Annotated in this window: 58 protein-coding genes and 2 tRNA genes (2 of these 60 running past the window's edge); 32 read left to right on the top strand and 28 right to left on the bottom strand. The window is 59.5% G+C overall.

All coding sequences use genetic code 11. From position 1 onward, the window contains the following. From WA367_RS13555 to WA367_RS13545, 3 genes are all read left to right on the top strand, one after another. On the top strand, positions 1–209 hold the 3' portion of the coding sequence (locus WA367_RS13555) for a zinc-finger domain-containing protein (RefSeq protein ID WP_336057294.1). The gene continues 37 nt to the left of window position 1, outside the view; the window shows 209 of its 246 coding nt (coding positions 38–246); its start codon lies off the left edge, out of view; its stop codon occupies positions 207–209. Positions 210–227: 18 nt separating this feature from the next. Continuing rightward, the gene (locus WA367_RS13550; RefSeq protein WP_336057394.1) at positions 228–1403 is read left to right on the top strand and encodes an FAD-dependent oxidoreductase; all 1176 of its coding nucleotides are present in this window, start codon (positions 228–230) and stop codon (positions 1401–1403) included. Positions 1404–1482: 79 nt separating this feature from the next. Beyond that, complete coding sequence (locus WA367_RS13545) at positions 1483–2220, top strand: class I SAM-dependent methyltransferase (RefSeq protein WP_336057293.1); 738 nt, start codon at positions 1483–1485, stop codon at positions 2218–2220. A 71-nt stretch (positions 2221–2291) separates the two neighbouring features. Here the strand turns inward: WA367_RS13545 and WA367_RS13540 are convergent, their stop codons facing one another. From WA367_RS13540 to WA367_RS13525, 4 genes are all read right to left on the bottom strand, one after another. Next, entirely contained in the window at positions 2292–3041 is a 750-nt protein-coding gene (locus tag WA367_RS13540; RefSeq protein ID WP_336057393.1) for an amino acid ABC transporter ATP-binding protein, read from the bottom strand. An 88-nt stretch (positions 3042–3129) separates the two neighbouring features. Beyond that, complete coding sequence (locus WA367_RS13535) at positions 3130–4626, bottom strand: amino acid ABC transporter permease (RefSeq protein ID WP_336057292.1); 1497 nt, start codon at positions 4624–4626, stop codon at positions 3130–3132. Positions 4627–4637: 11 nt separating this feature from the next. After that, positions 4638–5822, bottom strand: a complete 1185-nt coding sequence (locus WA367_RS13530; protein WP_442935583.1) for an amino acid ABC transporter permease — start codon at positions 5820–5822, stop codon at positions 4638–4640. 104 nt (positions 5823–5926) lie between these two features. After that, the gene (locus WA367_RS13525; protein ID WP_336057290.1) at positions 5927–6946 is read right to left on the bottom strand and encodes an amino acid ABC transporter substrate-binding protein; all 1020 of its coding nucleotides are present in this window, start codon (positions 6944–6946) and stop codon (positions 5927–5929) included. Between the two features lie 245 nt (positions 6947–7191). Here WA367_RS13525 and WA367_RS13520 point away from each other — a divergent pair, with 245 nt between their 5' ends. From WA367_RS13520 to WA367_RS13505, 4 genes are all read left to right on the top strand, one after another. Beyond that, positions 7192–8070, top strand: coding sequence for an outer membrane protein (locus WA367_RS13520; protein WP_336057289.1), 879 nt, complete (start codon positions 7192–7194; stop codon positions 8068–8070). Between the two features lie 144 nt (positions 8071–8214). Beyond that, complete coding sequence (locus WA367_RS13515; RefSeq protein ID WP_336057288.1) at positions 8215–9381, top strand: cystathionine beta-lyase; 1167 nt, start codon at positions 8215–8217, stop codon at positions 9379–9381. Between the two features lie 143 nt (positions 9382–9524). Then, the gene (locus WA367_RS13510; protein ID WP_336057287.1) at positions 9525–12179 is read left to right on the top strand and encodes an autotransporter family protein; all 2655 of its coding nucleotides are present in this window, start codon (positions 9525–9527) and stop codon (positions 12177–12179) included. An 86-nt stretch (positions 12180–12265) separates the two neighbouring features. Continuing rightward, entirely contained in the window at positions 12266–13384 is a 1119-nt protein-coding gene (locus tag WA367_RS13505; RefSeq protein ID WP_336057286.1) for an anhydro-N-acetylmuramic acid kinase, read from the top strand. A gap of 36 nt (positions 13385–13420) precedes the next feature. Here the strand turns inward: WA367_RS13505 and WA367_RS13500 are convergent, their stop codons facing one another. The 9 genes from WA367_RS13500 to pgsA (WA367_RS13460) form a co-directional block, all read right to left on the bottom strand. Beyond that, complete coding sequence (locus WA367_RS13500; RefSeq protein WP_336057285.1) at positions 13421–13681, bottom strand: hypothetical protein; 261 nt, start codon at positions 13679–13681, stop codon at positions 13421–13423. A 647-nt stretch (positions 13682–14328) separates the two neighbouring features. Then, a tRNA-Arg gene (locus WA367_RS13495) sits at positions 14329–14405 on the bottom strand. Positions 14406–14416: 11 nt separating this feature from the next. Beyond that, positions 14417–14722: an ETC complex I subunit gene (locus tag WA367_RS13490; protein ID WP_336057284.1), complete on the bottom strand. Its 306-nt coding sequence runs from the start codon at positions 14720–14722 to the stop codon at positions 14417–14419. 87 nt (positions 14723–14809) lie between these two features. Next, positions 14810–14886 (bottom strand) — tRNA-Pro (locus tag WA367_RS13485). Positions 14887–14997: 111 nt separating this feature from the next. After that, positions 14998–15174, bottom strand: a complete 177-nt coding sequence (locus WA367_RS13480; RefSeq protein WP_336057283.1) for a hypothetical protein — start codon at positions 15172–15174, stop codon at positions 14998–15000. 160 nt (positions 15175–15334) lie between these two features. Continuing rightward, positions 15335–15559, bottom strand: coding sequence for a DUF378 domain-containing protein (locus tag WA367_RS13475; RefSeq protein ID WP_036484226.1), 225 nt, complete (start codon positions 15557–15559; stop codon positions 15335–15337). Positions 15560–15682: 123 nt separating this feature from the next. Further along, complete coding sequence (gene hdaA, locus WA367_RS13470) at positions 15683–16381, bottom strand: DnaA regulatory inactivator HdaA (protein WP_442935591.1); 699 nt, start codon at positions 16379–16381, stop codon at positions 15683–15685. Further along, positions 16381–17520, bottom strand: coding sequence for an AI-2E family transporter (locus WA367_RS13465; RefSeq protein ID WP_336057281.1), 1140 nt, complete (start codon positions 17518–17520; stop codon positions 16381–16383). Before WA367_RS13465 ends, hdaA begins: the two co-directional genes overlap by 1 nt. Further along, positions 17489–18049, bottom strand: a complete 561-nt coding sequence (pgsA, locus tag WA367_RS13460) for a CDP-diacylglycerol--glycerol-3-phosphate 3-phosphatidyltransferase (RefSeq protein ID WP_336057280.1) — start codon at positions 18047–18049, stop codon at positions 17489–17491. The genes WA367_RS13465 and pgsA (WA367_RS13460) overlap by 32 nt, the downstream gene beginning before the upstream one ends. A gap of 241 nt (positions 18050–18290) precedes the next feature. Between pgsA (WA367_RS13460) and purM the strand changes: the two genes are divergently transcribed. Together purM and purN are read left to right on the top strand one after the other, a co-directional pair. Further along, a complete protein-coding gene (gene purM / locus WA367_RS13455) occupies positions 18291–19355 on the top strand; it encodes a phosphoribosylformylglycinamidine cyclo-ligase (RefSeq protein ID WP_336057279.1) in 1065 nt (354 codons plus the stop codon). After that, positions 19352–20059 carry a phosphoribosylglycinamide formyltransferase gene (gene purN, locus WA367_RS13450; protein ID WP_036481435.1) on the top strand — a complete coding sequence of 236 codons (708 nt, stop codon included), beginning with the start codon at positions 19352–19354 and terminating at the stop codon, positions 20057–20059. Before purM ends, purN begins: the two co-directional genes overlap by 4 nt. 24 nt (positions 20060–20083) lie before the next feature. Here purN and WA367_RS13445 read toward each other — a convergent pair whose 3' ends face one another. Both WA367_RS13445 and WA367_RS13440 read right to left on the bottom strand, forming a co-directional pair. Continuing rightward, positions 20084–20668 carry an HD domain-containing protein gene (locus WA367_RS13445; RefSeq protein WP_336057278.1) on the bottom strand — a complete coding sequence of 195 codons (585 nt, stop codon included), beginning with the start codon at positions 20666–20668 and terminating at the stop codon, positions 20084–20086. A 12-nt stretch (positions 20669–20680) separates the two neighbouring features. Further along, positions 20681–22783: a molybdopterin-containing oxidoreductase family protein gene (locus WA367_RS13440; RefSeq protein ID WP_336057277.1), complete on the bottom strand. Its 2103-nt coding sequence runs from the start codon at positions 22781–22783 to the stop codon at positions 20681–20683. Positions 22784–22870: 87 nt separating this feature from the next. Here WA367_RS13440 and WA367_RS13435 point away from each other — a divergent pair, with 87 nt between their 5' ends. The 3 genes from WA367_RS13435 to WA367_RS13425 all read left to right on the top strand — a co-directional run bounded on the left by WA367_RS13435 (position 22871) and on the right by WA367_RS13425 (position 24943). Next, positions 22871–23725 (top strand): 23S rRNA (adenine(2030)-N(6))-methyltransferase RlmJ, encoded by an 855-nt coding sequence (locus WA367_RS13435; protein WP_336057276.1) that lies wholly within the window; start codon positions 22871–22873, stop codon positions 23723–23725. Positions 23726–23801: 76 nt separating this feature from the next. Continuing rightward, positions 23802–24257, top strand: a complete 456-nt coding sequence (locus tag WA367_RS13430; protein WP_336057275.1) for a hypothetical protein — start codon at positions 23802–23804, stop codon at positions 24255–24257. Further along, positions 24257–24943 (top strand): ribonuclease T2, encoded by a 687-nt coding sequence (locus WA367_RS13425; RefSeq protein ID WP_336057274.1) that lies wholly within the window; start codon positions 24257–24259, stop codon positions 24941–24943. Before WA367_RS13430 ends, WA367_RS13425 begins: the two co-directional genes overlap by 1 nt. Positions 24944–25017: 74 nt before the next feature. Here WA367_RS13425 and WA367_RS13420 read toward each other — a convergent pair whose 3' ends face one another. Both WA367_RS13420 and WA367_RS13415 read right to left on the bottom strand, forming a co-directional pair. Continuing rightward, positions 25018–25677, bottom strand: a complete 660-nt coding sequence (locus tag WA367_RS13420) for an outer membrane protein (protein ID WP_336057273.1) — start codon at positions 25675–25677, stop codon at positions 25018–25020. A gap of 434 nt (positions 25678–26111) precedes the next feature. Beyond that, positions 26112–26786, bottom strand: coding sequence for an outer membrane protein (locus WA367_RS13415; protein WP_336057272.1), 675 nt, complete (start codon positions 26784–26786; stop codon positions 26112–26114). A gap of 346 nt (positions 26787–27132) precedes the next feature. On the opposite strand from WA367_RS13415, the gene WA367_RS13410 reads away from it, so the two are divergent. From WA367_RS13410 to WA367_RS13390, 5 genes are all read left to right on the top strand, one after another. Continuing rightward, positions 27133–27894 (top strand): SDR family oxidoreductase, encoded by a 762-nt coding sequence (locus tag WA367_RS13410; protein WP_336057271.1) that lies wholly within the window; start codon positions 27133–27135, stop codon positions 27892–27894. Continuing rightward, the gene (gene uvrC, locus WA367_RS13405) at positions 27891–29846 is read left to right on the top strand and encodes an excinuclease ABC subunit UvrC (RefSeq protein ID WP_336057270.1); all 1956 of its coding nucleotides are present in this window, start codon (positions 27891–27893) and stop codon (positions 29844–29846) included. The genes WA367_RS13410 and uvrC overlap by 4 nt, the downstream gene beginning before the upstream one ends. Positions 29847–29932: 86 nt before the next feature. Next, positions 29933–30523 (top strand): CDP-diacylglycerol--glycerol-3-phosphate 3-phosphatidyltransferase, encoded by a 591-nt coding sequence (pgsA, locus tag WA367_RS13400; RefSeq protein ID WP_336057269.1) that lies wholly within the window; start codon positions 29933–29935, stop codon positions 30521–30523. Positions 30524–30528: 5 nt separating this feature from the next. Beyond that, the gene (moaD, locus tag WA367_RS13395) at positions 30529–30780 is read left to right on the top strand and encodes a molybdopterin converting factor subunit 1 (RefSeq protein ID WP_336057268.1); all 252 of its coding nucleotides are present in this window, start codon (positions 30529–30531) and stop codon (positions 30778–30780) included. Positions 30781–30784: 4 nt separating this feature from the next. Further along, on the top strand, positions 30785–31255 hold the full coding sequence (locus WA367_RS13390) for a molybdenum cofactor biosynthesis protein MoaE (protein ID WP_336057267.1): 471 nt from the start codon (positions 30785–30787) through the stop codon (positions 31253–31255). Positions 31256–31314: 59 nt separating this feature from the next. On the opposite strand, the gene ndk is transcribed toward WA367_RS13390, so the two are convergent. Both ndk and WA367_RS13380 read right to left on the bottom strand, forming a co-directional pair. Next, positions 31315–31737, bottom strand: coding sequence for a nucleoside-diphosphate kinase (ndk, locus tag WA367_RS13385; RefSeq protein ID WP_336057266.1), 423 nt, complete (start codon positions 31735–31737; stop codon positions 31315–31317). A gap of 76 nt (positions 31738–31813) precedes the next feature. Continuing rightward, positions 31814–32506: a glutathione S-transferase family protein gene (locus WA367_RS13380; RefSeq protein WP_336057265.1), complete on the bottom strand. Its 693-nt coding sequence runs from the start codon at positions 32504–32506 to the stop codon at positions 31814–31816. A 149-nt stretch (positions 32507–32655) separates the two neighbouring features. On the opposite strand from WA367_RS13380, the gene WA367_RS13375 reads away from it, so the two are divergent. The 3 genes from WA367_RS13375 (at position 32656) to WA367_RS13365 (ending at position 35982) form a co-directional block, all read left to right on the top strand. After that, positions 32656–33180, top strand: a complete 525-nt coding sequence (locus WA367_RS13375; protein ID WP_336057392.1) for a DinB family protein — start codon at positions 32656–32658, stop codon at positions 33178–33180. Between the two features lie 113 nt (positions 33181–33293). Further along, positions 33294–33989, top strand: a complete 696-nt coding sequence (locus WA367_RS13370; RefSeq protein WP_336057264.1) for a hypothetical protein — start codon at positions 33294–33296, stop codon at positions 33987–33989. Positions 33990–34104: 115 nt separating this feature from the next. Beyond that, positions 34105–35982, top strand: a complete 1878-nt coding sequence (locus tag WA367_RS13365) for an ABC-F family ATP-binding cassette domain-containing protein (RefSeq protein WP_336057263.1) — start codon at positions 34105–34107, stop codon at positions 35980–35982. A gap of 1 nt (position 35983) precedes the next feature. On the opposite strand, the gene WA367_RS13360 is transcribed toward WA367_RS13365, so the two are convergent. After that, positions 35984–36430, bottom strand: a complete 447-nt coding sequence (locus WA367_RS13360; RefSeq protein WP_336057262.1) for a DNA polymerase III subunit chi — start codon at positions 36428–36430, stop codon at positions 35984–35986. A 5-nt stretch (positions 36431–36435) separates the two neighbouring features. Then, positions 36436–37929: a leucyl aminopeptidase gene (locus WA367_RS13355; RefSeq protein WP_336057261.1), complete on the bottom strand. Its 1494-nt coding sequence runs from the start codon at positions 37927–37929 to the stop codon at positions 36436–36438. A 281-nt stretch (positions 37930–38210) separates the two neighbouring features. Between WA367_RS13355 and lptF the strand changes: the two genes are divergently transcribed. The 6 genes from lptF to rsmA all read left to right on the top strand — a co-directional run bounded on the left by lptF (position 38211) and on the right by rsmA (position 45763). Then, positions 38211–39413: an LPS export ABC transporter permease LptF gene (gene lptF / locus WA367_RS13350; protein WP_336057260.1), complete on the top strand. Its 1203-nt coding sequence runs from the start codon at positions 38211–38213 to the stop codon at positions 39411–39413. After that, positions 39410–40495, top strand: coding sequence for an LPS export ABC transporter permease LptG (gene lptG, locus WA367_RS13345; protein ID WP_336057259.1), 1086 nt, complete (start codon positions 39410–39412; stop codon positions 40493–40495). Before lptF ends, lptG begins: the two co-directional genes overlap by 4 nt. Next, a complete protein-coding gene (locus tag WA367_RS13340; RefSeq protein WP_442935582.1) occupies positions 40495–42852 on the top strand; it encodes an LPS-assembly protein LptD in 2358 nt (785 codons plus the stop codon). Before lptG ends, WA367_RS13340 begins: the two co-directional genes overlap by 1 nt. Positions 42853–42936: 84 nt before the next feature. Continuing rightward, positions 42937–43890 (top strand): peptidylprolyl isomerase, encoded by a 954-nt coding sequence (locus tag WA367_RS13335; RefSeq protein ID WP_336057258.1) that lies wholly within the window; start codon positions 42937–42939, stop codon positions 43888–43890. Positions 43891–43901: 11 nt separating this feature from the next. After that, complete coding sequence (gene pdxA / locus WA367_RS13330; protein ID WP_336057257.1) at positions 43902–44933, top strand: 4-hydroxythreonine-4-phosphate dehydrogenase PdxA; 1032 nt, start codon at positions 43902–43904, stop codon at positions 44931–44933. Continuing rightward, entirely contained in the window at positions 44930–45763 is an 834-nt protein-coding gene (rsmA, locus tag WA367_RS13325) for a 16S rRNA (adenine(1518)-N(6)/adenine(1519)-N(6))-dimethyltransferase RsmA (protein WP_336057256.1), read from the top strand. The genes pdxA and rsmA overlap by 4 nt, the downstream gene beginning before the upstream one ends. A 4-nt stretch (positions 45764–45767) precedes the next feature. Here the strand turns inward: rsmA and gmk are convergent, their stop codons facing one another. The 7 genes from gmk to fabD form a co-directional block, all read right to left on the bottom strand. After that, positions 45768–46421 (bottom strand): guanylate kinase, encoded by a 654-nt coding sequence (gmk, locus tag WA367_RS13320; RefSeq protein WP_336057255.1) that lies wholly within the window; start codon positions 46419–46421, stop codon positions 45768–45770. Positions 46422–46425: 4 nt separating this feature from the next. Then, positions 46426–47313 (bottom strand): YicC/YloC family endoribonuclease, encoded by an 888-nt coding sequence (locus tag WA367_RS13315; RefSeq protein ID WP_336057390.1) that lies wholly within the window; start codon positions 47311–47313, stop codon positions 46426–46428. Positions 47314–47334: 21 nt separating this feature from the next. Further along, complete coding sequence (gene mltG, locus WA367_RS13310; RefSeq protein WP_336057254.1) at positions 47335–48501, bottom strand: endolytic transglycosylase MltG; 1167 nt, start codon at positions 48499–48501, stop codon at positions 47335–47337. 106 nt (positions 48502–48607) lie between these two features. Further along, on the bottom strand, positions 48608–49864 hold the full coding sequence (gene fabF / locus WA367_RS13305) for a beta-ketoacyl-ACP synthase II (RefSeq protein ID WP_336057253.1): 1257 nt from the start codon (positions 49862–49864) through the stop codon (positions 48608–48610). 46 nt (positions 49865–49910) lie between these two features. Continuing rightward, on the bottom strand, positions 49911–50147 hold the full coding sequence (locus WA367_RS13300; protein WP_036481489.1) for an acyl carrier protein: 237 nt from the start codon (positions 50145–50147) through the stop codon (positions 49911–49913). Positions 50148–50394: 247 nt separating this feature from the next. Continuing rightward, positions 50395–51132, bottom strand: coding sequence for a 3-oxoacyl-[acyl-carrier-protein] reductase (gene fabG, locus WA367_RS13295; protein WP_336057252.1), 738 nt, complete (start codon positions 51130–51132; stop codon positions 50395–50397). Between the two features lie 40 nt (positions 51133–51172). Next, positions 51173–52114 (bottom strand): ACP S-malonyltransferase, encoded by a 942-nt coding sequence (fabD, locus tag WA367_RS13290; protein WP_336057251.1) that lies wholly within the window; start codon positions 52112–52114, stop codon positions 51173–51175. 263 nt (positions 52115–52377) lie between these two features. Here fabD and WA367_RS13285 point away from each other — a divergent pair, with 263 nt between their 5' ends. The 6 genes from WA367_RS13285 to WA367_RS13260 form a co-directional block, all read left to right on the top strand. Next, complete coding sequence (locus WA367_RS13285) at positions 52378–53304, top strand: ABC transporter ATP-binding protein (RefSeq protein ID WP_336057250.1); 927 nt, start codon at positions 52378–52380, stop codon at positions 53302–53304. After that, positions 53301–54062, top strand: coding sequence for an ABC transporter permease (locus WA367_RS13280; protein WP_336057249.1), 762 nt, complete (start codon positions 53301–53303; stop codon positions 54060–54062). The genes WA367_RS13285 and WA367_RS13280 overlap by 4 nt, the downstream gene beginning before the upstream one ends. 265 nt (positions 54063–54327) lie before the next feature. Next, positions 54328–54765 (top strand): 30S ribosomal protein S6, encoded by a 438-nt coding sequence (rpsF, locus tag WA367_RS13275; protein ID WP_336057248.1) that lies wholly within the window; start codon positions 54328–54330, stop codon positions 54763–54765. Next, complete coding sequence (rpsR, locus tag WA367_RS13270) at positions 54765–55013, top strand: 30S ribosomal protein S18 (RefSeq protein ID WP_002963610.1); 249 nt, start codon at positions 54765–54767, stop codon at positions 55011–55013. The genes rpsF and rpsR overlap by 1 nt, the downstream gene beginning before the upstream one ends. A gap of 199 nt (positions 55014–55212) precedes the next feature. After that, on the top strand, positions 55213–55830 hold the full coding sequence (gene rplI / locus WA367_RS13265; protein ID WP_336057247.1) for a 50S ribosomal protein L9: 618 nt from the start codon (positions 55213–55215) through the stop codon (positions 55828–55830). 162 nt (positions 55831–55992) lie between these two features. After that, positions 55993–56052, top strand: the start of a protein-coding gene (locus tag WA367_RS13260) for a cyclopropane-fatty-acyl-phospholipid synthase family protein (RefSeq protein ID WP_336057246.1). It continues 1200 nt past the right edge of the window; only the first 60 of its 1260 coding nucleotides appear in the window; its start codon is at positions 55993–55995; its stop codon lies off the right edge, out of view.

The raw sequence follows: 56052 nt of genomic DNA, 5'->3' as shown, positions 1-56052 counted from the left end.
ATGGCCACAGCGCCATCAATATCGGCGTCCGCGAATTCATGTGCGTCGGCGCAAATCCACCCATGGATCATCCACATGTCTTTCTGGACATGGGTGACGATGTGGAGCGCGTCTGCCCCTATTGCTCCACGCTCTATCGCTACCGTCCGGAACTGAAGGCTGACGAGACCCAGCCGGCAGGTTGCGCATTCGAGCGCGACGCGGCCTAAACGCAAGGCTTAAACACCATTCCCGCCTCCATCGCCATCGCCGGTGCAGGCATTGCCGGACTGACCAGCGCATTGGCGCTGGCCAGGCGCGGGCATGACATTACCATTTTCGAGCGCGAAGCGGATTTGGGCGAAGCGGGCGCAGGCTTGCAGCTTTCGCCCAACGCCACGCGCGTGCTTCGCACCCTTGGCGTTCTGGATCATCTCCACGCGGTTGCCGTACAGCCCGACGCCGTGCTGCTGCGTTCTGCGCGCAATGGGTCGGTGAAATCCCGCCTTCCGCTTGGCGAAAAGGCGCAAGACCGCTGGGGTGCTCCCTATCTCACCTGTCACCGGGCCGACCTGCAGGGCGCGCTATTGAAATGCGTCACAGCAGATCCGAATATCAAACTGACGCTGGATGCACCGGCGCAAGGATTTTCCTTCACAAGTGACGGTGTCTCCCATCCTCGCTCCGAGGCTCAATTCCAGCTTCTGCTTGCCGCCGATGGCATCTGGTCCAGCCTGCGTGAGAAGGTGACATCGCTTGACGCCCGCTTTACCGCACGGATCGCCTGTCGCGCCATGCTGTCTGGCGATCATCCGGCAGCGCGCGAACTGTTTGGGACGACGCACAATGTCCACGCGTTCATGGCTTCTGGATTCCACACCGTCGCCTACCCCGTCAGTGGTGGCACAGCCTATAATCTGGTGGTCGTTCTTCCCGGAGGTGAGACGCAGCGTGGCTGGGTGCAAGGCGCTGATCTCGACCTGCTTCGCCATGCGCTTGGCGGCACGATACTCGCGCCGCTGACAAAAGCAGCCAGTGACTGGAGCCAATGGCCGCTCTACGAGGTACCTGCGCTTGAAAGCTGGTCAAGACCGCCGAACCTGTTGCTCGTCGGTGATGCCGCGCACGCCCTCACTCCCTACGCGGCCCAGGGTGCGGCAATGGCTATCGAAGACGCTTCGGTGCTTGCCGGTCTGCTCGATGATACAGACAGCGTGGCGCAAGCCCTGGTGAAGTTCGAGCGGCAGCGCATACCCCGGATCGAGCAAGTGCGGCGGCGCGGAGGCTTCAACAGTTTCGCATGGCATGCTGCAGGACCTGTGGCTTTAGTCCGTGACCTGGTGCTGAAGCACCGCACCGGCGAGAAGCTTATGGCCGATTTCGACTGGCTTTATGGCTGGCATACGGACAACCGGTCAGGCTAGTAACCATAATTCCCCTAGCCGGTTTCCTTGTTCCCTTAAAGTTGTTATCGAATTTTTCGAAACAACTGGAGGCTTCAATATGAGTGTTGTTGATGCGTGGAGGCCTGAAACTGCCGCAGGCGGTTTCACACGCGATGATGAAGACGTCGCATTCTACACGCGCATCAATGCCCTGATCCATTCGGATATGGTGGTCGTCGATCTCGGCGCCGGACGCGGCTCACGCTATGATGAAGGCAGTGCGCCGTTCCGCAAGAGCTTCTTCAACCTGCAGGGCCGCGTGAAGCAGCTGATCGGGGTTGATGTCGACCCAGCAGTGCTTGAGCACCCTTATCTTGACGAGGCACTGGTTACAGAACCAGGTGCCCGCCTACCGCTTGCCGATCAAAGCGTGGACATGATCATCAGCGAGTGGGTTCTGGAACATGTGGAGCATCCACAGGAGTTTGGGGCTGAGGTGCAGCGCGTATTGAAGCCGGGCGGCTGGTTTTGCGCCATCACGCCCAACAAATGGGGCTATGTCGGGATTGCCAACCGGATCATTCCGGAGAAGGTGAAAAACGCCCTGATGCGCCGGGTGTGGCCAGACCGGCCCGACATGGATGTGTTCCCGACCTATTACCGCCTCAACACACTGGCTCGTACAAGGCGCATGTTTGGCGATGGGGCGTGGGAGCATTGCAGCTATTCGGCCAATGGCACCCCGAAATATCACGGCAACCGCTCTTTCGGCTTTGCGCTCGTGGGTCTTTTTCAGACATTCGTACCGAGCCTGATGCGCACCAATCTGTTCGTGTTCATACGCAGAACGGCCTGAAACTGGCATGATAAAAAACGCCCCAGCACCTATCAGGTACCGGGGCTTGTGCTTGCAGCCTATTGGCGCCTCTAGTGCAGTATCTGCGACAGGAAGAGCTTTGTGCGCTCGTGCTGCGGGTTGTCGAAGAACTCTGCCGGTGTGTTCTGTTCGACGATCTGGCCCTGGTCCATGAAGATCACGCGGTTGGCGACCTGGCGGGCAAAGCCCATCTCATGGGTCACGCAGATCATGGTCATGCCTTCCTCGGCAAGATCAACCATGGTGTCGAGCACTTCCTTGATCATTTCCGGATCAAGCGCAGAGGTAGGTTCGTCGAAGAGCATGATGCGCGGGTTCATGCAGAGCGCACGGGCGATTGCAACACGCTGCTGCTGACCGCCGGATAGCTGACCTGGATATTTGTGCGCCTGCTCGGGGATTTTCACCCGCTCCAGATAGTGCATCGCCATTTCCTCGGCTTCCTTCTTGGGCGTCTTGCGTACCCAAATCGGAGCAAGCGTGCAGTTCTCCAGAATGGTGAGATGCGGGAAGAGGTTGAAGTGCTGGAACACCATGCCAACTTCACGGCGCACCTCGTCGATCTTCTTCAGATCGTTGGTAAGCTCGATCCCGTCGACGACGATCCGACCCTTCTGGTGCTCTTCAAGGCGATTGATGCAGCGGATCATGGTGGATTTGCCGGAACCCGAAGGTCCGCAAACGACGATGCGTTCGCCGCGCATGACCTTCAGATTGATGTCACCCAGAACGTGGAAATCGCCATACCACTTGTTCATGTTGACGATTTCGATTGCGACATCCGTATCGGAAATCTGCATTCCCGGCTTTTCATTTGCAACGGGTGCTGCGGCGGCAGGATTTGTCTGGCTGGCCATGACGTTTTTCCTTACTCGGGCCTTTAGCCCGTCAGTTCCTGTGGCCGGTGTTCAACCGGCGTTCCATATAGATCGAATAGCGCGACATGCCGAAGCAGAAGAGCCAATAGATGAAAGCGGCGAAGACGAGGCCTGTCGCAGCCGTCGATGGCGTGATCCAGTTCGGATCGGAGAACCCGCGACGCACCGTGCCCAGAAGATCTGCCAGGCCGATGATGTAGACCAGGCTCGTATCCTTGAAGAGGCCGATAAAGGTGTTCACGATACCCGGGATCACCATCTTCAGGGCCTGTGGCATGATGATCAGACGCATCATCTGCCAGTAGCCCAGACCAAGCGCCTGTGCGCCTTCATACTGGCCCTTCGGAATGGCCTGCAGTCCGCCGCGAATGACTTCCGCCATATAGGCTGCCGAGAAGAGTGCGACACCGATCAGTGCGCGAAGCAACTGATTGAAGGTCACGCCATCCGGCAGGAAGAGCGGGATCATGAAGGCGGACATGAAGAGCACCGTGATCAGAGGCACACCACGCCAGAACTCGATGAAGATGATCGAGAACAGGCGGATCGCTGGCAGATGCGACCGACGGCCCAATGCCAGCAGAATGCCGAGCGGCAGCGAGGCTGCAATGCCCGTGAGCGCCACGACCAGCGTGACCAGCAGCCCGCCCCAGAGATTTGTAGGCGCAGGACGCAGGCCAAGATCGCCGGACAGCAGCATGATCAGCGCCAGGATGCCTACGGGGGCGACCAGAACCTTCAGGAAGCGGCTGCGACCGCCCTCGCCCGGCTGCACCGCCCAGACACTCATCGCGACAGAGGCCAGCGCCACGAGCGAGGACAGCATGGTCAGTGTCGAGAAGCGGATATCCATGAACCGCACAGGGCCGGAATTGATGGCATTGTGCATGAACAGGATCAGCAATGCAGCGATTGCCGCCCACAGCCCCCACTTCAACCGGTCTTCACTGGCACCTGCAACCATTCCGCCAAGTGCCGAGGCGATGAAGGCAGAGATGGTCAGCAGGAAAGCAACCCAGGCACCGCTGACGCGGAGATTGCCACCCGTGAGCAGCACAAGTGCCACGAAGGGATAGACCGCAAAGAGCAGAATGGCATTCAGCCGCTTGTAGGGCAGAGGCGGGATGAGCATCGGCACGGCCAGAAGCACCAGCAGCACCAGAGCGATATCCACCCGCCAGCGCTCAGCCATAGGATAAAGGCCGTAGACAAACTGGCTGAACTTCGCGCCCACAAAGGCCCAGCAGGCGCCCACCTCACCCTCGCCTTCACCCGGCAAGCATGCCTGGCGATCGGCACCGGTGAAGACGGCGTCCAGAAATCCCCACTCGAAGATGTTCCAGGCTGCCCAGACCGAGAAGATTGACAGGACGATGGTTATGACGCTGTCCACGGGCGTGGCGAAGAGGTTCTTGTGCAGAATTCCCACAACGCCCGCCTCCGACGGTGGAGGCGGCTGCGGCGCTTTCTGCTCGCGAGCGACATAAAGAGAGACTTGTTCTTCCATTTTTATGCCTCCTACCGCTCAACCAGTGCCATCTTGGCGTTGAACCAGTTCATGAAGGCCGAGACCGCGACGCTGAGGCCGAGATAGACGACCATCCAGACAGCGACGACTTCGACGGACTGGCCAGTCTGGTTCAGGACCGTGGAACCCACGGCAACCAGTTCGGGATAGCCAACGGCCAGACCCAAAGACGAGTTCTTCGTCAGATTGAGATACTGGCTGGTCAGCGGTGGAATGATGACGCGGAATGCCTGGGGTACGACCACCAGCCTTAGAAGCTGGCTGCGGGTTAGACCCAGCGCCGATGCCGCCTCGGTCTGCCCCTTGGATACCGAGAGGATACCAGCGCGCACGATCTCGGCCACGAAGGATGCGGTGTAGAACGAAAGCGCGAGGAACAGAGCGAGAAATTCCGGTTTGACCTGCCAACCGCCACGCAGATTGAAGCGGGTCGCCTCTGGCACCTCGAATGTTACCGGCAAGCCGGTTACGAGGAAAACGGCGATGGGCAAGCCGAGTATCATACCCAGCGCAGGCCCCAGGGTTTTCCGTCTCTCACCGGTTTTGAGCTGGTGCTTCTTGTTTGCCTTGGCGAGAACGACGGTGCCGATGACACCGAGAACGAATGCGATCAGCGTGGCAAGAGCGATTGGCTCGAAGACGGCTGCAGGCATCTGCAGGCCGCGATTGGACAGATAGGTTCCGAAACCCAGCTCATAGGCCTGGCGCGGCAATGGCAGAACGGACAGGACGCCGAAATACCAAAACAGGATCACCAGCAGTGGCGGGATGTTGCGGAACACCTCAACATAGACGGTGCTCAGGCCGCGCACAATGTAGTTGCGCGACAGGCGACCGATGCCGACGATGAAACCGACTATGGTGGCGAGCGTGATACCGGCAATCGCGACGATGATCGTGTTTGCGATGCCGACGAGTAGTGCCCGGCCATAGGTTGAATTGGACGAATATTCTATCGGCACCTGGCCGATATCAAAACCGGCGCGTGTTGATAGAAAGCCAAATCCTGAGGCGATGTTCGCCTGGGCAAGATTTCGGATCGTGTTGTTGATCAGCCAGGAGGCGAAAGCCAGAATGGCGATGATCATCACGATCTGGATGATGAGACCGCGTGTCTTCGGATCGCGCATCAGCGCGACACGCGGCTGCGAAATGCTTTGAGCTTCAACTGTCATATGATCCGCCATGCACGAAGCGTGGCCCTCCGGAAACGGCCAGCGCTTACGCTTTAGAAAAGCGGGGGTGCTGCCGCCAATGCAGCAGCACCCTCATTTACCGATTAGCGGATCGGCGGTGCGTATTGCAGGCCGCCCTTGGTCCAAAGGGCATTCTGACCACGCTGGATGCCGAGCGGCGTATCCGGACCGACATTGCGGTCGAAGATTTCGCCATAGTTGCCGACAGCCTTGATCACATTGACCATCCAGTCAGCCGAAAGCCCGATATCCTGACCGAAGGTGCCATCGGCACCGAGCATGCGGCGGATGTTCGGATTGTCAGAATTGACCATTTCCTCGACATTGTCCTGGGTCACGCCAAGCTCTTCAGCGTTGATCAAGCCGAAATGGACCCACTTCACGATGTCGAACCACTGCTCGTCACCCTGACGAACGACCGGGCCGAGGGGCTCCTTGGAGATGATCTCCGGGAGAACCACGTGCTCATCCGGGTTGGAAAGCTCGAGACGCGAAGCATAGAGGCCGGAAGCATCGGTCGTCAGAACGTCGCAACGACCCTGCTCGTAAGCCGAGTTAACATCCGACTGGCTTTCGATAACAACAGGATTGTATTCCATGTTGTTGGCGTTGAAGTAGTCGGTGAGGTTCAGCTCCGTGGTGGTGCCGGACTGCACGCAAACCGTTGCGCCCGAAAGCTGCAGCGCGGAGTTCACGTTGAGGTCCTTGCGGACCATGAAGCCCTGACCGTCATAGTAGTTCACGCCGGCAAAGTTCAGGCCGAGCGCGGTGTCGCGGTTCATCGTCCAGGTGGTGTTGCGTGCCAGCAGATCAACTTCGTTGTTCTGCAGGGCCGGAAAACGCTGGACGGCGGAAAGCGGCGTGTACTGCACCTTGCTTGCGTCACCGTCGAAAACGGCAGCAGCAACGGCCTTGCAGTAATCCACGTCCAGGCCCTGCCATTCGCCCTGGTCGTTCTGGGAAGCGAAGCCCGGAAGACCGGTATTCACACCACAACGCAGCTGACCAGCGCTCTTCACATCGTCGAGCGTGGCTGCCGATGCCGTGCCTGCAGCAAATGCAAAGACGGCCGAGCCGAGCAGTGCCTTCATAAGATTCTTCATGTTCATTGACCCTTTTTTCTCAAGCACAGGGTTCATCCCCAAAGTCTGATGTGCGGAAGCACGATGGCACAGTCTTGTGAAATCGCTGCGAATACGGGCTTCCTCTCCCATGCACGGCGCCCATCGAATGCCATTATTTGACACGGGTCAAGAGGGGATGAGCGATTGGTCCAGAAGCAATAACTGATGGTTAACCCTGAGAGATTACAACCAATCCTATATGTCATTCTCATCGGGGGCTGGTCATGAAGCCGATATTGGCGGCGACTGCAATCGCATTATTCGCAACGGGGATTCCGACAGCATTTGCAGCCGATTACGAGCCGGCCGCAAGCTACCAGTCCGCGCCATTGCGTCCGTCAATCCAGGCCCATTCGTCAGGCTGGTACATCCGCGGCGATATCGGCCACAACTTCAAATCGAAAACGGATGGTGGCTTCCGCGTGTATGAGGGCACCTACCGCAACGCCCATTACGAGCATATGGAGCTGCGCTCCAACACCTATTTCGGCGCAGGTGCCGGTTACCGGCTCAACGCGCATCTTCGTGGCGATGTAACCCTGGCCTACTGGAATCGCAGCGGCTTCGGATCCGCCACGCTTGATGACAACTGGTCATTCGACGATTCCAGCTCTGCGAGCGCTCTGGAAATGATGGCAAACGCCTATGTCGATCTGAAGACCTTCGGCCGCGTCACCCCTTATGTCGGCGGTGGCCTCGGCACCACCTATCTGCGCTATGACCGACTGACCAATCGCGCCACCTGTATCAATCCCTCCAATTGTAGCGGGCTTGATTATGTCGCCTGGCATGAGGGCGAAGAGAGTTGGCGCTTTACCTGGGCGCTCATGGCCGGTGTCTCCGTGGACCTGACACATCGCGCCAAGCTCGACCTCGGCTACCGCTATGCCCATGTTGCAGGCGGAGACGCATTCGGTTTCGATGCCGGTGATATCGCGGCAGGCGCAACCGGTGTGCAGGGCTGGGACAACGGGTTTGGCACGCACCAGATCCGTGCTGGCCTTCGCTACGAATTCGGCGGCGCTCAGATCGCGGCATACAAGCCAGAACCCTTCGTCATGCCGGCTCCCCAGCCGGTCTACGAGGCTCCGGTCTACAAATAGGCTTCTGGCGCAGCCCCTTCCCTGCCCGGTCTGCTTGTCTCCTTCGCCTTTGCGCGCTACGCCCTAGTTTGAACGGATGAGGCCGACCCAGTGTCGGCCTTGTTCATTCCTCAATGCGCGACGAGCTATGGCGAAGGGTGATCAATGGCACGCGATCTTTCTGGCAAGGGCAACAATACGCGGCTGGCACATATCGGCAATGATCCGCGCGACTATCACGGCTTCGTCAATCCGCCGGTCGTGCATGCTTCCACGGTCCTGTTTCCCGATGCGGAAACCATGGCGGGCCACAAACAGAAATACACCTATGGAACACGCGGCACACCGACCAGCGATGCTTTGGGCGCCGCTATCGACGCACTGGAGGGCTCGGCCGGGACAGTCGCCGTTCCATCGGGCCTTGCGGCGGTTGTCGTACCGATGCTCGCCTTCCTCTCGGCAGGCGACCATGTGCTGATCGTCGATTCGGTCTATTTCCCCACCCGCCGCTTTGCAGACACGATGCTGAAACGCATGGGTGTCGAGGTTGAATATTACGAGCCGGAACTGGGCGCTGATATCGCCTCTCGCATGAAAGCCAATACCAAGGTGGTTTTCACCGAGTCGCCCGGCTCCAACACGTTCGAAATGCAGGATATTCCCGCCATCGTGGAAGCCGCCCATGCGGGCGGAGCCGTGGTCATGATGGACAATACCTGGGCCACGCCGCTCTTTTTCAAACCGCTGGAACACGGCGTCGACATCTCCATTCATGCTGCCACGAAATATCCGGCCGGCCATTCTGACGTGCTGTCAGGCACCGTTTCGGCCAATGAAAAATGCTGGGAGCGGCTTTACGATACCTATCTGACCCTTGGCGTCTGCGCCGGGCCGGATGACGTCTACCAGGTGCTGCGCGGGCTTCGCACCATGGGTGTTCGTCTGGAACGCCATCAGCAGAGCGCACTTGAAATCGCGCAGTGGCTTGAGGGACGCGATGACGTGGCCCGCGTGCTGCATCCAGCCTTGCCTTCCCACCCCGGACACGAGATCTGGAAGCGCGACTTTTCGGGCGCAAGCGGCATCTTCTCGATCGTTCTCAATGGCGGCGGCAAGGAGCAAGCGCACGCCTTTCTCGACGCGCTGGAGATCTTTGGCCTCGGCTATTCCTGGGGCGGGTTTGAAAGCCTCGCGGTGCATGTGTCCCTTGGTGACCGCGTGGTTGCGAAGGCTCCGGAGGAAGGTCCCGTTATTCGCCTCCAGATCGGATTGGAAGATGTCGAGGATCTGAAAGCCGATATCGATAAAGCTCTGGCAGCAGCAAAGGCTTAACCCCGCAAGCGCAACAAAAGCGCCAATCTGATTTTTCCGGTTAAGTCCACCCTAACCAGAGGACAACCTCTGGCTGTCAAGACACTTGGCTGCGGTATCATTACGCGCTTACCCTAACATCAGCATTTGATTCGAGGGGGCTGATGATGCGCGGTGCAAGTTTGACCGGTGGTGCGAGTATGCTTGCACTTGTGACTGCTGCTGGAGGAACACTGTTCTCGTCCAGCAGTGCTGTTGCAGCATGCGGCCCCGCCGCGGGCACGAGCGACATTTATATCTGCGACAGCGGCACGATGGCGGGCGGCCTTACCGACACGGTCGGAGACAACAGCCTTTCCTTTCCTGATGGCGGTACCGGCACCATTGACGGTGACGTGGTGTTCGGCTCGGGCGCAGACCGGCTCGACATGCGCTCCGGCCGCGTGACGGGCGATTTCGACCAGGGCGGCGGCATCGACATTTTCGAGATGAGCGGCGGTGTCATCGACGGCGCGGTCAATCAGGGTGGCGGCGAGGACATCTTCCGCATGAGCGGTGGCCAGATCGGGTCCCTGAACCAGAGCGGCGACCTCGACGAATTCTACATGACGGGCGGCTGGATTGTCGGGAATTTCAATGCCGGCGACTATGGCGAGATGTCGGGCGGGCGGATCGGCAGCGTCTCGCTGGTTGGCTCAAGCAACACATTCCTCATGTCCGGCGGTTCGATTGACGGAAACCTGACTGCCACGGGCGGTCGCGGAGACATCAACACGCTGACAATCACCGACGGCGATATTGGCGGACGCATCGGAACGAACAACGCGCATGACCATGTCACCATCACCGGCGGCAGCGTTGCGGGCGATATCACGCTGGAAGACAATTCCGACCGCTTCATCTGGAATGGCGGCGGTGTGCTGGGCGGCTCGGTGGAGCTTGAAGCCGAAGACGATGTGGCGGAGCTCGCCGATCTGGGTCGGGCACTCACGGGAGGCCCTACCCTTCTTTCCGGTGGCACCGGAACCGACACGCTGACGCTCACCGATGTGGAGTGGACGGGAGCTGCACGCATCAGCGAGTGGGAGAGTATCACGCTCTCGGGCACGACGCTGCTTGATCTGGCCGGTGAGGCGCTGGTCTTGGGCGATGCGGGCACGGATACCGGAATGCTGGAAATTTCCAGCACCAGCGTGATCTCCGGTGCGGGCAGCGCCTTGGGCTCCATCACCAGCTTTCTTGCCACCGCACGGGGCCAGGTCAACAATTACGGGCGCCTGACCATGCAGAATGGCAATGCGGGCGACCGCATCACCATCACCGGCAATTATACCGGCCACGATGCCACGCTCGCTCTTGATACGGTGCTCGCAGGTGATGACGCAGCCAGCGACATGCTTGTTCTCGACCGCGGCGCGGCGGATGGCTCGACAATAATCGAAATTGCCAATGCGGGTGGAACGGGTGCGGCGACGCTCAGTAATGGCATCAAGCTCGTGGACACGACCAACGGCGCCACCACGAGCACGAGCGCCTTCTCAATACCGGCTCCGCTGACTGCGGGCGCGTTTGAGTATCGCCTTTTTCGCGGCGGTTTGACGTCTGGCAGCGAAGACGTGTGGTTCCTGCGCTCCACGATGATGACGCCGCCGGAACCTGTTCCCACGCCGACGGACCCGACCCCAAGCCCTGTGCCCACGCCACAGCCGGCACCCGCACCGGCCGCAACGCGGGAAATAGCACTGCCAACCGCAGCCGCAACACCGCCAAATGACGGTGCGGCACCGCTTGCGCCTGTCGCCGCCTCGACACTTGCGGAACTGACGCCGCAGTCTCCGCTTCCACCTGCGGCGGCTGAAGCGGAAGTCATTCCCATTATTCGACCTGAAGTGCCGCTTCATGCCGCCTTGCCACCACTGGCGCAGGTTCTTGGGCAGGCCACGCTTGCAACTTTCCACGAAAGGCGCGGCGAGGATGACCATCTGGAGACTGGCGTGGTTGCGAACAGCTGGCTGCGGGTCTTCGGGGAACATACCGACACGCGGTGGGAAAGTATCGTTGCCCCTGGCTTTGAGGGCAATCTCTTCGGCCTGCAAATCGGACAGGATGTTCTGGGCCATGAGTGGTCCAACGGCCACGAGACCCATCTCGGCCTCATTGCCGGCTATAGCCGCCTGACCGGCGACATTTCCGGCAGTGCCCTTGGCTGGTCCGGTCTGGATATTGGCTCTGCCGATCTCTCGCTCGTCACGCTTGGCGGCAGCCTTACGCATATGGCGCCATCGGGCTGGTATGTTGATGGCGTTGCCCTCTATGGCTGGCTTGACGGAACGACAGGTTCCTACCGCGACACCGGCATTGAGATTGACGGAGAAACCATCCTGCTGTCGGCAGAAGCAGGAATGAGGCTGGCGCTCAACGAGCGCTGGAGCCTGCACCCCAACGCGCAGCTTGTCTGGCAGCATGTGTCGGTCGATCCTGCCCATGACGGGCTTGCGGCGGTAAGCTTCGAGGACATGTCAGGCTTCACCGCGCGGGCTGGTCTGCGGCTGGAGGGTGAGCTTGGCGAACAGCAGGTTCTGCGGCCTGTCCTGAAGGTCGATCTGGTTCACGGTTTCGACAGTGAAAGTGTCATTCGATTGGGCGACAATCACGTCACGACGACTTTGGACAGCACGCAACTCGAATTCGGAGCTGGCTTCACCGCGACACTCAATCAGAAAATCCGGCTGCATGGCGAAGGGCATTATGCCGTGGATATTGCAGGGGCTGAAACGACGTCACTCGGCGGCACGCTTGGCCTGACTGTCAACTGGTAGATTTATGACGCGCAACCGGCTTTTTCGACTAAAGCGGCGGTGCTATCAGCGTTCTGGAATAGGGCGCAACGCAAGGATGCTGCAGCATGAACGATGGATGGGCCATTGGCCTGATGACCGGTACCGTTCTCGACGGCAATATCGACATTGCCATGCTGCGCACGGATGGTGAGCGGGTTAACGAATTTGGCCCTTATGAGCTGGTTGCCTATCCAAACGGCATAGTGCCGCTTTTGCGGGAAGCCATGGAAGAAGCCGCCAGCTGGAGGTTCGAAGGGCCGGAACCTTCCATCTTTGCCAAGGCAGAGGAAGCGCTGACGCGCGCGCAGGCCGAGGCGGTGAACGCATTCCTGACCCGTCACGGCTTTTCTCCAGACCAGATCTCGGCAATCGGCTTTCACGGTCAGACCATGCTCCATGTGGCGCCGCGAAATGGTGCAATCGGGCAGACGCGGCAGCTGGGTGATGGCGACTTGATGGCGGACATTACCGGGATCACCACCGTCTATGACTTCCGGAGTGCCGACATGCAGGCTGGCGGCCAGGGCGCGCCACTCGCGCCGATCTATCACCGGGCGCTGATTGACGGGATTGGTGCTGGCGCCGAAACAGCGATCCTGAACCTGGGTGGCGTGGCCAATATCAGCTGGTTTAACGGCGACGAGATGGCAGCCTTTGACACCGGACCTGCCAATGCTCCGGTCAATGACTGGGTCAGAAATCGAACCGGTGCGGAAATGGACCGTGACGGCTCCATCGCAGCAAGCGGACAGGTGGACGAGGTGCTGCTTGAGAGACTTCTAACTCATCCCTATATGACCCAGCGCTATCCCAAATCGCTCGACCGCAATGATTTTACCTCGGCAATGGCGGAGGGTTTGAGCCTTGAGGATGGCGCGGCGACGCTCACGGCTTTCTCCGCTGCGGCGGTGGGCAAGGCGCTCGACCTTCTGCCCAGCCGCCCTACCCGACTCGTTTTGTGCGGCGGTGGACGGAAGAACCCCTATCTGAGGCAGGCCATCGCCCAAAGGGCAAAAGTGGAAGCGCTTTCTGCCGAAGAGGTGGGCCTTCGCGGAGACGCCATCGAGGCGGAATGCTTTGCCTATCTCGCGATGCGAAGTCTGCGCGGACTACCCATCAGCTTCCCAGCTACGACAGGCGTCCCTTCCCCTCAGACGGGCGGCAGGCTCGTTCAGGTGAGCTAAAAAGCTCCCCCGGCAAAAGCCGAGGGAGCATCGTGGCTAGTTATGCGGCGCTCTGAACGGCCCAAATGCCATTGCGTGAATTCGCTCGATCTCGAGCACCGCGTCACGGAACAGTTCCTTCTGATCCGGATCACACTCGGTGGCACCAAGTTCCTCCAGTACCCGCGCAGCATTCTCAACCGCCTGCGCGGCGAGAACCCTCAGCTTGGGATCAGCGTCCGAAAGACGCTCCAGGAGCAAGGCAACCACAGAGCTTGAGGCCAGGCGGGAAGGCCTGGTGACTTGTTCTATGATCATTGCATCTCAGTTTGGTGGTTTTCATTCTTACGAGACGTCAATGATCGGAGTGGGAGGCTCCTCGATGGGGTAGGATCTCATGCGCTCCTTCAGCACCAGATGTTCGACAGCTGGAAGAGCACAGTAGTTCGTATTGTAGAAAGATAGCCCATCAAGCGTGGCCACGGTGACGTGACAGTGCCCGGTTTCCGCCACCTTGTGCTGGTGGTGCGCCGTACTGTCACTGTGATGATGGTGGGCTTGAGGTTCCAAGTCCAAGATTTCAGGCACACTCCCGTGCACCTGCGACGAGCCTACAACCAGGAATGCAAGTAAGATCACCTGCCGAAGCACAGCAAATGTGCCGGACAATCCTCTCGCAGTTCCTGCCGCCTTTTTGATCATGAGAGCCGATTAACAAGTAATCGCATCGTGGGTAAACACAATAATTCTACTTGTGGCGGCACCTCAGGCCGCTAGCCTATCGGCGTGCAGCCAAATATCCTTATTCATGCAGTTCGGGAATTCGTTCGCTGCAGGTGTTGCGATAGTCGCTTGTTGTGCTGGCAGATTGCTCTGGCGGCATTACCTCAGGCGAGGTGCAACCCGTTGCATCCAGAGTTCAGAGCTCTGAATTGCGCTATGCGAGAGACGAAATTTCAATCGAATGGCGATCCCGGCAGGATTCGAACCTGCGACCATCGGCTTAGAAGGCCGGTGCTCTATCCAACTGAGCTACGGGACCAGCGCCCTGGTTCAGTGCGTCCAGGGGATTTTGCGGTCATAGCGGAAATTTTCCGCGTAGGACACCTGCCGGCGCTTGGGCGCCTTGGCTTCTTCGATGCGGTAGGCAATGCCGTTGCGGGTGGCGTAGTCGATCGCCTCTTCCTTCGTGGCGAAGGTGAGCTTCACCTGACGGCGCGTGTCGCTCGACGAGGTGTAACCCATGAGCGGATCAATGGTCAGCGGCGATTCCGGCTCGAACTCAAGCACCCAGTGACCGGTCTTGGCCGTGCCGGACTGCATGGCGGTTCTGGAAGGGCTGTAAATGCGCGCGGACATCAAAGACCCCGTTCTAGCGTTGCGACCAGAGGGAAACGGCGAGCGCCGTACCCGCGTTCCCTGCCAGCCTGTCGGCTGAACAGGTGATGGTCGGAGCGGCAGGATTCGAACCTGCGACCCTCTGGTCCCAAACCAGATGCGCTACCAGGCTGCGCTACGCTCCGAGCGAATGAACCCCTATAGTCTGCGGCTGTGCAGCGCAAGAGCCGAATTGGGAAATTCTACATGAAACTGAGGGGTTTCTGTTCTACGCGCTGACACATGTAAGAATTGTCTTATCGGCGGATGACCACCCCCAGCAGCAAGACCGAGAGCATTGTGGCGATCAGCAACCACGCGGCCATGGACCACTCCATCATATTGGTGGTCGTGATCTCCTTAACGATCAGGCCAATCCTGAAGAACAGGAGCTCGATACGGTCGCCAATCCAGTCCGTCAGATCATACAGCATGAGGATGTCCTCCGCTCAGGAAAGACCGGATTCTAAATTGAGCCGGGAAACAAATCCTTAACGCATCCTGGCGCAGCCGCACTGATTCGGCTGCATCCAGATGTGCGAAAACCGCCAGCGGGAGGAACACCGGCGGTCTTCGGAAAAATGTGCCTTGCGGCTAGTGGCGCTGGGCGTGGGCTTCGCTGCCCGAGAAGGAACGCATGAGTGGCATGATCTGCCACAGCGCCGACAGACCAACCAGAATATAGACGATCCGTGCAAGAAGCGCGTCCTGCCCACCGAAGATGGCGGCCACGAGGTCGAAGCCGAAAAGGCCAACCAGCAGCCAGTTGATGCCACCGACTATAATCAGCAGCAGGGTAATTGCGTTTAGTGAGTGCATTGAGCCAAGCCCTTTGTCGCTATTGTATGGCTCAGGAACGGCAGTCATCAGTGATTGTTCCTGCGCGGACTACACAACCAGATCACGAAGTCGTCATAATTCAAATGACGCGACACGCCTTCATCAGCTGCGAGATAGGCGCGGCTGCTCCAATTCGCCCAGCACCTCGCTGGCAAGTGGCCGCGTGATGCGGCTCTTGCGCTCAAGTGCCGTGCGATCCAGCAGATCGACGAGATGGCGGGCGCTGGACAGCGAACGTTCCATGCGGCGGGTGATGTACTGGATGACATGGGGATCAACAACCACCTGCCGGTCGGCGAAAAGCTTCATGAGAACGCCGGTCAGCAACATGTCGTCCGGCTCCGCGATCTCAACGATCTGAGCGGCACGCAACCGAGACAGGAGGTCGGGAATTTCCACGCCCCAGGAGGAGGGAAACCGACGGGCGGTCAAAAGCAGGTGCGAATGCGACTGCTTCACGGCGTTGATGAGATGGAACAGGCCTCGCTGGTCGAGCTCCGGCCGGTCCGCATCATCGATCAGTATGGGCCGTTCTCGTGCCAGCTCAACGATTTCGGCGCCGATATTTCCGGGCTCCACCCTTAACGCGCCGCTCTCGCCGAGCCAGATTTCCGCCAGATGCGACTTGCCACTGCCTTGTGGTCCGGCAAGCAGAGCAACCGGTGACACCCATTCAGGCCAACGCTCGACAAGCCCCAGCGCCTGTTCGTTGGCGGGGGTGACAACCAAGTCATCGCGCGTTCGTCCTTCGCCGTGGGCGAGGTCAAGCGGCAATTGCCGCGGCCTGTCGCGTTCTTCCATCATGGCAGTTCGCGATCTGCCGCAGTCGTTGAGGGATCGCCGCTGTAAAGCGGCGATTGCAGATAGCGCGCCAATGCAAAGCGCACCAGAACGGCGATGGCTGCAGCGGCGGGAACCGCGATCAGAAGCCCCACGAAACCGAACAGGAGCGAGAAGGCAAAAAGGGCGAACATCAGCCATACCGGATGAAGGCCAACGCTTCGCCCGATCAGTTTCGGCTGCAGGATGTTGCCTTCCAGGAACTGGCCCGAGAAGAAGACTGCCGCTACGGCGGCCACCCAATACCATTCCGGCCAGAACTGCACGACGGCAACACCGATGGAGAGAGCCAGGCCGACCAGTGAGCCTACATAGGGAATGAAGCTGATGAGACCCGCGAAAAAGCCGATCAGGAGGCCGAAGTTCAACCCGACCACCGTCAGGCCGATCGCATAATAGAGCCCAAGGATCAGGCAAAGGGTGCCCTGACCGCGCACGAAACCGGCTGTCGCGGTATTGATATCGCGGGCGATCTGGCGAACCGTCTCGACATGGTCGCGCGGCACCCAGCTGTCGACGCGGGCGATCATGCGATCCCAGTCAAGCAGCATGTAGAAGGCGACAACAGGCGTCACGACGAAGAGGCTTGCGAGATTGATTAGCGCCAGACCGGAGGACCAGATCGACTTGAAGAGCGTTGCGACAAAGCCGGTCCCTTGCGCAAGAAGTGCCGTCAGCCCTTCCCGCAGTTCCTGCTCGGAAACACCCAGAACCTGCTCGAACCATTCGGGATCCAAATTGGTGATGAGGGCCTGCAGGCGCGAGAGGTAATCGGGCAGGCGCTGCAGAAAATCGGCAAGCTGGTTCGACAGAACCGGCACCACCAGCATCAGGGCCAGAACAACGATGATGATGAATGTAAGCAGGATCACGACCGTGGCAGCCGTCCGGGACAGCCCCAGCTTCTCCAGCCGGTCCGCAACGGGGTCTAGGAAATAGGCAAGCACCATTCCGGCCAGGAATGGCAGCAAAATGGAGCTGAACACATAAAGGAAGGCGATCAGAAAGGCAGCGCCAAGCAGCCAGAACAAGACCTGGCGCGTCCAGCCCGCAACGGGTGCGGCAGGCTCATGAGCCTCCGGGGGAATTGGTGTCGACATAACCGCCCATGTGCTTGATCCAGTCAACGAGATAGGCCGCGCCAGAAGCTATGGTCAAGAGCCCGGTGACATAGATGAGGACTTGCGTGAGGAAGCCTGAGGAAAACGCGAAGGCAAGATCGGCCAGAACGACCACTGCGAGCACGATCTGCGCCAGCGTGTTGACCTTCGACACCATCAGCGGTTTCATCGGGACCGGGTTGCCCATGATCGTTGCCAGAAGCACGCCGCCGACGATCAATGCATCGCGCGAGACAACGGCGATGACCAGCCACAGCGGCAGGACTTCCAGATAGCTCAGCACGATGAATACGCTGACAAGAAGCAGCTTGTCCGCCATGGGATCGAGATAGGCACCAAGCTCGCTGCGTTGGTTGAACTGGCGGGCGATGAAACCGTCTACGCCGTCCGATATGCCCGCCACGAGAAAGCCGGTGAACGCCCAGCCCATATAGCCTTTCAGTAGGGCGAAGACGACTGCAGGCACCAACAGAAAGCGCATCAGCGTGATGAGATTGGGTATTGTCACCTTCTGCCCCCCTGGCACAGCCTTGGCAATGATGGACGCCTGCCGCAATTCCCGTATAGCATGAGCCAGATGGTTCGCGTCAGCTCAAGCGTCAAGGCAGCAACTGGGCCAGCCGGACAGCGAACAAAGCGGTGGGCGCACCGGCGCCCAAGCTTGCAGCCATCACGAAGGCATGCAATTAGCCGGTCAGGAGGCGTCGGGCAGCCGCGCCGAAGGTCGCACTGGGGCAGGAACTTTCATCATGGACGACAAGAAGAACGGCCTCTCCTACGCCGATGCGGGTGTCGATATCGATGCCGGCAACGCGCTGGTGAATCGCATCAAGCCGCATGTGCGCTCCACGCGCCGACCGGGAGCCGATGGCGAAATCGGCGGCTTTGGCGGGTTGTTCGACCTGAAGGCCGCAGGCTTCACCGACCCCGTTTTGGTTGCAGCCAATGATGGTGTCGGCACAAAGCTGAAAATCGCCATTGATGCCGGCATACACGACACGGTGGGCATTGATCTCGTAGCCATGTGCGTGAACGATCTTGTCGTGCAGGGTGCCGAGCCGCTCTTCTTCCTCGACTATTTCGCCACCGGAAAGCTTGATCCCGAACAGGGTGAAGCCATCGTGTCGGGCATCGCCGAAGGCTGCCGTCAGGCCGGATGCGCGCTGATCGGTGGCGAGACGGCGGAAATGCCGGGCATGTATCAGGGCAATGATTACGACCTTGCAGGCTTCGCCGTGGGTGCTGCCGAGCGTGGTCAACTTCTGCCGACCAATGACATCACCGAGGGTGACGTGATCCTTGGTCTTTCCTCCTCGGGTGTTCACTCCAACGGTTTCTCGCTTGTGCGCAAGATCGTGGAGCGCAGCGGCCTGGACTGGGACAGTGATGCTCCCTTCGCGCCGGGTACGAAGCTCGGGCGCGCGCTTCTGGAGCCTACGCGGATCTATGTAAAGCCGCTTCTTTCCGCCATTCGCGACACCCATGGCCTGAAGGCGCTCGCCCATATCACCGGCGGCGGTTTCCCCGAAAACATTCCGCGCGTCCTTTCGGACGACTATGCGGCCGAGATCGATCTCGATGCCATCGACGCACCTGCCGTATTCTCATGGCTTGCCCGTGAGGGTGGTGTAGAGATGAAGGAAATGCTGCGCACCTTCAATTGCGGCATTGGCATGATCGCGGTTGTCGCCGCAGGCCAGGCGGCACAGGTGGCCGGTGTCCTTCAGAAGGCGGGCGAGCATGTCACGACGCTTGGGCGCATTGTCCCGCGCCGCGAGCATGGCGTAATCTATCGCGGAGAGCTTGACCTATGACAAAGAAAAAGACTGCCATCCTGATTTCCGGCCGCGGTAGCAACATGACGGCGCTGATCCGCGCGGCAGAAGAAGCCGATTATCCCGCCGAGATCGTGGGCGTCATTTCCGACAATGCCGATGCAGCCGGACTTGCCGCAGCCAAGGCGTCCGGGCTCGAGGCGATCGCCATTCCACGCGCTGAATTTCCCGACAAGGCCGCGCATGAGGCGGCGATCGAGGAAGCGCTGGATGGCCTTGGCGCAGAGATCATCTGCCTTGCCGGTTTCATGCGGCTGTTGAGCGGTGATTTCGTCAAGCGCTGGGAAGGCCGGATGCTCAATGTGCACCCTTCCCTTTTGCCACTGTTCAAGGGCCTTAACTCGCACAAGCGCGCTCTCGAAGCCGGCATGCGCATTCATGGCTGCACGGTGCACTTCGTGACGCAGGAAATGGATGGCGGACCGATCATCGCGCAAGCCGCGGTTCCGGTTCTGCCCCATGACACGGAAGAAGAGCTGAATGCCCGTGTGCTGAAGATGGAGCACCAGACCTATCCGATGGCGCTGGCGCTGGTTGCCTCCGGCAAGGCAGCCATGGAAAACGGGCGCACGGTCTTCGCCCGCAATGCCAATGTCGGTTGGGGCGAGTACAGCACGCTTCTGGTGCCGTCCTCCATCGAGGAAGTGTTTGATATCGAAGATCTGGCGCGGCTGACGCCCTAGTCGAAACACGCGGCCAGTTCCAATTCAGAGCTGGCCGTTTTCCTTCGCGCGCGCGGTGGTCGCTTCATCGACGAGTTCGCGTATCTGCGCCAACAACGGATGGGCCCCGGTTCGCTCGCGCCCATAGCCAAGATTGAAGGCAAAATCGAAATCCGCCGGATTGCCGCCGATTAAGTGCTGCAGCATGGTCTCGATCTTGTCGAAACCCTTCGCGAAGATGGCTTCAGGCGTTGTCGCTTCGCAATATTCATCCCATAGCGCCAGAACCTCGCCCTGCAGATCAACCGGAAGCGGCTTACAGAGTGTTACCAGATCAAGCCGCTCTCGCATCTGACGCGCGCCATTGTCCGCGGTCTGGTGGATGGCGGGCACATCGCCAGACAGTGCTTCGCCAAGATCATGCAGGATGCACAGCTTCAACAGCTTGAGCATGTCCAGGCCCGGCAGCTCCTTCTCGAACAGGATGACGAGAAGACAAAGCCGCCAGCTGTGCTCTGCAACGCTTTCCGGGTTGCCCTGACGGGTGAAGCCGCTGCGAAGCGTATCTTTCAGCCGCTCCGCTTCCTGAACGAATGCAAGGATCGAGCGGATGCGCTCTGGATCACCCACGGCATTGCCCTCTCACAGTGCGCGCAGCCAGACCTTCGTGTCGTGGAAAGCAGCACCTCCATATGGCGCGATGGAGTCTGCTCCTGTCAGCACATTGATGCCCTCGCCGCGCTCATGGGCATGGTTCGGCCAGATGCCTTCGGCGATGACCACGCCACGGCGCATTCCGTCGAACAGCTTGGCATGAAGCACGACCTCGCCACGCCGGTTGCCGATTTCGATGCGCTGGCCTTCTTCCACCCCGAGGGCGCTCGCATCTTCGGGATGCAGCATCAGCTCCGGCCGCCCTTCCCGCTTTTTCGAGCCCGGTGTCTCGGTAAAGCTGGAATTGAGGAAGGTGCGCGCGGGCGATGTTGCCAGACGGAAGGGATGTTCGGGATCCGCTTCCTCGATCAGCGCGACATGGTCGGGAAATTCAGGCAAGGCCTGATGCGGCCCCTGCACGCCGATGCTCTCGGGCGGGCGGTTGGGGGACGGCGTGTTCGTCCAGTCGGGGCGGAAACGGAACTTGCCATCCGCGTGACCGAAGCCATTGATGAAATGCGCGGTGTCGAAATCGGGCTGCACATCCGCCCAGCGGTCATGGCGAAAGCTCTCGAAACTTCCAAGGCCGCTCTTGTCCAGCATCCAGTCGAGATGTTCGCGCGCGCTCATCCCGAAGCCTTCGAGATGATCCACGCCCAGGCGCTTGGCCAGTTCCTCGATCACATAAAGGTTCTCGCGCGCCTGGCCCGGCGCATCCACGATTTTCGGCCCGAGCAGAATGTGCTGATGACCACCGCCGCGATAGATGTCGTCATGCTCGACAAACATGGTCGCCGGCAGCACCACGTCGGCAAGCAATGCCGTGTCGGTCATGAACTGCTCATGGACGGCGAAGAACAGGTCATCGCGCATCAGCCCCTGCTTCACGAGCCGCTGCTCCGGCGCGACATTGGCGGGGTTGGTGTTCTGGATCAGCATGGCCTTGACCGGCGGGCCGCCGTGAAGCGCTTCGGCATCACCGCTCAAAACGCGGCCGATCTGTGACTGGTCAAGCGAGCGCACATTGGGATCGGCATAGGCGTGGCCTTCGATCAGCGATTTGTCGAGGCCGAAGATCGATGAATTGGAGTGAAATGCGCCGCCACCCTCATAGGCCCAGGCACCGGTTACAGCAGGAATGCAAAGGGCCGCATGCATATTCACCGCGCCATTGCGGTTGCGGGTAAAGCCATAGCCAAGACGGAAATATGTGCGCTTCGTCTCGCCGACCAGACGCGCAAAAGTCTCGATCTCCGCAATGGACAGACCGGTTATGCCGGACGCCCATTCGGGAGTACGCGATTGCAGATGCGCCTCAAGTCCTGCCGGATCGTCGGTATAGCGTGCGAGATAGTCGCGGTCGGCAAGCCCCTCGCGGAAAAGCACATGCATGACCGCACATGCCAGCGCGCCGTCGGTTCCCGGTTTCAGGACCAGCGCCAGATCGGCCTGCTTCATGGTCGCGTTGTCATAAACATCAATGACCACGATCTTCGCGCCGCGTTCCTTGCGGGCCTTGATTGCATGGGTCATCACATTGACCTGCGTGGCGACCGCATTCGTCCCCCAGATGACAACGCAATCGGCCTTTGCCATTTCGCGCGGATCGGAGCCGCGCAGGGCGCCCGCTCCCATCATCCAGCCGGTCCAGGCCGGATTGGTGCAGATCGTGTCGAACTGCTTCGAATAGCCCTTGGCATGGCGCAGGCGGTGGATCGAATCGCGCTGCACTAGCCCCATCGTACCGGCATATTGATAGGGCCAGACGCTTTCCGCGCCGAACTCGGCTTCGGCCTTCAGGAAGCGCTCAGCAATGAGGTCGAGTGCGGCCTCCCAGCTTGCCTCTTTCCAGGCACCCTCGCCGCGCGCACCGGACCGCACCATGGGCTTCAACAGCCGGTCCGGATGGTGGACCCGCTCTGCATAACGGGCGACCTTGGCGCAGATGACGCCGGCGGTATAGCTGTTGTCCTTGGCGCCGTGGACACGACCAATCTGTCCATCCCTTATCTCGATATCGAGAGCGCAGGTGGACGGGCAGTCATGCGGGCAAGCCGAATGGGCGATGCGGATATTTGCGTGTGTGTTCATGGGGCGAGACTAGCCTATTTGTGGCGCAGAGCGTAGAGCCACAGGCACAAAGACGTTTCTTATTTCGCACAAGACCGGGTGCAGATCATGAACTATCGCCACGCCTTCCATGCAGGCAATTTTGCCGATGTGGTCAAGCACGCGATCCTGACGCGGATAATCGCCTATCTGCAGCGCAAGGACAAAGCCTTTCGCGTGGTCGACACCCATGCGGGATTGGGCATCTATGATCTTTCCTCGGATGAAGCGCAGCGCACGGGCGAATGGCAGGGCGGCATCGGCAGGATCAGGAATTCGGACATTCGAAAAAAGACGAATCTTCTGAATCCCTTGCTGGAGGCCGTTGAGGCATTGAATCAGGGGGATGAGATTTCGCATTATCCCGGTTCGCCTTTCGTAACGCGCCATCTCCTACGAAAACAGGATCGCCTGACGGCAATCGAACTGCACGAAGCCGACGCGGAGGTGCTGGCTCAGAATTTCGAGGGCGACCATCAGGTGCGTGTCATCCATCTGGATGGCTGGCTGGCACTTGGTGCGCATCTGCCGCCGAAGGAAAAGCGCGGGCTCGTTCTGGTCGATCCGCCCTTCGAGAAGGAAGGCGAGTTCGAGCGGATGGTCGCGGGCCTGGAAAAGGCGCACAAGCGGTGGCCCGGCGGGATCTATGCCTTCTGGTATCCGATCAAGAACCGCGAGGCGGTGGCTCAGTTTCACCAGGATCTTCGGGACAGCGGCATTGGTGATATTATCGACGTGCAGCTGAGCGTGCGGGATGAAAGCAGTGAGCCGCGCTTTGATGGCACGGGCATGGTAGTCGTCAATCCGCCATATCTCCTCGAATCGGAATTGAACGAGCTTCTGCCGCTTCTGCATGATGCGTTGAGCGAAGGCAGCAAGGGTGGATACAGCGTCACGCGTCTTGCAGATGAAGCCAACACTTGACGCTGACAAGCTGCTGTTAAAGATTGACCATAACAATTCGAGGCGAAGAACCGCGCCTTATCACGGAGTTTGACCCATGTCGCGCCGCAGTATCTCGAGACTTCTGACCAACTTCCTTGTCGGCGCTGGCCTGACCGCTTCCATCGCAGGCTCACCAGCTCTGGCTGCCGACTACCTTGTCGGACCGGGTGCGATCGTCGAGACGAGCGTGTGCGCGCATGAGAAGGTACATGCGGTCATTCAGAAGAATTTCCGCTACCAGGTCACCCATGTACCTCACCTGCCGGATGTGGACATTGCGGCGATCTACAACACCAGCATCACGCGCCATCTTCCGGCCACCGAAAACAGCACGATAGAACGCCTTTACTGCCAGGGCACCGCGCAGCTTTCCGACGGCTCCAACCGGTCCATCTGGTACCTGATCGAATATGGACAGGGCTTTGCTTCCATCGGCGACAATGTGGAATTCTGCGTGGCAGGCTTTGACCGCTGGAATGTCTACAACAACTGGTGTCGTGTCCTTCGCTGATGTCGCTTTCGAGTTTCCGACGCGGCACGGCGCTGCTTCGCCCTCTCCTGCTTGCGAGCGCGCTTGCGGCTGTCGCCGGCATTGCCGAGGCACGCAAGGCCGAGCAGCCGGGTAATTTCGACTTCTATGTGCTCGCGCTTAGCTGGTCACCCAGCTACTGCATCAGCGAAGGTGAGCGGGCGAATCGCCAGCAATGTGGCACATCGCGACCTTACAGCTTCATCGTTCACGGGCTTTGGCCGCAGCGGGAGAGCGGATATCCGACCTATTGCGCCAGTCGGGAACCTGACCGTGTGCCGAACCGGCTGGTGGATGATCTGCGAGATCTGATGCCTTCGGCCGGCCTTATCGGCCATCAATGGCGCAAGCACGGTTCCTGTACCGGGGCGAGCCAGGAAGAATATTTCCGGCTGCTGCGCAAGGCCCGCGAACGGGTGAAGGTGCCGGAGGTGTTCGACAATGTCGAGAAGCCAATCATGGCCACGCCTGAGAGCATCGAAGAGGCTTTTCGCAAGGCCAATCCGCAACTGCCCGGCGATGCAATCGCTGTCACCTGCGGCAAACGGATGATGCGCGAAGTTCGCATCTGCCTGAGTGAAGAGCTTGATTTCCGCAGCTGTCGCGAGGTTGACCGCAAGGACTGCCGGCTGGACAAGGTATTGCTACCGCCCACCCGCGGCCGCTGAAGACAATTTCAGACAAGAAAAAAGCCGGGCACATGACCCGGCTTTTTCCTGGTTAAGCGTCTGATCCGGAAGGATTAGAACTGCATACCGAAACCAACCATTACGCGGTGGTTGGAAGCATCCACTTCGCTGTCCACGCCGCCGATCGTGTAAGTCTCGGAACCGAGATCGGTGTAGCGGTATTCGAGGCGAGCGAAGCTCTTCTCGGTCAGCTTGACATCCGTACCGGCACCAGCGGTCCAGCCGAAGTGGGTCTGATCATCGGAACCTGCGGCAGTGGTTGCCTCGTAGTTGGCAACTGCGCCACCAGCCGTACCGTAGAGCAGGACGTTGTTGAAGACTTCGTAGCCTGCACGTGCACGCAGCGAACCTTCGACACCGCCTTCAACGGAAAAGCCAGCTTCGTCGGTCTCGGTGCCGTTGTAACCAACATCGCCTTCAAGGCCGAATACCCATGGGCCGGACTGGACATTGTAACCGGCAAATGCGCCGCCGAGGAAGCCGTCACTGTCATAGTCGGTGCCGTCGATGTTCACGTCACCGCCGAAGCCGTAACCAGCCTGAACACCGGCATAGAAACCGCCCCAAGAGGCAACCGGAGCAACTTCCATCGGCGCTGCAGGCGGCGTCGGCGGAACGTCCACGATCGCGTCAGCGGCCTGAGAAGAAGCAACACCTGCTACGGTGAGAAGTGCTGCGGCAGCAGCCGACAGCGCGAAATTCTTAGTGGCCATTATGTGAACTCCTTAGCCAAGATGTTCCAAAATCGGATGCAAAACTCGCATCCTTTCTGCGCCCCTCCGCAGCACTCTGAATGATCAAGTTGCGCTGCGGTTCCGCCAGTGACTGCAGAAAATCACGAAAAAGGTGGCGGCATCGTGGCTAGAACTGGCCTCAAATTTGACCTTATGGCTTCAGAACGGTTTGCTTGTGGACGTGTTGCAAAAATGCAAACAAATCCGGGGCCTGCAGCGCAGATTTTCCCCCGGATTGGATGGCCAGGTGGTTCACTCGAGGATGGTCGGGATGCCATTGCCAGCATGAGGCACAGCGAAAGAACTCAGGGACATGGCTAAGAAAGGGTAAAGAATCGCAAGCCCGCTCCACAGATGGGCGATGAGGGCAGCCATTGCGACTGCCCCCGCTCGGTCCGCCTTTGGAGTGAGGCCTAGAAGTGCATGCCGATGCCGAGCATGACCTTGTTGTTCTGCTGCTCGAACTCGTAGCTATTGTTGCCGATTGCAACATCGGTGGCTTCGAGTGCCACATGGCGATATTCGACACGACCGAACATGCGGCGGCCGAACTTCATCTCTGCGCCACCACCGTAAGTGAGGCCAAACATGTCTTCGCTCACTTCGCCGTCTGCAGTGGTGATGGTGGGTGCGCCATAGGCTCCGCCCACAGTACCGTAGATCATGAAGCGGTCGCTGAGCGCGTAACCAAGTCGCGCACGCAAGCTGGCATCAAGACCGCTTTCGATCGTGACATCCTGTTCGGTCACCTCGTCGGCCGTATAGCCGACATCGGCTTCGGCACCGAAGACCCAACGGCTGCGCTGCCAGTTGTAACCAACGAAGCCAACGCCGCCATAGCCGTCGGTATCGATGCTGGTGCCACTGAAGTTCTCATCCAGCTGTCCAAAGGTGTAGGCGCCGGAAATACCCGCATACATGCCACCCCATGCTGCTGTGGGCTGTACCACGAGCGGCACGGTGCGCTGAGGCGTCACGGGGATGGGGTCTGGCTGGGATATGATGAGGTCGGCGGCCATGGCCGCAGGTGCAGCAATCGCGGTGAAAGCTGCAGAGAGTGCGAGTGCGGAAAATCTGCGAATGTTCATTTGTATAAACTCCTTGGCGGCGTGGCCGCTATCGGTCGGAAACCGGCAATGATCTGGCTGTACGCAAAAACGGATAAATCAAACTGGTCGGGCTAAACGCCGCATCAGGAGCATGGGCAGGAATTGGGGCTGATTGGTTGCAAAAGCCTGCTTGAAAATGGAATATTCTGCGGCATAACCATGGCGCGTTACGGGCCGATAATCGTCGGCTTCGGTGCTTTCCCGCCGATTTTGTCAGCTGCGCCCATCTCATGAGGCTGCGAGCGCTGGCCACGGCCGCAGGCCTCGCTTAAAACACTCTAACCTTCACCTTGCCGCAGCCCCCTCGCACGCACACATTAGGCCCATGCAAAGAAAAGCAGAGAATATCCTGATAACCGGTGCCGCCAAGCGGATCGGACGCGCGATGGCGCTGGAGCTTGGCGCAGCGGGTTTCGGGATAGCGGTTCACTATAACGGATCACATAGCGACGCCGAAGAAGTGGTGCGGGAAATCGCCGACAAAGGTGGTCGGGCCGTCGCCGTACAGGCAGATCTGACCGATTCTGCATCTACAGCAACCCTCGTCGAGCGTGCGAACAACGCTCTGGGGCCGCTTTCCATCGTTGTGAACAATGCCTCGCTGTTCGAGGAAGATTCGGTCGAAAATTTCGATGATGAAGGATTTGACGCGCATATGGCGGTGCATGTGAAGGCACCGGCACTCATAGCGCGTTCCTTCGCGAAACAGCTTGTGGGCGCACCAGGTCTCGTCGTCAACATCATTGATGAGCGGGTGTGGAAGCTCACGCCCCGCTACTTCACCTATACGCTATCGAAAGCCGCCTTGTGGACGGCTACCCGCACCATGGCGCAAGCACTGGCTCCCTCCATTCGCGTCAACGCCATTGGCCCCGGCCCGACATTGCCGAACCAGAAGCAGGATGAGGATGCCTTCCGCCGTCAGACGGAGGCGCTTATTCTGGAGCGAGGTCCGGAGCTTTCGGAATTCGCACACACAATCGAGTATCTGTGGAAAATGCCGTCGATCACCGGTCAGATGATCGCGCTTGATGGAGGTCAGCACCTTGCCTGGCAGACGCCGGATGTGGCGGAGGATGGCGCATGAGCGGGAGCGAGCCGAAAGCTGCCGTTCCCACATCCGCCAACGAGATCTCCTGGGATGCGGCAGAGGAAGGCAGCGGCCTAAAGGGCGCTGAAGCCATTCAGGCCGTCGTGAAGCGCCTGCCGAACGCGCCTGGCGTCTATCGCATGATGAACGAGGCCGGCGATGTGCTTTATGTCGGCAAGGCACGCAGCTTGAAAAAGCGCGTCAGCAATTATGCCCAGGGTCGCGGGCATTCGAACCGGATCGTGCGCATGATTCGTGAGACGTCTTCCATGGAATTCGTCGTCACGCGGACTGAAACTGAAGCGCTGCTTCTGGAAGCCAATCTCATCAAGCGCTTGCGCCCGCGCTTCAACGTGCTTTTGCGCGACGACAAGTCGTTCCCCTATATCCTGCTCACGGGAGACCATCCGGCTCCGGGAATCTTCAAGCATCGCGGTGCGCGCTCGCGCAAGGGCGAGTATTTCGGCCCCTTCGCTTCCGCCGGTGCTGTAGGTCGCACGATCAACTCGCTGCAACGCGCCTTCCTGCTGCGCACCTGCACCGACTCCGTCTATGAAAGCCGCACGCGCCCCTGCCTGCTCTACCAGATCAAGCGTTGCTCGGGTCCATGCACAGGTGAAATCAGCGAAGAGGGCTATGCGGAGCTGGTCAATGAGGCCAAGGCGTTTCTTTCCGGCAAGTCCAGCAAGGTGAAGTCCGAGATTGCAGCCGCCATGCAGGCTGCTTCCGACGAGATGGATTTCGAACGTGCTGCGATCTATCGCGACCGCCTGGCGGCTCTGTCCCATGTGCAGGCGCATCAGGGCATCAATCCGCAGGGCATAGAGGAAGCCGACGTGTTCGCCATCCACCAAGAGGGTGGGCAAAGCTGCATTCAGGTGTTCTTCTTCCGCACCGGCCAGAACTGGGGCAACCGCGCCTATTTTCCCAAGGCCGATCCGGACATGGAGGCGGGCGATGTTCTCAATGCCTTTCTCTCGCAGTTCTACGATGACAAGCCCTGCCCTCGCCTGATCCTCACCTCCCATGAGCTGGAGGAGCGCGAGCTTCTTGAGGAAGCGCTTTCCACCAAGGCCGGGCGTCGGGTCAGCGTTTCGCGCCCGCAGCGCGGTGAGAAGAAGGATCTTGTCGGTCACGCGCTGCAGAATGCGCGCGAGGCACTGGGGCGGCGCCTGGCAGAGACGTCCTCGCAGGCGCGGCTGCTGCAGGGCTTTGCCGATACATTCGGTCTCGAACAGGCACCGCGCCGCATCGAAGTCTACGACAACTCGCACATCATGGGCACCAATGCGGTGGGCGCGATGATCGTCGCGGGGCCGGAAGGCTTCGTGAAGAACCAGTATCGCAAGTTCAACATCCGCTCGACCGACATCACGCCCGGCGATGATTTCGGCATGATGCGCGAGGTCATGCAGCGGCGTTTCTCTCGGCTCCTAAAGGAGGAAGGGCTACCCAAACCCGGTGAAGAGAGCGCTGATGACGAGCGTTTTCCCGCTTGGCCGGACGTCATCCTCATCGATGGCGGCCAAGGACAGATGAGTGCGGTTCGCGCAATCCTTGACGAGTTGGGCGTAAGCGACGCCGTGACGGCGATCGGCATTGCGAAAGGTCCGGATCGCGATGCGGGCCGGGAACGTTTCTTCATGGAAGACAAGCCGTCCTTCAGCCTGCCCATGCGCGATCCGGTTCTCTATTTCGTACAGCGGCTGCGTGACGAAGCACACCGTTTCGCCATCGGTTCTCACCGCGCGCGGCGCAAGAAGGAGATGGTCAAGAACCCGCTGGACGAAATCAGCGGCATTGGCCCAACGCGCAAACGCGCACTTCTGCACCATTTCGGCACCGCCAAGGCGGTCAGCCGCGCAGGCATGGAGGATCTGATGGCCGTAGAAGGGATCTCGGAATCAACGGCACGTATCGTCTATGAACATTTCCACGAAAACGGGTAAAGCTTGCGCGAGCTTGGGCGCGCGCGCTTGACCCTGCGCGTTCCACCTGATTTGACGACATAACCGTTTCTAAAGAAGCCAAATCAATGTCCGGACGCGCTTTCAATCTTCCAAACCTCCTGACCTATGCCCGCATCCTCGCGGTGCCGGCAATTGTCTTGTGCTTCTTCCTTGAAGGCCGCCTGCAATCGAGCGATTTCGCCCGCTGGTCTGCTCTCGCGATCTTCATCGGCGCGAGCATCACGGACTATTTCGATGGCTATCTGGCGCGCAGCTGGCAGCAGACGTCCAATATCGGAAAGATGCTCGACCCCATCGCCGACAAGCTTCTGGTGGCCTCTTGCCTTCTTCTGCTTGCTGCCGATACGGACCGCACTATTGCGGGCTGGACGCTATGGGCGGCGATCATCATCCTGTGCCGTGAGATCCTCGTTTCGGGACTTCGCGAATATTTGGCCGCCCTGAAGGTGTCGGTGCCGGTGACGCAGCTTGCCAAATGGAAGACCACCATCCAGATGGTGGCCATTGGCTTCCTTCTCGTTGGCCCTGCGGGCGACAAGATCGTGCCCTACATCACGCAGATGGGCATCGTGCTTCTCTGGATTTCGGCCGTGGTCACGCTCTACACGGGCTATGACTACTTCCGTGCAGGACTGAAGCACATTATCGACGAGTAGTTCTCATGAAGCTGGTCTATTTCGCCTGGGTCCGCGAGCGTATCGGCAAGAGCGACGAGGAAATCTCGGTGCCCGACAATGTGAGCGATGTTGCCGGGCTGCTCGACTGGCTTGCCGGAAAGGGTGACGGCTATGCCGCCGCGCTCGAACAACGCCAGGTGATCCGCGTGGCGATCAACCACGCCCATGTGACGCATGACACGCCCCTGCCCGCTGATGGCGAGATCGCGCTTTTCCCGCCAATGACTGGAGGCTGAGCCCGTGACAGTGGCGCCGCTCATTCGCGTGCAGCGCGACGATTTCTGCCTTGAGGCGGAAACACGGCGCATCAGCGCGGGGCGAACCGACATAGGTGCAATCGTCACCTTCACCGGACTTTGCCGAGACGAAGGCGGCGCTCTGGAAGCGCTTGAGCTGGAGCATTATCCCGGGATGGTCGAAGCGGAGCTTGAGCGGCTGGGCCGCGAGGCAATCACCCGTTGGGACTTGCTTGCGCTTACGATCATTCACCGGTTCGGCAAGATCACGCCGGGCGAGAATATCGTGCTTGTGGCAGCCGCTTCACCACATCGGCGCGCCGCATTCGAGGCGGCAGACTTCCTGATGGACTATCTGAAATCCAGCGCGCCCTTCTGGAAGAAGGAGCATCTTGCCGATGGCAGTGAGGGCGATTGGGTCGACGCCAAGGCACAGGATGAGCAGGCGCTCCACCGCTGGAAGAGCAAACGCTGAACGAAAAAAGCCGGAGGCGTTGCCCCCGGCTTTCTCATCAGCAATCAGCCGAAAAATGATCAGCCGACGATTTCGGTGTCGGAGAACCAGTAGCGGATTTCCTCGGCAGCGGTTTCCGGAGCGTCGGAACCGTGTACGGAGTTTTCACCGATGGACTCCGCAAAAAGCTTGCGGATCGTGCCTTCTGCGGCGTCAGCCGGGTTGGTGGCGCCCATGATTTCGCGGTTCTTGGCGATTGCGTTCTCACCTTCGAGAACCTGCACAACCGTCGGGCCGGAGCACATGAAGTCAACCAGCTCGCCGAAGAAGGGGCGATCCTTGTGCACGGCGTAGAAGCCTTCTGCCTGACGGCGGCTCATCCAGACGCGCTTGGAGGCAACGACGCGCAGGCCGTTGTCCTCGAACATCTTGGTGATTGCGCCGGTCAGGTTGCGCTTGGTTGCGTCCGGCTTGATCATGGAGAAGGTGCGTTCGATCGCCATTGCTTTTCCTTTTTTGGAATGGGGGAAAGAGAGATGGCGGCTCTATAGCGGGGAGTGCGGCCTCTGTGAAGGGCGATCACGCGGCAGCGGCCACCGATCTTGCCGCTCCTCCATGCAGATCAAGACAGCGCTCGAACCAATGTGCCACGGGATCATCCTTCTCCAGAAGCTGGAAGGAGGATGAGACGCGCGCCCACTGGAAGCCGCCAGCGATGATGTAGTCGGCGAAACATGGCTCGTCGCCTGCCACAAAGGCCTGACGTTCGACCATACTGCGCAACGGATCAAGCGAGGCGCGGAAAGCAGGCAGGCGGTCTTCTCGACCGACCGTCACTTCTTCCAGTTTCTGCTTGAAACGCGCTTCCCGCGTGGTGCGGAAATATTCCCGGTCGCCTTCATCCAGAATGGCGAAAAGGTCCATCAGGATCATTCGTGAAATCTGCGCATAGACGGTCTGATGCGCCCAGCGTTCGATGAAGCGGGTGAGTGGTACTGTTCCTTCGCCATGGAACAGCGGTGGCAGGTCGGGATAGGTCTCGTCGAGATAAAGCGCGATGCGGAAAGATTCCGATATTACCTGATCTCGATCTCGGATCAGGGGTACAGTCTTGGAAGCACCGTCTTCCAGGGATTGGATGTCGCGGAAGCGCGTTGGAACACATTCGAACTCCAGCCCCTTGTGGGCGAGCGCAAAGGCAACCTTCCAGCAATGGGGACTGAAGGGACGCTTCTCGTCCTGTCCAACAAGGTCATAAAGTTTTATTCTCATTGCTTCCCCCACTTCCCCTGCAAAAACATGGTATCGGCTCCGCCGGCCAATGGATGAATTTCTTAGACAGGCCGCATCAGCAGATTTCAATCACCTTGGTGATCGGCACCGTTAGGATTGAGCCGCACAAGCCTGAAAGGATGCACGGGATGAAACACCATTTCGAGATGCTGGCCCACTATAATCGCTGGGCCAACAGGGTGCTCTGCGAAGCGGTTGAAACTCTGGACCGGGAGGAATTCAGCCGGAATGTCGGGGCTTACTTCAAATCCATGTGCGGCACCCTCAATCATATACTCATAGCCGACAGGGTCTGGCTGGTTCGATTTACCGGAGCGCAGGAGACCTCCGGTCCCCTCAATGCGATCCCCTACCCCGATTTTGCCGATCTTACCGAGGCTCGCGAGAGAGAAGATGCGCGGATCATTCGGTACGTGCAAGGGCTGGAGGATGCGCAGCTTGGACAAGCCATTACCTATCGCACCATTTCCAGCCCGACACAGATCTCCCAGCCGCTTGCACCTGCCCTCACGCATTTCTTCAATCACCAGACCCACCACCGCGGCCAGGCCCATATGATCCTGTCGGTTCTGGGCAAGGAACCGCCTCCAATGGACCTGATCTTCTATCTGCGGACGCCGGAAGGCATGGCATTGCAGTCCCGTTTTAATTAAAGGCGCCGTGCTCTCTCAACTGTCCAGAAACCACGCTTTCAAGCGCCGATGGCCGCCAAAATCGCGAGCCCTATCGTCTTGTGGAGCGAGTTCGAACAGCAAGGGAGAACATCATGACCAGTATTCGAAACGCTCTTTTCGCTTCGACCGTAATCGGGTTCCTCGGCACTCTGGCCCTACCGGCTCATGCCCTGGACGTGAAGGTTGGAAACACCAGTGTCGGCGTCAGTGTCGGCAAGTCGAAAACCGGTGGACTTGATGCCGATGTCGGCGCTTCGGTCGGCGGCAGCAAAGGCGTCAATGCCGATGTCGGCGCGTCGGTCGGTGGTGGCAGCGGTATCAACGCTGATGCGGACGCCTCAGTCGGTGGCAGCCGCGGCGTCACTGCCGATGCGGATGCCTCCGTTGGCGGCGGGAGCGGCATCAACGCGGACGTGAATGCCAATATTGGCGGCAGTCGCGGAATAGATACGGGCGTTACCGCATCCGTTGGCGGCGGTAGCGGTGTTGATGCCGATGTCGGGCTGTCCATTGGCGGCACGGGTGGCGGCAGCACTGGCGGGGGTGGTGCTGGCGGTGGCTCCGGCGGTAATACAGGCGGAGGCGGCACTGGTGTCGAAAACCGAGGCGGTGGCTTCCTGGGCGGATCAAACGGCAACAATGGCAGCGGCGGCTCCGGTAGCGACATCATTCAAACCATGAGCCAGGCCGAGATCATGCAGAACAAGAAGCGCTGCAGGCCCGTTCTTGCTGATCCCAATGGGTATGATTGGGACCTCGTGCAATTGTGCAAGCTGCTTCAGAAGTAGCTTGGGCATGGAGTATGCGTCAGGCCGGCGGAGGAACCGCCGGCCTGAAATTTAATCGCGCGCGGGGTGGATGCGTCTTGCAAGTCGGCGGCGGCTCAGCCACAACCGCGCAATCATGCTTACAATCAACGATCTTTCACTGCGCGTTGCTGGCCGGCTGCTCATCGAGAATGCCTCCGTCCAACTCGCCTCCGGCGCCAAGGCCGGCATTGTCGGACGCAATGGCACCGGCAAGACCACGCTTTTCCGTGCCATCACGGGCGATCTTTCGCCGGAGAGCGGTTCCATCAGCCTGTCGCGCGGCACGCGTATCGGTCAGGTTGCACAGGAAGCACCGGGTACCGAAGAGGCTCTGATCGAGATCGTCCTGAAGGCCGATATCGAACGCGGACGCCTTCTGAAAGAAGCGGAAACGGCGACCGACCCGCATCGGATTGCCGAAATTCAGACGCGGCTTGCCGATATCGGCGCGCATTCGGCTGAAGCACGTGCTGCCGAAATTCTGGCTGGTCTAGGTTTCGACGCAGAAGCGCAGAAACGCCCGGCATCCTCCTTCTCCGGCGGCTGGCGCATGCGCGTGGCGCTTGCTTCGGTGCTGTTTGCCGAGCCTGATCTTCTATTGCTCGACGAACCGACCAACTATCTGGATCTTGAAGGCACGCTGTGGCTTGAATCCTACCTGTCGCGCTATCCGCACACGGTTCTCCTCATCAGTCACGATCGCGATCTTCTGAACCGGGCAGTCAACTCCATCATCCATCTGGAGAACAAAAAGCTGACGCTTTGGGCTGGCGGTTATGACCAGTTCGCCCGCCAATATGCCGAAAAGGCAGAGCTTCAGGAGAAGATGCGGGTCAAGCAGGATGCAAAGCGCAAGCACATGCAGTCCTTCGTCGACCGCTTCCGCGCCAAGGCATCAAAGGCACGCCAGGCGCAGTCACGCCTGAAGGCGCTGGAGAAGATGCAGGTTATCGCGGCCAATGTGATGGCTCAGGTCGCACCCTTCAACTTTCCGAGCCCGGATAAGGTGGTCGCCTCCCCCATCATCGCTGTTGAAAGCGGTGCAGTGGGCTATGCGGATGACAAGCCGGTGCTCAAGCAGCTCAATCTGCGCATCGACAATGATGACCGCATCGCGCTGCTCGGCGCGAATGGCAACGGCAAATCCACTTTCGCCAAGCTTCTGGCCGGGCGGCTTGGTCTGCAGGCGGGCAAGCTAACGCTAGCGCCCGGCCTCAAGGTCTCCATCTTTGCACAGCACCAGATGGATGACCTTCGGCCTGCCGAGAGTGCTTATCAGCATGTGCGCCGCGTGATGCCCGATGCGCCGGAGGCGAAGGTCCGTGCGCGTGTTGCCCAATTCGGCCTCGCGACGGAGAAGATGGATACACCGGCGCGTGACCTTTCAGGTGGCGAAAAGGCGCGGCTCCTGATGGGGCTTTCATCGCTGGATGCCCCTCACCTCTTCATCCTCGACGAGCCGACCAACCATCTCGACATCGATAGCCGCCAGGCTCTGGCCGAAGCACTCAACGACTTTGACGGTGCAGTCATCCTGATCAGCCATGACCGCCATTTGATTGAGGCCTGCGCTGACCGGCTCTGGCTCGTCGACAAGGGCACGGTGAAGCCCTTCGATGGCGACATGGATGATTACCGCGCCCTGATGACCGGTGGTGCTTCGCAACGCAAGGAAAAGCGCGAGGCTGACAAGGCATCCAAGGCTGACAAGCGGCGCGAAGCAGCGCGCAAACGCGCCGAGCTCGAGCCCCTCGCCAAAAAGATCAAGACGGCTGAAGGGCTGATGGAACGGCTTCGCAAGCGCATCGACGCAATCGAGGCGGAGATGGCTGATCCTTCGCTCTACGCGCGCGATCCGGCGAAGGTCTCGACACTGGCCAAAGAGCGCTCGGACCTCAGTGCGAAGCTGGAAACGCAGGAAGAGCTGTGGCTTCAGCTTTCCAGCGATTACGAAGAGGCGATGGCGGGATAGGTCACGCCTTTTTCTGCCAGCGCCCTTCCGGCGACTGCTGCCAGTAGGTGACTGCGTGACCGGCCGACTTCATGGTCTTCCAGTGTCGCCGCGCAGCCTCGAGCTGCATCGTGTCGTGGCCGTCAAAGAGAAAACAGGCGCGCTCATAGCCTGAAAGCTCCCCCGGCTCGGCGCCATCGACAAGAAAGCGGATGGAAGCGCCGTTGATGTTGGCGCTTTCCACGGTGAGGAGAACCGGCTGCCTTTCGGCTTCAGGCTCCCGGTCCGTTCCATGCGGCAGAAAGCTCTCTTCACGATAGGTCCACAGATGCGCGTCAAGCGCATCGCGGCGCTCTTCACTGCCTGTCTGGATCACCACCTGCCAGCCCCGCTCGAGGCTCTTTTCCACGAGCGGGGGCAACGCATCTTCCAGCGTCGATTCGGTCAGATGGTAGAAGAGAACGTCCAAGCGCTTCAGCTCTCGTAGTGGTCGGCGACCAGGCGGTCGAGCAGGCGGACGCCGAAGCCCGAAGCCCAGGATTCGTTGATTTCCGACTTGGGCGATCCCATTGCCGTACCGGCCACGTCCAGATGCGCCCACGGCGTGTCCTTGACGAAGCGCTGCAGGAACTGAGCCGCGGTGATCGAACCGGCAGCGCGGCCACCGGTGTTCTTCATGTCGGCATTCTTGGTGTCGATGAGCTTGTCATAGGCCTTGCCCAGCGGCAGACGCCAGACCTTTTCCCCCGTAACCTCTCCAGAGGCGCTAAGTCGTTCGGCAAGCTCGTCATTGTTGGAGAACAGGCCTGCATGATCATTGCCAAGCGCAATTATGACCGCACCGGTCAGGGTCGCCAGGTTGATCATGAATTTCGGCTCGAAACGGTCGTTGCAGTACCAGAGCAGGTCCGCAAGGACGAGGCGACCTTCGGCGTCCGTATTGATAACTTCGATGGTCTGCCCCGACATCGAGGTGACGATGTCGCCCGGTCGCTGCGCATTGCCGTCCGGCATGTTCTCGACCAGACCGATTATGCCGATAGCATTGGCGTGCGCCTTGCGGGCGGCCAAAGCGTGCATGACCCCGACAACCGCGGCAGCCCCGCCCATGTCACCCTTCATGTCCTCCATGCCGCCAGCCGGCTTGATGGAGATGCCGCCAGTATCGAAGACGACGCCCTTGCCCACAAAGGCTACCGGCTTTTCTTTCTTCTTGCCGCCATTCCATTTCATGATGGCAATGCGCGGCGGGCGGACCGAGCCCTGAGCCACGCCGAGAAGCGCGCCCATGCCGAGTTTCTTCATTTCCTTTTCGGTAAGGATTTCGACCTCGACACCGAGCTTTTCCAGCTCTTCGGCCTTTTGCGCGAATTCCACCGGGCCCAGTACATTGGCAGGCTCGTTGACGAGATTGCGAGCAAGGATCACGCCATCAGCAATACCCTCGGCGCGCTTGAACGCCTTGGCTGCAGCGTCCGCATCGTCGCTCAGGATCGTGAACGCGGTCTTGCGGGCGTCGGACTTGCCGTTGTCGTCGTCCTTCTTCGTCTTGTACTTGTCGAAAACATAGGAGCGCAGGATGATGCCCATGCCGATGGCTGCAAGCTCTTCGGAACCTGCGTCAACATCATCGATATCGGCAATAACGGAGACGTTTTTCGCGCCCTTGGCATTGGCCGCGATATGGCCACCGATTTTCAGCCAGGCTTCCTCGTTGCGGTCTTCCTTCGAGCCGACACCCACGACGATGATGCGGTCAAGGTCGGAGCCTTCCGGGGCGAGAACTTCACAAACCGATCCGAACTTGCCCTTGAAGTCCGCGGCGGCGAAAGCGCGCTTGAGAGCACCGGCGGGATCACAGGCTTTCTGGGCCTTGCTCAGCGCACCACCTTCAGGAACCAGCAAGACGACGCTGCCCTTTTTGGGCGCAGCAATTTTCTCGAATGAGACGGAAGCTCTATCGGTCATGAAATGTCCTGTCGTAAATTATGGGGTTGCCTGATCTTGGGGTTTTTGCCCAAATTGACAAGGGGTGGGCAGAAGGAAAGCTCTGGACCAGCCGCGTCAATTGTTCACTGGCGGTCTGACAAGAATCTGTTAACCGCGTTCCTTGTCGCTTCGTTAGCCTAACCACGCGATCATGTCGGTGGGACTTGGGCTGTCGAAATGTTGAACATGGGGACAGAAATTGGCCACGAAGCCGATTTCTCTTCAGCCAAAGCACCGACGCCGGGGATCTGACACACCATATGAACGTGATCGAAGCCTATATTCTGCGCCGCACCACGGCGATCTTTGCGGCTTCGCTTGCCTGGGTCTTGCTTATCGTCTGGACGACGCAGGTGCTCAACCGGCTTGATCTCGTCACAAGCAGCGGCCAGACCGCCGCCACCTTCTTCTTCGTTGCCCTCCTCGCATTGCCGCCTGTCATTCCGATCATCATGCCTTTTGCGGTCGGTATCGGTGTGGCGCAGACCCTTGCGACGATGAATTCGGATTCGGAGCTTGTGGTCCTGAGTGCTGCCGGCAGTCCGAAGACCACGGTGATACGGCCCATCCTGATTGTTGCGGTTGCTGCAAGCCTGCTTGCCTTCTTCATCAATAACATCGTCGAGCCCTATTCCCGCCAGACGATGCGCCAGACCATCGCGGACTCCAACGCTAATCTCATCACCACCGTGCTGCAGGAAGGTGCGTTCCAGAAAGTCGGTGACGGGCTTTTCGTCCAGGTTTCGGAGCGCCTTCCCGGGGGGCAGCTTGGCGGCATCTTCGTGGCGGATTCTCGCGATGATGCCATGCGGCTTGTCTATTATGCGCGACGCGGTGCAAGCGTTGAACGCGAAGGCGGCAGCATTCTGGTGATGCGGGACGGCCAGGTTCACCGCCAGGCTAAAAATGGCGACGTTTCGGTCATACGGTTCGAGTCCTATGCCATCGACCTGTCCGAATTCACCTCGGGCGGCGGCAAGCCCACACTCTACCCGAAGGATCGCGGTTTCTTCTATCTCTTGAACCCGGACCCGGACGACCCGTTCTACAAATCCAACCCGCAAGCATTTCGCGCCGAACTGCACCAGCGCATGACCGAGTGGCTTTACCCAATCGTCTTCGCGCTGATCGGCATTGCGGTGGCCGGTGACGCAAGGTCATTCCGCGAGGCACGGCTTCACCCGATGGTGACAACAATTTCCATAGGCCTTCTGGTGCGGTGGGCGGGATTCATCGCAGCAAATGAAGCGGAGAAAACATCGGCCTTTTCCGCGATGCTCTATATTGTGCCCATTGCCATGATGCTGCTCTCTGCGTGGTTCATTGCCACAAGCCGCGTGATGGAGTTACCGACGAGTTGGACGGAAAAACTGCAGGCTCGGATCAAGCGTAACAACGAGATTCTGCGTAGCTTTTGGCAGCGCCTGATCGGCCATATCCGCCCTGATGGAGGCCGCGCATGATCGGCTGGACGCTTGGCGGCTACTTCTTCCGGCGCTTTGCCGTGATCACCGGCTGGAATTTCGCGGGCATTGCCGCCCTTGTTTTCATCGTCACATTTACCGAGAACTCCGCGCGTTTCAGCGAATTGGAGGGGTTCTCGCCGCAATGGGCGCTCGGGCTTGCGCTGCTTCAGCTTCCCATCATCATGATGCAGGCCGTCCCCTTTGTCGGACTCATCTCCGCGATGGCAGCACTTGTCAGCCTTAATCGCAAATATGAGCTTGTGGTCACGCGAGCTGCGGGCATTTCTGCCTGGCAGTTCCTGACGCCGATCGCTTTTGGAGCTTTCGCATTCGGCCTAGCCGCGGTGTTGATTCTCAATCCGATTGCCGCGGCCGGTTTCAGCAAGGCTCAGGAGCTTGAGGCACAGGTTCGTGGCGCCGATACGCGCACCACGGCTGAAAACGAGCGCTGGCTCAAGCAGCGCACCGGTGACACCGAAACGATCATCGGCGCCGATGCCGCGTTGAGCGAGGGCCGGACACTCATCCGCCCGATCTTCATCCGCATTGATGAGGACGGCGACATCATCGAGCGGATTGACGCGGAACGGGCCTTTCTGCGCGAAGGCTTCTGGGAGGTACGCGACGCCACGCGACGCGCGGGCACCGCAGCACCGGAAGCCATCGAGACACTTTCGATCAAGACGAATCTGCAGCCCGAATATGTTGGTGAGCGCCTGACGCTACCCGAATCACTTTCGATCTTCGAACTGCCCGGAAAGATCGAGGTGGCGCGCACACTGGGCCTTCGGGCCAACGCATTTGCCATGCATTTTCATTCACTTGTGACATTGCCGCCACTCCTCGTTGCCATGGCGCTGATTGCGGCAACAGTTTCAATGCGTTTTGCCCGAATGGGACAGTCCGCAACCGTTATTCTGGGTGGCGTCTTTGCCGGGTTTCTGCTTTATGTCACCTCGGTTCTGGTGAAGGCGTTTGGTAGCGCCGGATTCGTGCCGCCTTTCATCGCCGCCTGGACGCCTGTGCTGGTTGCGATGTTCTTCGGAGTGACATTCCTATTGTACAGGGAGGACGGATAGTGGGGGCAGCGGTAAATGGGGGCCGCAGAACCACCGGTTCAGTGCGCAGACGCCGGGCAATTGCCGGTGTTGCGTTGATCGCGCTCGTCTCCGCGAGCCAGTCTCTCTGGGCACAGTCCGACCTCGTCAATCCCAGTGATCTGCCGCAAGATGCGCAGATGCTGCTGACGGCGGACACTCTCGTCTATGACAACGACCGCAACACGATCAGCGCTGTCGGTGGCGTGCAGATCGAATATGCCGGGAACCGTCTCGTCGCGCAGCGCGTCACCTATGATCGCGCCACCTCGCGGGTGATCGCCAGCGGCAATGTCGAGATCATTGAAAAGAGCGGCAACCGCATCACCTCACAGCAGATCGACGTCACCGATGACTTTTCCGAAGGTTTCGTGCAGGCGCTGCGGATTGAAACGCCAGACAAGACCTATTTCGCGGCCGAAAGCGCTCAGCGCAGCGAAGGTCGGCTAACCACCTTCAACAAGGCTGTCTACACTGCTTGCGAACCGTGCGAGGAAAAGCCCGGCAAGGCTCCGCTCTGGCAGATCAAGGCGCAGAAGATCGTCTGGAATGGCGAAGCCAAGACGGTGCGCTTCGAGCGCGCGCGCTTCGAGTTCTTCGGCATGCCGATCGCCTTCCTGCCGGCCTTCGAGATCGCCGACCCGACGGTGAAGCGTAAATCCGGCTTCCTGATCCCGAGCATCAAGGGTGGCAGCGAGCTGGGTTACGGGCTGAAAGTCCCCTACTATTTCGCGCTCTCGCCAACCTATGACCTGACCGTGTCGGTGACCGGCTACACCAAGCAGGGTTTCCTCGGCGAGGCCGAATGGCGTCAGCGCTTCAACAATGGCGAATACAGCCTGAAGATCGCGGGCATCAGCCAGAACGGTCCGGAAGAATGGGGCGCGAACGAAGTCGACGCCAATGTCGTGGAACGCGGCATGATCGGCTCCAAGGGCGCATTCACCATCAATCCCCGCTGGAGCTTCGGCTGGGATGTGATGGCGCAGAGCGACCGGAACTTCTCGAAGACCTACAGTATCGAGGGTTATTCCTCGACCACCGAGGTTTCCGAAATCTATCTGACCGGCTTGGACGACCGCAACTACTTCGACTTGCGCGCCTTCCGCTTTCACAAGCAGGTCGACAGTGAAAGCAGCAAGCTTCAGGACCAGCAGCCCTGGGTTCTGCCAAGCTTCGACTATACGCGCACACTCGATCGTTCAGTGGCCGGCGGACAGCTTCGCTTTGACGTGAGCGGCCAGAGCATCTACCGCGAAGAAAAAATGGTGGCGGACAAGCTGCAGGGTCTGGCAGGCAAATCCGGCCGTCTGACAGCGGAAGCCGAATGGAAGCGCAGCTTCACGACCAAGCAGGGGCTTGTACTGACGCCAATCCTTCATGCGCGTGGCGACGGTATTTTTGCTGACTACGAGGATCAGTCCCTCGCCTCGATCAACAGCTTTGCTGCCGCGAATGGCTATGGCACCGATGTGCAGTCGTCCTACTTCCGCGGCATTGCGACCGCCGGTCTGGAAGCGCGCTGGCCGATCCTTTTTGCCGGTGCCGGCGGGAGCCATGTCTTCGAGCCGATGGCGCAGATCTTTGCCCGACCGGACGAGCCCTATGGCGACACGATCGGCATTCCGAACGAAGACTCACAGAGTTTCGTCTTTGACGCCACGACCCTCTTCGAGCGTGACAAGTTTGCCGGATATGATCGCATCGAGGGCGGCACGCGTGCCAATGTCGGCATTCGTTATTCCGGCGACTTCGGCAATGGCTGGACCGCTCATGGTGTGTTTGGCCAGTCCTATCATCTGGGCGGCGTGAATTCCTTTGCCAGCCCGGACATGGTCTATGCGGGAGCAAATTCCGGGCTTGAGACCGACCGCTCGGATTATGTCGCCATGGTTGGCTTTGGTGGGCCCAACGGCTTTGCAGCTTCCCTCGGCGCGCGTTTCGATGAAGAGACATTCGAGGTCCGCCGCACGGATGTTCGCGCAGGCGCCACGATCGGCCCCGTTACGGCCTCGGCGAACTACACCTTCATCCAGAAACAGGAAGACTACGGTTTCGACGAAGACCGCCGTGAAGTGGGCGGCAGCGCATCGCTGCGCTTCCACGAGAACTGGCGTGCTTTCGCTTCCGGAACCTATGATCTGGAAGAAAACTTCCTGGCCAAGAACTCGATCGGTTTTGCCTATGACGACGAGTGCTTTATTTATACGATGACATTCTCGCAGTCGCGCGCGTCGGCAACGGCTGAAGCTGACAACACATTCGGTGTGAGCCTCTCCTTGCGGACCATAGGCGATTTCGGCACGACTTCTAGCGAGGTAACAGGGTTCAGCAACTAAGCGGACATTGGTCACGCTTTCGCCGCACCCGGGGGGCAAACAGGGCCATAAATGTTATGGTCCCATAAATCGGTGGCAGTGAATATGAGCAAGTTTTCCAGCACGACGGCGCAGCGGGCGATGCGCGCAATGGCCGCCGCGCTTGTGATTTCGGCAGGCACGGCAACTATGACGGTTCTGCCCGCCTCCCCCGTTCACGCTGCACAAATCCGGTATGTCGTCAATGACACGCCCATCACCAGCTACGACATCCAGCGCCGCGCCGCTCTCTTGAAGCTGATGCGCCGGTCCGGAAATCTGCAGCAGCTTGCAGCCGACGAGATGATCGACCAGACGCTTCGTCGTCAGGCGATGGCCAAGAACCGCGTGAACATCACCGACGAGATGGTGAGCGAATCCTACGCGAATTTCGCGAAAGGCAACAAGCTGTCGCTGAAGCAGCTTGACCAGATCCTCGCGCAGTCCGGAGTGACGAAGGATCACTTCCGGGAGTTCATCCGCACCCAGATGGGTTGGGGACGTGTGCTGCAGACCAAGGCACGCTCGTCCATCCAACTTTCTCAGGAAGACGTGGTGCGCAAGATGCTGGAGGAAGGCCGCCAGCCTTCCACCACCGAATATATGCTTCAGCAGGTCATCTTCGTCGTGCCTTCGGCAGAGCGGGGCAAGATATTGGGCAAGCGCAAGCGCGAGGCGGAAGCCATGCGCGGCCGTGTTCAGGGTTGTTCCAACCTGATCGACCTGGCCAAAACCCAGCTCGATGTGACAGTGCGCGATCTGGGCCGTGTTCTGCAGCCGGAACTTCCGCCGGATTGGAAAGATCACATCGTCAAGACTTCGCCGGGCAAGCCGACGCCGGTGCGCGAGACCGAGCGCGGCGTCGAGTTCATCACCGTCTGCAATTCGCGTGAGGTTTCCGACGACCACGTGGCCAAGCTTGTATTCCAGAGCGAGCAGACGGAAGACAAGAGCTTCGAGGCACTCTCCAAGCAGACGCTTGAAGAGCTTCGCAAGGAAGCCAAGATCGTCAAGCGCTAAGGCGGGCTGCCGTGTCAGGTGAACTGGATCGGCCGCTTGCGGTCAGCATCGGCGAGCCTGCCGGTATCGGTCCTGAGCTGCTGCTCAAGGCCTGGCTGCTGCGCAAGGAGCGCGAGCTTCCTCCATTCTATGTTCTGGGCGACCAGGCGCTGCTACAGGCACGTGCGGAGCGCCTCGGCCTGGATGTGCCGGTGGAGGAAGTTGCAGCTGCAGATGCTGCACATGTCTTCGCTTCGTTACTTCCAGTGGTGCCCCTTGAGAATACTCTTCAGGATGCGCCGGGGCTGCCTTCTGTCGAGAATGCAGCCGGTGTGCTCGAAGCGATTACGCGGGGCGTGGATGATGTCGTGAGCGGGCGCGCCAGTGCATTGGTGACCTGCCCCATCGCCAAGAAGCCGCTTTATGAAGCCGGGTTCGGCTTCCCCGGCCATACCGAATATTTAGGGCATCTGGCAGAACAACATGGCGCATCAACGCCAAGAGCAGTCATGATGTTGGCCGGGCCTGAGCTGAAGACTGTACCCATTACCGTGCACCAGTCGCTGAGCGATGCGATTGGCACCCTGTCCGGCGAAGAGATCATCGCCATTGGCAGGATTGTGCATCGTGAAATGCGCGAGCGCTTTGGCATTGAAGAACCGCGACTGGCATTTGCCGGTCTCAACCCCCATGCGGGCGAAGGCGGCACTATGGGGCTTGAGGACGACGAGATCGTGCGCCCGGCGATAGAAATGCTGCGCGCGGATGGGATCAACGCCATCGGTCCCCTGCCCTCCGACACGATGTTCCATGCACGGGCTCGTGCGAACTATGATGTGGCGCTGTGCATGTACCACGATCAGGCGCTCATCCCGGTGAAGACACTCGCCTTTGATGAAACGGTAAATGTGACGCTTGGTCTGCCATTCATCCGCACCTCCCCCGACCATGGCACGGCCTTCGACATTGCAGGCAAGGGGATAGCGCTACCGGACAGCCTGATCGAGGCGATGAAGCTGGCGCATCAGCTCGCGCGCAACACTTCCACACGCATGAGTGTTTGAGAATGGACGGCCTTCCTCCGCTGCGCGACGTGATCGAACGTCACGGACTTGCTGCCAAGAAGTCGCTTGGACAGAATTTTCTGCTCGACCTCAATCTCACCCGGCGTATTGCACGCGCCGCGGGCAAGCTTGAGGGTTGCACGGTGATCGAAGTGGGGCCCGGCCCGGGCGGATTGACCCGTTCGCTCCTCATGGAAGGGGCCGACAAGGTTGTCGCGGTCGAGCGGGATGAACGGTGTCTGCCTGCACTTGAAGAGATATCTGCAGCCTATCCAGACCGCCTGGCGGTGATAGCCGGTGACGCGCTCACTACCGATTTCGAAGCCATTGCGGCAGGACACGATCGCGTGAAGATCGTGGCCAATCTGCCTTACAATATCGGTACGGAACTGCTGGTGCGGTGGCTGACACCGGAGAACTGGCCCCCATTCTATGAGTCCATGACCCTGATGTTCCAGCGGGAGGTTGCCGAGCGCGTAACTGCGGCACCTGGCTCTAACCACTATGGCAGGCTGGGCGTTCTTGCCGGCTGGCGCACACGGGCGAAGATCGCGTTTGACGTGCCACCACAAGCCTTCTGGCCTCCGCCCAAGGTCACGTCCTCGGTCATCCATATCGAGCCGAACCACGAGCCTCTGGCGGTGGATGCGCAGCGCCTGCAGAAGATCAGCGAGGCGGCGTTCGGCCAGCGGCGCAAGATGCTGCGGCAAAGCCTGAAAGCCTTTGGCGGTGAATCTTATCTTGAGCGTGCAGGCATCGATCCCACGCGCCGGGCCGAGACGCTGTCCGTGGAAGAATTCGTCAAGCTTGCGAACACGCCAACCGGCTGAGGCTTCAGACCGGTTTCTCGTTCAGCAGATCCGACACGAAATCAAACAGGCCCGGGCGCCTGTCGCGGCGCAGCCGTTCGGCTTCCACAATGGACTTCACCGACTGGAATGCGCGAGACAGGTCGTCATTGACGACCACATAGTCATATTCGCGCCACTGCTCTATTTCGAAATGCGCGTTCTTCAGACGCTTCTCGATTGTCTCGGGTGTATCTTCCGCACGACGGTGCAGGCGGGCCAGAAGTTCGCCCATGGTGGGCGGGAGAATGAAAATCGACACGATGTCGCCGCGCATCTTTTCACGAAGCTGCTCGGCACCCTGCCAGTCAATGTCGAACAACATGTCACGACCGGCTGCGATCGCTTCCTCCACAGGGCGACGCGGCGTGCCGTAGAAATTGCCGTGCACTTCGGCCCATTCAAGAAGCTCGTCATTGTCGCGCATGATCTCGAATTCACGCTGCGTCTTGAAATGGTAATGCACGCCCTCGATCTCGCTGCCGCGGCGGGGCCTTGTCGTCACGCTGACGGAAATCTGGAAACCCGAAACATGCTCCAGAAGATTGCGGGCAATCGTCGATTTTCCGGCGCCCGATGGCGAGGAAAGCACCAGCATCAGACCGCGACGGCGGATATCCACGAGATTGTTGCCGTCCATGGCCCTACTCCAGATTTTGTACCTGCTCGCGAAGCTGATCGACCACCACTTTCAGTTCCAGACCGATGGTGGTGATGCCTGCGGCATTCGACTTCGAGCAAAGCGTGTTGGCTTCGCGATTGAATTCCTGTGCCAGAAAGTCGAGCTTGCGTCCAACCGGCCCGCCAGCCTCTATCAGTGAACGTGCGGCCTCGACATGTGTTTTGAGGCGATCGAGCTCTTCCCTGATATCCGCCTTGGCAGCCAGGAGGGCGGCTTCCTGATGAAGGCGCTGCTCGTCAAAGCCCGGAGCGGATTCACGAAGTAACTTAACCTGTTCGGAAAGCCGTTCGCGTATGCGTTCAGGCTGGCGTGAGGGGTCCGCCTCAGCGCGCTCCGTCAGCGCACTGATCTTCTCGATCTGGCCAAGGATGACCGGCTTCAGTGCCGCCCCTTCCTGCAGGCGTGCCTCGACGAGTGCATCAAGTGCTGCATCTAGTGAGGCCAGAGCCAATTCATCGAGCCTGGCGCGACTTTCTTCATCGGCATTGGCTTCCGGCACCTCCAGAACCCCGCGCAGCGCGAGAAGTCCATCGGCGCGAGCCGGCGCGACGCCGTGCTGTTCCTCAAGACGCTTGGAGAGCTCAGCAAGTTCAACCAGAAAGGCTTCATCCACGACCGGGCGGCGCAGCGTGTCGCCACGCATCACCGAAAGACTGGCCTGTATGTTGCCACGTGCAAAACGCTGCTGGATGCGAGCCTTGGCGGGCTGTTCCAGGCGCTCGAAGCCGGAGGGCAGCCGCAGCCGCGCTTCCAGGCCCCGACCATTGACCGAGCGAAGTTCCCAGGCGATTGCCGCCAATTCGTTCTCGCGGGCCTCGCGGGCGAAACCCGTCATGCTTTGTAGCGCCATCATTCCCCCATGGCGGCCACTTTAGCCGCCGTCAGCTTCCCCGGCTGCTTCTTCTGCTTGCTGACGACGCTCCCGCTCAATGCGGCGCCAGCGCGCAACATTCTCGTTATGCTCCTTGAGCGTCTTGGCGAAGACGTGCCCGCCCGTGCCATCGGCAACAAAATAGAGATCATCGGTGCGCGATGGATTGGCCACGGCTTCCAGCGCTGCGCGACCCGGATTGGCAATCGGCGTGGGTGGCAGACCATCGATCTGGTAGGTGTTGTAATCGGTCTTTTTCTCGATATCCGAGCGATAGATCGGACGATCGGACGGCTTTCCGTCACCGCCGAAGATTCCGTAGATAATCGTCGGATCGGACTGCAGGCGCATGCCCTTCTTCAGGCGGTTGATGAAGACGGCGGCGACGCGTGAGCGCTCGTCTGCGCGACCGGTCTCCTTTTCGACGATGGAGGCCAATGTCACGAATTCCTCGACCGTATCGATCGGCAGACCTTCCGCACGACGCTCCCAGATGCTCTGGACGAGCTCGGCTTGATCCTCTTTCAGCTTTTCCACCAGTTCGGCACGATCAAGACCACGGGTAAAGCGGATCGTGTCAGCTGCAAGACTGCCTTCTGGTGGGAGTTCGGCGGGAAGTTCGCCTGAAAGCTCCTCCGTCTGGGCAATTCGGTCGAATACCTGCTTGACGGTCAGTCCCTCAGGGATGGTCAGCGAGTAGAGAACCGACTTCCCGCTTTCCAGCAGCTCCATGATCTCATGCATGGATGCGCCGGCCTTGATCTCATATTCGCCTGCCTTGATGCGGCTGTCGGCGCCATAGGCGCGCAAGCCCATGAGGAAGATCCGGGTGTCACTGATGAGGTTTTCGCGCTCAAGCTGTGTTGCGATTTCACGCACGCTCATATTCGGGCGCACCATGATGGTCTCCGCACTTGTTGCGGGACCAGGCGCCTCGAATTCACGCTTGCCGAAATAGAAAACGATGCCAGCGGCGATCACCAGAAAGATCACCGACGACATCAGGAAGTTCAGGAAGACGACGAACTGGTTGCGCGACTGACGCGAACGCTTCGGCGGAGGAGTACCCTCCTTCGGGCGCAACGCCTCGCGCGCGGACTTGGCAACCACCGGGCGGCCCTTGCCTCTCGTCGGGCGACCGCCATTCTGCTCAGTTTCACCGGCCATGGTGCCTACCATTCTCCCAAATACGTGGATGCAGAATCAACGGTTGCAAGCTGACGGCACAATAACGGCAACAACATGCACCGAGAAAGGCCAAAGCCCTTCCCGATCAAGCCTCGTAACGCCGGAAGACCAGCGAAGCATTGGTTCCGCCGAAGCCGAAGGAGTTCGACAGGGCGACGTCGATCTGGCGCTCACGCGCCTTGTTGGGCACGAGATCCAGCTTTGTCTCGACTTCCGGATTGTCCAGATTGATCGTGGGCGGCGCGATGTTATCGCGGATGGCCAGGACCGAGAAGATCGCCTCGGCTGCACCCGCTGCACCGAGCAGGTGACCGATCGAGGACTTGGTGGAAGACATGGAAGCCTTCTCGGCAGCATCGCCTAGAAGTCGTTCGACAGCGCCGAGCTCGATCGTGTCGGCCATGGTCGAAGTGCCGTGGGCGTTGATGTAGTCCACATCCTTCGGCTCAAGGCCCGCGCGCTTGAGCGCAGCACTCATGCAGCGATAAGCGCCATCGCCATCTTCGGCGGGAGCCGTGATGTGATAGGCGTCGCCTGTCAGACCATAGCCGACAACCTCGGCATAGATCTTCGCGCCACGCGCCTTGGCGTGCTCAAGCTCTTCGAGCACGACCACACCGGCACCCTCACCCATGACGAAGCCATCGCGGTCGCGATCATAGGGTCGGGACGCCTTTTCGGGCGTGTCGTTGTAGGATGTGGAAAGCGCCTTGCAGGCGGAGAAGCCCGCAATGGAAAGACGCGTGACCGGCGCTTCCGCACCGCCGGCAAGCATCACGTCCGCATCGCCGAAAGCAATGAGGCGGGCCGCGTCACCGATGGCATGGGCACCGGTGGAACAAGCCGTCACAACCGCATGGTTGGGGCCTTTCAGCCCGTGACGGATGGAAACCTGGCCGGAAACGAGATTGATGATGTTTCCAGGGATGAAGAAGGGGCTGATACGCCTCGGCCCCTTGTTCTCGAGCACCAGAGCATTTTCGGCGATACCTTCGATACCGCCGATGCCGGAACCGATCATGACGCCGGTGGCGAAACGATCATCCTCGCTCTTGGGCTCCCAGCCAGAATCGGCAAGCGCCTGATCCGCAGCCGCAATACCATAGGTGATGAAATCACCGATCTTGCGTTGCTCGCGAGGTTCAAGGAACGCATCCGGATCGAATGCACCCTCTCCCTCACTCGGGATCATGTTGGCAATCTTGCAGGGCAGATCCTCGACCTCAAAGCGGTCGATGCGCCTTGCAGCGCTTTTCCCTGAAAGAAGGGCCTTCCAGCTATGCTCGGCGCCCAGGCCGAGCGGTGAAAGAAGACCCAGGCCGGTGACGACAACTCGTCTCATATTCTGGCAGGCTCGCTCTGGCTGACGTTTTCGCGAATGCGAAAACTTAGCTCTTCTTGCTTTCGATGAACTTCACCGCATCGCCGACGGTTTGGATCGTCTCGGCGGCATCGTCCGGGATTTCCACGCCGAACTCTTCCTCGAAGGCCATCACAAGCTCAACCGTATCAAGGCTGTCCGCGCCCAGATCGTCGATGAAGCTTGCACTTTCAGTGACTTTGTCAGCATCAACACCAAGATGCTCGACAACGATTTTCTTAACGCGGTCTGCAGTATCGCTCATGTGAGAACCCTCGACTTCATGAATTTCCGGTCTTCGTTAGCGGCACGATTGCCGCTAATCAAGTTGAAAAGATAGCCAATCGGAAAGCTTTAGCCCTCGCGAAGCGGCTTATCCCCCATTTCAATGCGCATCACACTACACCAAACCTTGCGGATTTGAGGGCAGCGATTTCAGCGCCTGCTGATACACGCACCTCCAATCTTCGGCAGCTCAGATGTGTTCCACCGCCTTGGATTGCAAGACGCGATCAGATCATTGCCATGCCACCATTCACGTGGATGGTTTGGCCCGTCACATAGGCTGCCTCGTTGGAGGCCAGGAAGGCAACGGAAGCTGCGACTTCGTCGCCGGTGCCCATGCGCTTCATCGGAATGGCGCCCATGATGGAATCGCGCTGCTTGTCGTTCAGCTTTTCCGTCATGGCCGATTCGATGAAGCCGGGCGCAACCGCGTTTACGGTGATGTTGCGGGTCGCGATTTCCTGGGCCAGCGATTTGGTGAAGCCGATAAGGCCCGCCTTCGACGCGCAGTAGTTGGCCTGTCCTGGATTGCCGGTCACGCCAACCACGGACGAAATATTGATAATGCGGCCGAAGCGGCGGCGCATCATCGGATGGGTCAGCTCGCGGGTCAGGCGGAAGACCGCCGTCAGATTGACTTCGAGCACCGCATCCCAATCATCATCGCTCATTCGGACAAACAGGCCGTCGCGGGTGATGCCGGCATTGTTCACGAGGATCTCGACGCCTTCGAGTTCCGATTCGGCTTTCTCTGCCAAAGCCTTGACATCGTTGCGGTCCGACAGGTTGGCGGGGAAGATCTTCACCCGGTCACCGAGGTCGGAGGCCAGCGCCTCCAGCTTCTCCACGCGCGTGCCGTGAAGACCGACGATTGCGCCCTGTGCATGAAGCATGCGGGCAACCGATTCGCCGATGCCGCCAGAAGCGCCGGTCACGAGAGCCTTTCGGCCCGTAAGTTCGAACATTCTCAGGTCCCTCCTGAATGCGGACATGCCGCCTGTGGATTTAGAGCAGTTCCTTCATGACTGCGTCAATGTCGTCCGGTGTGTTGACCGGAACGGCTGCGAGGTCACGATTGATGCGGCGCGCGAGGCCGGAAAGCACCTTGCCGGAACCGATCTCGTAAAGCTTTTCGACCCCGTTTTCACCGAACCAGCCGACGGTTTCGCGCCAGCGCACACGGCCCGTCACCTGCTCGACGAGGCGATCGACGATCTCGGCAGGATCGGTAACCGGTGCCACCGTGACATTCGCGACGACAGGGACAGCGGGTGCAGAAACATTCACCTCACCCAGCGCCTCGCGCATTGCGTCGGCTGCAGGTGCCATCAGCTCGGAATGGAACGGTGCGGAAACGGGAAGCATCAGCGCGCGCTTGGCGCCTTTTTCGGTGCAGATACGGGCTGCTTCCTCAACGGCGGGCTTTGCGCCGGAGATCACGAGCTGGCCGCCACCGTTGTCGTTGGCAATCTGACAGACCGAGCCCTTGCCGGCGGAGTTGCAGGCTTCCTCGACATCGCCTGCCTCCAGCCCGATGATGGCAGCCATTGCACCCTTGCCCACCGGAACTGCCGCCTGCATGGCATTGCCACGGATGCGCAGAAGGCGCGCGGTGTCGGCGAGCGTGAAGGTGCCGGCGGCGCAAAGGGCCGAATATTCGCCAAGCGAATGACCTGCCACATAGGCGACCTTGTCCTTCAGGTTCAGACCGCCCTTTTCCATCACGCGCATGACGGCCATGGATACGGCCATCAGGGCGGGCTGCGCATTGGCAGTCAGCGTCAGCTCGTCCTCAGGTCCCTCCCACATGATGCGGGACAGCTTCTGGCTCAGCGCATCGTCGATTTCCTCGAAAACCGCGCGTGCCTCGGGAAATGCCTCGGCCAGATCGCGGCCCATGCCGACAGCCTGGCTACCCTGGCCTGGAAAGGTGAAAGCGACGCTCATCGCGCATAACTCCCAAAGGTTTGTTTGGCCGGTGGTGGTGGCGCAAGCGGCCCTGAAGGTCAAGTCTGGGCGTGATTTTCCCCCGAAACTGCGCGAAATTGGCGCCATATGTGCCAATTCATGTCAGCAGAGTTTCTCGCCTGTCACGGGGTGCTATGGCAGAAACAGGGTATGCGTCCTATATGGGTTCAACTTTCGCAGCGAACCTGCAATGATTCATCGGGTTCGCGCCTGCAATTTTTCAAATTCGACCAGGCAAGTTCATGCAAAGCGCAATTTCCATCAAGAACCTATCCAAGGTCTATGACGGCGGTTTCAAGGCCCTCGACAATGTTGATCTTGAAATCCGCAATGGCGAGATCCTGGCGCTGCTAGGACCGAATGGCGCGGGCAAGACGACCCTCATTTCCATCATCTGCGGCATTGTGAACCCGTCCTCGGGCAGTGTCAGCGTACGCGGGCACGACATTATCAGCGATTTCCGCGAGGCACGCTCATTGATCGGGCTGGTCCCGCAGGAACTGCACACGGACGCTTTCGAGACCGTATGGGCCACCGTCAGCTACAGCCGCGGGCTTTTTGGGAAAAAGCCAAAACCGGAGTTGATAGAGCAGATTCTGCGCGACCTGACGCTTTGGGAGAAGAAGGACACGCCGATCATGGCGCTGTCGGGCGGTATGAAGCGGCGCGTCATGATTGCAAAGGCGCTGTCCCACGAACCACAGATCCTGTTTCTCGACGAGCCGACGGCTGGTGTCGATGTCGAGCTTCGCAAGGACATGTGGGCGCTGGTCAACAGGCTGCGCGAGAGCGGCGTCACCATCATCCTGACCACCCACTATATCGAGGAAGCCGAGGAAATCGCCGACCGTGTTGGCGTCATCAACAAGGGGCGCCTGCTTCTGGTTGAGGACAAGACGGAGCTGATGCGCAAGCTTGGCAAGAAGGAGCTCTCGCTGCAGCTGGCCGAACCGATCGGCGAATTGCCCGGCACACTCAGGCGCGATGATCTGGAGCTTGTGAATGGCGGTCAGGAGATCGTCTTCAACTATGACACCCAGGCCGAACGGACAGGTATCGCCTCGCTTCTCGCCGACCTGAACAAGGAAGGCATCGTCGTTAAGGATCTCGACACCAAGCAAAGCTCCCTGGAAGAAATCTTCGTACGTTTGGTCGAGGAAAGCCGATGAACCTGCAGGCCGTCAAATCCATCTATCTGTTCGAAATGGCGCGAATGAAGCGCACGATCCTGCAGAGCGTCGTGTCGCCTGTGCTTTCCACCTCGCTCTACTTCATCGTGTTTGGCGCGGCCATCGGGTCGCGCATCGAAGAGGTGAACGGCGTGCAATATGGCGCATTCATCGTGCCCGGCCTGATGATGCTGACGCTATTGCAGAACTCCATCTCAAACGCGTCCTTCGGCATCTATTTCCCGAAATTCACCGGCACGATCTATGAGACGCTTTCCGCGCCCATCTCGTTTTTCGAGATCGTGCTTGGCTATGTCGGGGCGGCGGCGACGAAATCGCTGATCCTGGGCATCATCATTCTGGCAACCGCGCATCTCTTCGTGGATATCCGCATCGCCCACCCCTTCTGGATGGTCTTCTTTCTGGTGCTCACCGCCGTGACCTTCAGCCTGTTCGGCTTCATCATCGGCATCTGGGCGGACAATTTCGAGAAATTGCAGCTCATCCCGCTGCTGGTCGTCACACCGCTCGTCTTTCTCGGCGGCAGCTTCTACTCGATCGACATGCTGCCCGAGTTCTGGCAGACGGTGACGCTTGCCAACCCCGTCCTCTATCTCATCTCAGGCTTCCGCTGGAGCTTCTATGAGACATCGGATGTGAGCGTTGCTGTCAGCATCGCCATGATCACCATCTTTCTGGCGATCTGCCTGACCGTTGTCTGGTGGATGTTCAAGACGGGATATCGGCTTAAGGCATGAGCGTCACGCCCATGGCTTTTTGCCTTGCATTTGCCGCGCTTGGCCCATATAAGCCCGCGGTCTGCCGGTTTCAGCTGGGGGCTGAACGGAGGGCCGTGCGCTTTTTGTGCATGACTTGAAGCAGGAACTGCTTCGGCCTCCCGTGTCTCCGCTCTCGACCGTCTCTTCGATGCGCCTTTCTTCATCCCCAACGGGAAAAGACAAGGTCGCAGAGGCTTTTGCCGCTGAGGCCGGGACAGACGGATGAAAGAAGAAAGGCAAGACAATGGCTCTTTACGAACATGTGTTCCTTGCCCGGCAGGACCTCTCTCCCCAGCAGGTCGAAGCGCTCGTCGAGCAGTATCGCGGCGTTATCGAGGAAGCTGGTGGCAAGATTGGCCGGGTGGAAAACTGGGGCATCAAGTCCCTCGCTTACCGCATCAACAAGAACCGCAAGGCTCACTACACGCTGATGAACATTGATGCGCCCGCAGCGGCCGTCAAGGAAGTCGAGCGTCAGATGGGTCTGTCCGAAGACGTTCTGCGCTTCATGACCATCCGCGTCGAAGAGCACGAGGAAGGCCCGTCGGCCATGATGCAGCGTCGCGATGACCGCGGCCCGCGTCGTGATGACCGTGGCCCGCGCCGTGACGACCGTGGCCCGCGCCGCGATGACGACCGTGGTCCGCGCCGTGAGCGCAACAATGATGAGGGAGCTGCATAATGGTCGATATCAACCAGATCCCGACTCGCCGTCCTTTCCACCGCCGTCGCAAGACGTGCCCGTTCTCCGGCGCCAATGCTCCGAAGATCGACTACAAGGACGTCAAGCTTCTGCAGCGCTACATCTCCGAGCGCGGCAAGATCGTTCCTTCCCGCATCACGGCTGTCAGCCAGAAGAAGCAGCGTGAGCTGGCCAAGGCCATCAAGCGCGCACGCTTCCTGGGCCTTCTGCCCTACGTGGTGAAGTGATTTTGTGAGGGACGCGGTCTCCTGGCCGCGTCCCTTTCCTCCCCTGCTTCGGGTGCAGCGGGAGTGATTCAAATCCCGAGTTGGGGCAGATGCCCCTAACTGCCAAAGGGCAGGACAGCGAACCCGCCTCCCGGTGAGGCCCGTTTCCAGTTCCTGCCATTCATTTGCGGGCAAGCCCGCTGACACAAGGACGGAAACGATGGAAATCATCCTGCTTGAACGTATCGCGCGCCTGGGCCAGATGGGCGACGTTGTGAAGGTGAAGGACGGCTTTGCCCGTAACTTCCTTCTGCCGCAGGGCAAGGCCCTTCGCGCCAACGAAACCAACCGCAAGCGCTTCGAGGCACAGCGTGCCGATCTCGAAGCACGCAATCTCGAGCGCAAGACCGAAGCCGAAGCCGTTGCCGAAAAGCTTGACGGCCAGAACTTCATCGTTGTTCGCTCTGCTGCCGAGACCGGCCAGCTCTACGGTTCGGTATCGGCTCGCGACATCATGAATGTGCTTGACGAGAATGGCTTCAAGGTTGGCCGCAACCAGGTGGAAATGGATCAGCCGATCAAGACGATTGGCCTGACCAATGTCACCATTGCGTTGCACCCCGAGGTCTCCGTCACCATCACGCTCAATGTTGCGCGTAACGAAGACGAGGCAGAGCGCCAGGCCCGCGGCGAGACGCTTGACTCCGCCGAGGCGATCTACGGCGACGACATCAATGACAGCGCCCGTCCGGACGAGTTCTTCGACCCGAATGCCGAGTTCGAGGACGAAGACGGCGAAGCTGCCGAGGCTTCCGAAGAAGGTGAAGAGAACGCCTGATAGCGTCTCTTTGCTCATCTGAACATCAAGCGGCCGGGCGCTCAGCGTCCGGCCGTTTTCGTTGTCGCCATGGGAGGCCGGATTAGCGGACGAATCCGCCCGCACTTTTCAAAGCCATTGATTTTGCGCATAATTCCCCTTGCCCAAACGCGGGGGTACAAGATGAACCGAGTGCTTTCGAAGTTTATCTCACGCCTTGTGAAGTCTGGCTCCCTGATTATC

This window comes from Nitratireductor sp. CH_MIT9313-5 (genome assembly GCF_037029545.1).
In the GTDB taxonomy this organism is placed as follows: Bacteria; Pseudomonadota; Alphaproteobacteria; order Rhizobiales; family Rhizobiaceae; genus Chelativorans.
The sequence above is the reverse complement of the archived record's forward strand: the minus strand, read 5'-3'. Positions and strand labels throughout refer to the sequence as shown.

What these genes read in the sequence shown, in the direction of transcription:
- WA367_RS13420 (WP_336057273.1), bottom strand. Translation starts at nt 25,677, where the DNA reads ATGGCCACTAAGAATTTCGCGCTGTCGGCTGCTGCCGCAGCACTTCTC.
- WA367_RS13480 (WP_336057283.1), bottom strand. Translation starts at nt 15,174, where the DNA reads ATGCTGTATGATCTGACGGACTGGATTGGCGACCGTATCGAGCTCCTG.
- WA367_RS13410 (WP_336057271.1), top strand. Translation starts at nt 27,133, where the DNA reads ATGCAAAGAAAAGCAGAGAATATCCTGATAACCGGTGCCGCCAAGCGG.
- WA367_RS13465 (WP_336057281.1), bottom strand. Translation starts at nt 17,520, where the DNA reads ATGTCGACACCAATTCCCCCGGAGGCTCATGAGCCTGCCGCACCCGTT.
- WA367_RS13515 (WP_336057288.1), top strand. Translation starts at nt 8,215, where the DNA reads ATGGCACGCGATCTTTCTGGCAAGGGCAACAATACGCGGCTGGCACAT.
- WA367_RS13535 (WP_336057292.1), bottom strand. Translation starts at nt 4,626, where the DNA reads ATGGAAGAACAAGTCTCTCTTTATGTCGCTCGCGAGCAGAAAGCGCCG.
- rplI (WP_336057247.1), top strand. Translation starts at nt 55,213, where the DNA reads ATGGAAATCATCCTGCTTGAACGTATCGCGCGCCTGGGCCAGATGGGC.
- rpsF (WP_336057248.1), top strand. Translation starts at nt 54,328, where the DNA reads ATGGCTCTTTACGAACATGTGTTCCTTGCCCGGCAGGACCTCTCTCCC.
- lptG (WP_336057259.1), top strand. Translation starts at nt 39,410, where the DNA reads ATGATCGGCTGGACGCTTGGCGGCTACTTCTTCCGGCGCTTTGCCGTG.
- WA367_RS13520 (WP_336057289.1), top strand. Translation starts at nt 7,192, where the DNA reads ATGAAGCCGATATTGGCGGCGACTGCAATCGCATTATTCGCAACGGGG.
- WA367_RS13500 (WP_336057285.1), bottom strand. Translation starts at nt 13,681, where the DNA reads ATGATCATAGAACAAGTCACCAGGCCTTCCCGCCTGGCCTCAAGCTCT.
- rpsR (WP_002963610.1), top strand. Translation starts at nt 54,765, where the DNA reads ATGGTCGATATCAACCAGATCCCGACTCGCCGTCCTTTCCACCGCCGT.
- WA367_RS13475 (WP_036484226.1), bottom strand. Translation starts at nt 15,559, where the DNA reads ATGCACTCACTAAACGCAATTACCCTGCTGCTGATTATAGTCGGTGGC.
- purM (WP_336057279.1), top strand. Translation starts at nt 18,291, where the DNA reads ATGGACGACAAGAAGAACGGCCTCTCCTACGCCGATGCGGGTGTCGAT.
- fabG (WP_336057252.1), bottom strand. Translation starts at nt 51,132, where the DNA reads ATGTTCGAACTTACGGGCCGAAAGGCTCTCGTGACCGGCGCTTCTGGC.
- ndk (WP_336057266.1), bottom strand. Translation starts at nt 31,737, where the DNA reads ATGGCGATCGAACGCACCTTCTCCATGATCAAGCCGGACGCAACCAAG.
- WA367_RS13355 (WP_336057261.1), bottom strand. Translation starts at nt 37,929, where the DNA reads ATGACCGATAGAGCTTCCGTCTCATTCGAGAAAATTGCTGCGCCCAAA.
- WA367_RS13315 (WP_336057390.1), bottom strand. Translation starts at nt 47,313, where the DNA reads ATGGCGCTACAAAGCATGACGGGTTTCGCCCGCGAGGCCCGCGAGAAC.
- WA367_RS13490 (WP_336057284.1), bottom strand. Translation starts at nt 14,722, where the DNA reads ATGTCCGCGCGCATTTACAGCCCTTCCAGAACCGCCATGCAGTCCGGC.
- WA367_RS13370 (WP_336057264.1), top strand. Translation starts at nt 33,294, where the DNA reads ATGACCAGTATTCGAAACGCTCTTTTCGCTTCGACCGTAATCGGGTTC.
- WA367_RS13525 (WP_336057290.1), bottom strand. Translation starts at nt 6,946, where the DNA reads ATGAAGAATCTTATGAAGGCACTGCTCGGCTCGGCCGTCTTTGCATTT.
- WA367_RS13425 (WP_336057274.1), top strand. Translation starts at nt 24,257, where the DNA reads ATGTCGCTTTCGAGTTTCCGACGCGGCACGGCGCTGCTTCGCCCTCTC.
- hdaA (WP_442935591.1), bottom strand. Translation starts at nt 16,381, where the DNA reads ATGGAAGAACGCGACAGGCCGCGGCAATTGCCGCTTGACCTCGCCCAC.
- fabD (WP_336057251.1), bottom strand. Translation starts at nt 52,114, where the DNA reads ATGAGCGTCGCTTTCACCTTTCCAGGCCAGGGTAGCCAGGCTGTCGGC.
- WA367_RS13375 (WP_336057392.1), top strand. Translation starts at nt 32,656, where the DNA reads ATGAAACACCATTTCGAGATGCTGGCCCACTATAATCGCTGGGCCAAC.
- fabF (WP_336057253.1), bottom strand. Translation starts at nt 49,864, where the DNA reads ATGAGACGAGTTGTCGTCACCGGCCTGGGTCTTCTTTCACCGCTCGGC.
- WA367_RS13280 (WP_336057249.1), top strand. Translation starts at nt 53,301, where the DNA reads ATGAACCTGCAGGCCGTCAAATCCATCTATCTGTTCGAAATGGCGCGA.
- WA367_RS13540 (WP_336057393.1), bottom strand. Translation starts at nt 3,041, where the DNA reads ATGCAGATTTCCGATACGGATGTCGCAATCGAAATCGTCAACATGAAC.
- WA367_RS13545 (WP_336057293.1), top strand. Translation starts at nt 1,483, where the DNA reads ATGAGTGTTGTTGATGCGTGGAGGCCTGAAACTGCCGCAGGCGGTTTC.
- WA367_RS13430 (WP_336057275.1), top strand. Translation starts at nt 23,802, where the DNA reads ATGTCGCGCCGCAGTATCTCGAGACTTCTGACCAACTTCCTTGTCGGC.
- WA367_RS13440 (WP_336057277.1), bottom strand. Translation starts at nt 22,783, where the DNA reads ATGAACACACACGCAAATATCCGCATCGCCCATTCGGCTTGCCCGCAT.
- pgsA (WP_336057269.1), top strand. Translation starts at nt 29,933, where the DNA reads ATGTCCGGACGCGCTTTCAATCTTCCAAACCTCCTGACCTATGCCCGC.
- WA367_RS13365 (WP_336057263.1), top strand. Translation starts at nt 34,105, where the DNA reads ATGCTTACAATCAACGATCTTTCACTGCGCGTTGCTGGCCGGCTGCTC.
- mltG (WP_336057254.1), bottom strand. Translation starts at nt 48,501, where the DNA reads ATGGCCGGTGAAACTGAGCAGAATGGCGGTCGCCCGACGAGAGGCAAG.
- WA367_RS13415 (WP_336057272.1), bottom strand. Translation starts at nt 26,786, where the DNA reads ATGAACATTCGCAGATTTTCCGCACTCGCACTCTCTGCAGCTTTCACC.
- WA367_RS13435 (WP_336057276.1), top strand. Translation starts at nt 22,871, where the DNA reads ATGAACTATCGCCACGCCTTCCATGCAGGCAATTTTGCCGATGTGGTC.
- moaD (WP_336057268.1), top strand. Translation starts at nt 30,529, where the DNA reads ATGAAGCTGGTCTATTTCGCCTGGGTCCGCGAGCGTATCGGCAAGAGC.
- WA367_RS13285 (WP_336057250.1), top strand. Translation starts at nt 52,378, where the DNA reads ATGCAAAGCGCAATTTCCATCAAGAACCTATCCAAGGTCTATGACGGC.
- WA367_RS13335 (WP_336057258.1), top strand. Translation starts at nt 42,937, where the DNA reads ATGAGCAAGTTTTCCAGCACGACGGCGCAGCGGGCGATGCGCGCAATG.
- WA367_RS13300 (WP_036481489.1), bottom strand. Translation starts at nt 50,147, where the DNA reads ATGAGCGATACTGCAGACCGCGTTAAGAAAATCGTTGTCGAGCATCTT.
- lptF (WP_336057260.1), top strand. Translation starts at nt 38,211, where the DNA reads ATGAACGTGATCGAAGCCTATATTCTGCGCCGCACCACGGCGATCTTT.
- WA367_RS13510 (WP_336057287.1), top strand. Translation starts at nt 9,525, where the DNA reads ATGATGCGCGGTGCAAGTTTGACCGGTGGTGCGAGTATGCTTGCACTT.
- gmk (WP_336057255.1), bottom strand. Translation starts at nt 46,421, where the DNA reads ATGGACGGCAACAATCTCGTGGATATCCGCCGTCGCGGTCTGATGCTG.
- WA367_RS13380 (WP_336057265.1), bottom strand. Translation starts at nt 32,506, where the DNA reads ATGAGAATAAAACTTTATGACCTTGTTGGACAGGACGAGAAGCGTCCC.
- uvrC (WP_336057270.1), top strand. Translation starts at nt 27,891, where the DNA reads ATGAGCGGGAGCGAGCCGAAAGCTGCCGTTCCCACATCCGCCAACGAG.
- purN (WP_036481435.1), top strand. Translation starts at nt 19,352, where the DNA reads ATGACAAAGAAAAAGACTGCCATCCTGATTTCCGGCCGCGGTAGCAAC.
- WA367_RS13505 (WP_336057286.1), top strand. Translation starts at nt 12,266, where the DNA reads ATGAACGATGGATGGGCCATTGGCCTGATGACCGGTACCGTTCTCGAC.
- WA367_RS13530 (WP_442935583.1), bottom strand. Translation starts at nt 5,822, where the DNA reads ATGACAGTTGAAGCTCAAAGCATTTCGCAGCCGCGTGTCGCGCTGATG.